The sequence below is a fragment of the Heyndrickxia acidiproducens DSM 23148 genome (assembly GCF_000374345.1).
GTDB lineage: Bacteria > Bacillota > Bacilli > Bacillales > Bacillaceae_C > Weizmannia > Weizmannia acidiproducens.
In genome coordinates this window covers 1-44,291 of the sequence record NZ_KB894004.1, presented here as the reverse complement: position 1 = coordinate 44,291, position 44,291 = coordinate 1, and the positions used below count along the sequence as shown (strand labels likewise).

47 protein-coding genes and 4 pseudogenes are annotated in these 44,291 nt (G+C 39.4%); 38 read left to right on the top strand and 13 right to left on the bottom strand.

All coding sequences use genetic code 11. The features are described 5' to 3' along the window. Nucleotides 1–273: 273 nt before the first annotated feature. A pseudogene (locus C232_RS18600) lies at nt 274–669 on the top strand (GyrI-like domain-containing protein); the annotation flags it as partial. After that, the gene (locus tag C232_RS0111640; RefSeq protein ID WP_211211491.1) at nt 638–1,792 is read left to right on the top strand and encodes an FMN-binding glutamate synthase family protein; all 1,155 of its coding nucleotides are present in this window, start codon (nt 638–640) and stop codon (nt 1,790–1,792) included. The pseudogene C232_RS18600 and the gene C232_RS0111640, both read left to right, overlap by 32 nt. A 78-nt stretch (nt 1,793–1,870) precedes the next feature. On the opposite strand, the gene C232_RS0111635 is transcribed toward C232_RS0111640, so the two are convergent. Both C232_RS0111635 and C232_RS0111630 read right to left on the bottom strand, forming a co-directional pair. Continuing rightward, nucleotides 1,871–3,034 (bottom strand): MerR family transcriptional regulator, encoded by a 1,164-nt coding sequence (locus C232_RS0111635; RefSeq protein ID WP_026314590.1) that lies wholly within the window; start codon nt 3,032–3,034, stop codon nt 1,871–1,873. A 123-nt stretch (nt 3,035–3,157) separates the two neighbouring features. Further along, complete coding sequence (locus C232_RS0111630; protein ID WP_018664283.1) at nt 3,158–3,922, bottom strand: MerR family transcriptional regulator; 765 nt, start codon at nt 3,920–3,922, stop codon at nt 3,158–3,160. A gap of 174 nt (nt 3,923–4,096) precedes the next feature. On the opposite strand from C232_RS0111630, the gene C232_RS0111625 reads away from it, so the two are divergent. Further along, the gene (locus C232_RS0111625; protein ID WP_018664281.1) at nt 4,097–5,518 is read left to right on the top strand and encodes an MDR family MFS transporter; all 1,422 of its coding nucleotides are present in this window, start codon (nt 4,097–4,099) and stop codon (nt 5,516–5,518) included. Nucleotides 5,519–5,648: 130 nt separating this feature from the next. On the opposite strand, the gene C232_RS0111620 is transcribed toward C232_RS0111625, so the two are convergent. Further along, the gene (locus C232_RS0111620; protein ID WP_204166577.1) at nt 5,649–6,146 is read right to left on the bottom strand and encodes a GNAT family N-acetyltransferase; all 498 of its coding nucleotides are present in this window, start codon (nt 6,144–6,146) and stop codon (nt 5,649–5,651) included. Between the two features lie 37 nt (nt 6,147–6,183). On the opposite strand from C232_RS0111620, the pseudogene C232_RS19440 reads away from it, so the two are divergent. From C232_RS19440 to C232_RS19435, 8 genes and pseudogenes are all read left to right on the top strand, one after another. Then, nucleotides 6,184–6,339: pseudogene (locus C232_RS19440) on the top strand (GyrI-like domain-containing protein); the annotation flags it as partial. Between the two features lie 724 nt (nt 6,340–7,063). Continuing rightward, nucleotides 7,064–7,477, top strand: coding sequence for an NAD(+)--rifampin ADP-ribosyltransferase (gene arr, locus C232_RS20480; RefSeq protein WP_069955805.1), 414 nt, complete (start codon nt 7,064–7,066; stop codon nt 7,475–7,477). Nucleotides 7,478–7,850: 373 nt separating this feature from the next. Further along, nucleotides 7,851–8,096: a hypothetical protein gene (locus tag C232_RS0111610; RefSeq protein ID WP_018664275.1), complete on the top strand. Its 246-nt coding sequence runs from the start codon at nt 7,851–7,853 to the stop codon at nt 8,094–8,096. Nucleotides 8,097–8,725: 629 nt separating this feature from the next. Further along, entirely contained in the window at nt 8,726–9,301 is a 576-nt protein-coding gene (locus C232_RS0111600; RefSeq protein WP_018664270.1) for a restriction endonuclease subunit S, read from the top strand. Beyond that, nucleotides 9,298–12,507 (top strand): type I restriction endonuclease subunit R, encoded by a 3,210-nt coding sequence (locus C232_RS0111595; RefSeq protein ID WP_018664268.1) that lies wholly within the window; start codon nt 9,298–9,300, stop codon nt 12,505–12,507. Before C232_RS0111600 ends, C232_RS0111595 begins: the two co-directional genes overlap by 4 nt. A gap of 15 nt (nt 12,508–12,522) precedes the next feature. Continuing rightward, a complete protein-coding gene (locus tag C232_RS0111590) occupies nt 12,523–13,785 on the top strand; it encodes a restriction endonuclease subunit S (protein ID WP_018664262.1) in 1,263 nt (420 codons plus the stop codon). Between the two features lie 32 nt (nt 13,786–13,817). Then, nucleotides 13,818–15,407: a type I restriction-modification system subunit M gene (locus C232_RS0111585; protein ID WP_018664260.1), complete on the top strand. Its 1,590-nt coding sequence runs from the start codon at nt 13,818–13,820 to the stop codon at nt 15,405–15,407. A 23-nt stretch (nt 15,408–15,430) separates the two neighbouring features. Continuing rightward, on the top strand, nt 15,431–15,613 hold the full coding sequence (locus tag C232_RS19435; protein WP_081622761.1) for a helix-turn-helix transcriptional regulator: 183 nt from the start codon (nt 15,431–15,433) through the stop codon (nt 15,611–15,613). A 165-nt stretch (nt 15,614–15,778) separates the two neighbouring features. On the opposite strand, the gene C232_RS18595 is transcribed toward C232_RS19435, so the two are convergent. Next, nucleotides 15,779–16,564 carry a DMT family transporter gene (locus tag C232_RS18595; protein WP_018664258.1) on the bottom strand — a complete coding sequence of 262 codons (786 nt, stop codon included), beginning with the start codon at nt 16,562–16,564 and terminating at the stop codon, nt 15,779–15,781. 404 nt (nt 16,565–16,968) lie between these two features. After that, nucleotides 16,969–17,805 carry an aminotransferase-like domain-containing protein gene (locus C232_RS18590; protein ID WP_018664256.1) on the bottom strand — a complete coding sequence of 279 codons (837 nt, stop codon included), beginning with the start codon at nt 17,803–17,805 and terminating at the stop codon, nt 16,969–16,971. Between the two features lie 121 nt (nt 17,806–17,926). Between C232_RS18590 and C232_RS0111570 the strand changes: the two genes are divergently transcribed. The 8 genes from C232_RS0111570 (at nt 17,927) to C232_RS0111515 (ending at nt 24,194) form a co-directional block, all read left to right on the top strand. Beyond that, nucleotides 17,927–18,532 (top strand): LysE/ArgO family amino acid transporter, encoded by a 606-nt coding sequence (locus C232_RS0111570; protein WP_018664254.1) that lies wholly within the window; start codon nt 17,927–17,929, stop codon nt 18,530–18,532. Nucleotides 18,533–18,647: 115 nt separating this feature from the next. Next, entirely contained in the window at nt 18,648–18,995 is a 348-nt protein-coding gene (locus C232_RS18585; protein ID WP_018664252.1) for a GNAT family protein, read from the top strand. Nucleotides 18,996–19,179: 184 nt separating this feature from the next. After that, on the top strand, nt 19,180–19,389 hold the full coding sequence (locus C232_RS0111560; protein ID WP_018664240.1) for a helix-turn-helix transcriptional regulator: 210 nt from the start codon (nt 19,180–19,182) through the stop codon (nt 19,387–19,389). Beyond that, nucleotides 19,379–19,618 carry a hypothetical protein gene (locus C232_RS18580; protein ID WP_051086231.1) on the top strand — a complete coding sequence of 80 codons (240 nt, stop codon included), beginning with the start codon at nt 19,379–19,381 and terminating at the stop codon, nt 19,616–19,618. The genes C232_RS0111560 and C232_RS18580 overlap by 11 nt, the downstream gene beginning before the upstream one ends. A 240-nt stretch (nt 19,619–19,858) precedes the next feature. Next, nucleotides 19,859–20,416 (top strand): hypothetical protein, encoded by a 558-nt coding sequence (locus C232_RS0111550; protein WP_018664236.1) that lies wholly within the window; start codon nt 19,859–19,861, stop codon nt 20,414–20,416. 115 nt (nt 20,417–20,531) lie between these two features. Continuing rightward, nucleotides 20,532–21,095, top strand: a complete 564-nt coding sequence (locus tag C232_RS0111545; RefSeq protein ID WP_018664234.1) for an HAD-IA family hydrolase — start codon at nt 20,532–20,534, stop codon at nt 21,093–21,095. 229 nt (nt 21,096–21,324) lie between these two features. Next, nucleotides 21,325–21,801 (top strand): tetratricopeptide repeat protein, encoded by a 477-nt coding sequence (locus C232_RS0111540; RefSeq protein WP_018664232.1) that lies wholly within the window; start codon nt 21,325–21,327, stop codon nt 21,799–21,801. A 911-nt stretch (nt 21,802–22,712) separates the two neighbouring features. Next, nucleotides 22,713–24,194, top strand: a complete 1,482-nt coding sequence (locus tag C232_RS0111515; RefSeq protein WP_018664222.1) for an MFS transporter — start codon at nt 22,713–22,715, stop codon at nt 24,192–24,194. A 321-nt stretch (nt 24,195–24,515) separates the two neighbouring features. Here the strand turns inward: C232_RS0111515 and C232_RS0111510 are convergent, their stop codons facing one another. Together C232_RS0111510 and C232_RS0111505 are read right to left on the bottom strand one after the other, a co-directional pair. Continuing rightward, nucleotides 24,516–24,698: a hypothetical protein gene (locus tag C232_RS0111510; protein WP_018664220.1), complete on the bottom strand. Its 183-nt coding sequence runs from the start codon at nt 24,696–24,698 to the stop codon at nt 24,516–24,518. A 16-nt stretch (nt 24,699–24,714) separates the two neighbouring features. Beyond that, on the bottom strand, nt 24,715–25,413 hold the full coding sequence (locus C232_RS0111505) for an NAD(P)H-dependent oxidoreductase (protein ID WP_018664218.1): 699 nt from the start codon (nt 25,411–25,413) through the stop codon (nt 24,715–24,717). Nucleotides 25,414–25,568: 155 nt separating this feature from the next. On the opposite strand from C232_RS0111505, the pseudogene C232_RS19430 reads away from it, so the two are divergent. Continuing rightward, nucleotides 25,569–25,733: pseudogene (locus C232_RS19430) on the top strand (class I SAM-dependent methyltransferase); the annotation flags it as partial. Nucleotides 25,734–25,900: 167 nt separating this feature from the next. Here the strand turns inward: C232_RS19430 and C232_RS0111500 are convergent. After that, entirely contained in the window at nt 25,901–26,113 is a 213-nt protein-coding gene (locus tag C232_RS0111500) for a hypothetical protein (protein WP_018664214.1), read from the bottom strand. A 222-nt stretch (nt 26,114–26,335) separates the two neighbouring features. On the opposite strand from C232_RS0111500, the gene C232_RS0111495 reads away from it, so the two are divergent. The 14 genes from C232_RS0111495 (at nt 26,336) to C232_RS0111425 (ending at nt 39,097) form a co-directional block, all read left to right on the top strand. Next, nucleotides 26,336–26,635, top strand: a complete 300-nt coding sequence (locus C232_RS0111495; protein WP_235801540.1) for a hypothetical protein — start codon at nt 26,336–26,338, stop codon at nt 26,633–26,635. 161 nt (nt 26,636–26,796) lie between these two features. Then, on the top strand, nt 26,797–27,336 hold the full coding sequence (locus tag C232_RS0111490) for a Dps family protein (protein ID WP_018664209.1): 540 nt from the start codon (nt 26,797–26,799) through the stop codon (nt 27,334–27,336). 121 nt (nt 27,337–27,457) lie between these two features. Beyond that, nucleotides 27,458–28,117 carry a Crp/Fnr family transcriptional regulator gene (locus C232_RS0111485; RefSeq protein ID WP_169338754.1) on the top strand — a complete coding sequence of 220 codons (660 nt, stop codon included), beginning with the start codon at nt 27,458–27,460 and terminating at the stop codon, nt 28,115–28,117. A 180-nt stretch (nt 28,118–28,297) separates the two neighbouring features. Continuing rightward, nucleotides 28,298–30,214 carry a heavy metal translocating P-type ATPase gene (locus C232_RS0111480; protein WP_018664205.1) on the top strand — a complete coding sequence of 639 codons (1,917 nt, stop codon included), beginning with the start codon at nt 28,298–28,300 and terminating at the stop codon, nt 30,212–30,214. Between the two features lie 80 nt (nt 30,215–30,294). Then, nucleotides 30,295–30,516, top strand: a complete 222-nt coding sequence (locus C232_RS0111475; RefSeq protein ID WP_018664203.1) for a heavy-metal-associated domain-containing protein — start codon at nt 30,295–30,297, stop codon at nt 30,514–30,516. A gap of 343 nt (nt 30,517–30,859) precedes the next feature. Continuing rightward, nucleotides 30,860–31,852, top strand: coding sequence for a tRNA dihydrouridine synthase (locus tag C232_RS0111470; RefSeq protein WP_026314589.1), 993 nt, complete (start codon nt 30,860–30,862; stop codon nt 31,850–31,852). A gap of 203 nt (nt 31,853–32,055) precedes the next feature. Further along, nucleotides 32,056–33,006, top strand: coding sequence for an ABC transporter ATP-binding protein (locus tag C232_RS0111465; RefSeq protein WP_018664201.1), 951 nt, complete (start codon nt 32,056–32,058; stop codon nt 33,004–33,006). Beyond that, nucleotides 32,999–34,525: an osmoprotectant update ABC transporter permease/substrate-binding subunit OpuFB gene (opuFB, locus tag C232_RS0111460; protein WP_018664200.1), complete on the top strand. Its 1,527-nt coding sequence runs from the start codon at nt 32,999–33,001 to the stop codon at nt 34,523–34,525. Before C232_RS0111465 ends, opuFB begins: the two co-directional genes overlap by 8 nt. Before the next feature lie 370 nt (nt 34,526–34,895). Next, the gene (locus tag C232_RS0111455; RefSeq protein WP_018664199.1) at nt 34,896–35,240 is read left to right on the top strand and encodes an ArsR/SmtB family transcription factor; all 345 of its coding nucleotides are present in this window, start codon (nt 34,896–34,898) and stop codon (nt 35,238–35,240) included. 16 nt (nt 35,241–35,256) lie between these two features. After that, on the top strand, nt 35,257–36,555 hold the full coding sequence (locus C232_RS0111450) for an arsenic transporter (RefSeq protein WP_018664198.1): 1,299 nt from the start codon (nt 35,257–35,259) through the stop codon (nt 36,553–36,555). Nucleotides 36,556–36,568: 13 nt separating this feature from the next. After that, nucleotides 36,569–36,988, top strand: a complete 420-nt coding sequence (arsC, locus tag C232_RS0111445; protein ID WP_018664197.1) for an arsenate reductase (thioredoxin) — start codon at nt 36,569–36,571, stop codon at nt 36,986–36,988. A gap of 565 nt (nt 36,989–37,553) precedes the next feature. Next, entirely contained in the window at nt 37,554–38,030 is a 477-nt protein-coding gene (locus C232_RS0111435) for a DUF2975 domain-containing protein (RefSeq protein ID WP_018664193.1), read from the top strand. Between the two features lie 10 nt (nt 38,031–38,040). Further along, a complete protein-coding gene (locus C232_RS0111430; protein ID WP_018664190.1) occupies nt 38,041–38,256 on the top strand; it encodes a helix-turn-helix domain-containing protein in 216 nt (71 codons plus the stop codon). 70 nt (nt 38,257–38,326) lie between these two features. Further along, complete coding sequence (locus C232_RS0111425) at nt 38,327–39,097, top strand: DUF817 domain-containing protein (RefSeq protein WP_026314588.1); 771 nt, start codon at nt 38,327–38,329, stop codon at nt 39,095–39,097. Nucleotides 39,098–39,203: 106 nt separating this feature from the next. Here C232_RS0111425 and C232_RS0111420 read toward each other — a convergent pair whose 3' ends face one another. The 4 genes from C232_RS0111420 to C232_RS0111405 all read right to left on the bottom strand — a co-directional run bounded on the left by C232_RS0111420 (nt 39,204) and on the right by C232_RS0111405 (nt 41,906). Continuing rightward, nucleotides 39,204–40,031, bottom strand: coding sequence for an ABC-2 transporter permease (locus tag C232_RS0111420; RefSeq protein ID WP_018664186.1), 828 nt, complete (start codon nt 40,029–40,031; stop codon nt 39,204–39,206). 12 nt (nt 40,032–40,043) lie between these two features. Then, a complete protein-coding gene (locus C232_RS0111415) occupies nt 40,044–40,742 on the bottom strand; it encodes an ABC transporter ATP-binding protein (RefSeq protein ID WP_018664185.1) in 699 nt (232 codons plus the stop codon). After that, complete coding sequence (locus tag C232_RS0111410; RefSeq protein WP_018664184.1) at nt 40,743–41,105, bottom strand: GntR family transcriptional regulator; 363 nt, start codon at nt 41,103–41,105, stop codon at nt 40,743–40,745. It abuts the gene before it with no gap. Nucleotides 41,106–41,345: 240 nt separating this feature from the next. Next, the gene (locus C232_RS0111405) at nt 41,346–41,906 is read right to left on the bottom strand and encodes a PadR family transcriptional regulator (RefSeq protein WP_018664182.1); all 561 of its coding nucleotides are present in this window, start codon (nt 41,904–41,906) and stop codon (nt 41,346–41,348) included. A gap of 113 nt (nt 41,907–42,019) precedes the next feature. On the opposite strand from C232_RS0111405, the gene C232_RS0111400 reads away from it, so the two are divergent. Beyond that, nucleotides 42,020–42,523, top strand: a complete 504-nt coding sequence (locus C232_RS0111400; protein WP_018664174.1) for a phenolic acid decarboxylase — start codon at nt 42,020–42,022, stop codon at nt 42,521–42,523. Nucleotides 42,524–42,623: 100 nt separating this feature from the next. On the opposite strand, the gene C232_RS0111395 is transcribed toward C232_RS0111400, so the two are convergent. After that, nucleotides 42,624–43,265 (bottom strand): NAD(P)-dependent oxidoreductase, encoded by a 642-nt coding sequence (locus C232_RS0111395; protein WP_018664172.1) that lies wholly within the window; start codon nt 43,263–43,265, stop codon nt 42,624–42,626. Between the two features lie 147 nt (nt 43,266–43,412). Here C232_RS0111395 and C232_RS0111390 point away from each other — a divergent pair, with 147 nt between their 5' ends. The 3 genes and pseudogenes from C232_RS0111390 to C232_RS20525 form a co-directional block, all read left to right on the top strand. Beyond that, a complete protein-coding gene (locus C232_RS0111390) occupies nt 43,413–43,841 on the top strand; it encodes an Rrf2 family transcriptional regulator (protein ID WP_018664170.1) in 429 nt (142 codons plus the stop codon). Between the two features lie 100 nt (nt 43,842–43,941). Beyond that, a complete protein-coding gene (locus tag C232_RS19100) occupies nt 43,942–44,166 on the top strand; it encodes a MerR family DNA-binding transcriptional regulator (protein ID WP_026314587.1) in 225 nt (74 codons plus the stop codon). Then, a pseudogene (locus C232_RS20525) lies at nt 44,139–44,291 on the top strand (IS607 family transposase); the annotation flags it as partial. The gene C232_RS19100 and the pseudogene C232_RS20525, both read left to right, overlap by 28 nt.

Here is a 44,291-nt window from a genome sequence, read left to right as displayed (position 1 = left end):
TAGCCTCTGCCTTATGACTAGACCGAACGAAGGAATGTAGGCACACAGATGCCCAGAGACATGGGAGGGTACGTCATCATAAGTTACGCAGAGATCCATTGTGCATCGTATAATTTCCTATCACTACTTTCCACCATTATCCAGTAGTGACCGCGTAGCGTACCCATATGTTGGAATAGTTTCACATAATATAAAAATTTTGTTAGGAAACGTGTTGAAAAATATTTTTTTGACACCCCACCAACGGCCTAAACCGTTGATAAATCAATATTTATAGAGGGAGGATGCGAAATGAACTATCGTATTGTTGAGAAAGGACCTTTTAAGTTAGTAGGATTTAAGAAGAGAGTTCCAATTATTTTTAAAGGTGTCAATCCAGAGATTGCAAAAATGACTGAACTTTTAACCACGGATGTTATTAAACAATTAAAAGCAATTTCAAATGTAGAACCAACAGGTATTATTAGTGCTTCCACTAATTTCTCGGAAGGAAGAATGGAAGAAAGAGGAGAACTAGATCATTACATCGGTGTAGCAACTTCAAGTGATGAAACAGCAGAATTTGATGTATTAAAAATTGATGCTAGTACTTGGGCTGTATTTGAATCGATTGGACCATTCCCGGAAACACTTCAAAATGGCAGTTACAGGAAAACAAATCATTGGTTCAATGGGAACCAAAATGTATATTCCAAACTGGGATGACATTCTTATATTGGGAAATCAGCTTAATCCACCTCCTTTGGATGAATTTGCTGAAGTTGACACCACAACAATAATCGGTAAAAACGCAAAGAAGCCAATGGTCCTTGAAAATCCTGTTTATATTTCACATATGTCATTTGGAGCTTTATCTAAAGAAACGAAAATTGCTTTAGCAAAGGGAAGTGCCCTTGCTAAAACTGCAATGTGCAGCGGTGAGGGTGGAATTCTTAAGGAGGAAATGGATGCTTCTTATAAATATATATTTGAATATGTACCAAATCTTTATAGCGTTACAAGGGAAAATCTTCAAAACTCAGATGCTATTGAAATAAAAATTGGTCAGGGAAGTAAACCTGGAATGGGCGGCCTTCTTCCAGGGCCTAAGGTAACTAAAGAAATAGCTGAAATTAGAAATAAACCAATGGGAGAGGATGTAATCAGTCCATCAAAATTTGAAAATATTAACTCAAAGGAAGATTTAAAAAAATTAGTAAGCAGACTAAGAGAGGAATCCGGAGGAAGACCAATTGGTATTAAAATTGCAGCATGTAGGATTGAAAGTGATATGGAATATTGTGTGTTTGCTGAACCTGATTTCATTACAATTGATGGAAGAGGTGGAGCCACTGCTGCAAGTCCCCAGATAATTAGGGATTCCACAACCGTTCCAACCATTTATGCGTTATATAGAGCAAGAAAATATTTAGATGAAAATCATTCAGATATGCAACTTGTTATTACTGGAGGACTTAGGGTATCTTCTGACTTTGCAAAGGCACTGGCTATGGGTGCAGCTGCAGTTGCAATAGCCTCTGCAGCTTTAATAGCAGTAGGTTGCCAGCAGTATCGAATCTGCGGAACCGGATTATGCCCAATGGGTATTGCAACACAAGATCCTGATCTTAGGAAGAGATTAAACATAGATGATGCTGCTAAGAGAGTAGCGAACTTTTTAAATGTTTCCCTAGAAGAGTTAAAAACCTTTGGAAGAATTACCGGTCATTCAAATATTCATGACATTTGTGTAGATGATTTATGTACTATTAACAAAGAAATATCTGAATTTACAAATATTAGACACGTATAAAACCTTTTTTCAAAAAAATTCTCCAATATTGAAAACCAGCTAGGGTAAATATTCACCCTAGCCGGTTTATCTTTTACATTACTTGTTATTTTCAGCATAATACTTCAGGGCTTCTCCAATAAATTTAGATGAACCATCGCCATATTTCTTATCTATTGCTTTTATTAAAATAGGCTCTGACAAATACTGATCTGCTTGATAGCTCCAAAAATTTTCTCCAACCTCTACTTTTAAAGCTTCATTCTGCTTTTGTGTCTCATCTACTATTTCAGATACAATTTCTTGAATTTCCTTTGATAAGGGGTCTTTGCTTAAGTCACCTGTAAGCTTTTTATATAATGTTTCTAGTCTAGGTTCATAATCTCCCAAATAAATTTTTAAAGCTTTTCCAATAAATTTAGATGCACCGCTTCCATATTTCTTATCAACTTCTTGTATCCAATCAGGAAATAATAAATAAAGCTGTACCATAGAGTACCAATAATCATCCCCCATATTATTTTTAAAAACTTCATAATCATTTTTAGCTATATGAGTTATTTCACCAGCAATTTGTTGAATCTCCTCTGAGTAAGGATTTTTATTTAAATCGGCTGTAAGTTCCTTATATAGATTCCTTAACTTAGGATGATTGTCATTAAGAGAATCTTTTTTAAACTGCTTCATTTGTTCGGCTTTAGTCATTAATATATCATTATTCAAATTCATCTTTACAATTTCAGCATATTTTTTTATACTTCCATATTGTTTTATGGCCATTTTAGCAATATCTGCTTCTCCAGCTTTCATTTTTTCAATACACCCATTATATTTATCCATACTTCCGTAAATTTTAATTATTTTATCTTCATTTTCTTTTTTATACTCTTCTAATACATTAAAAAATTCAGTCATATCAAATTCTTTAAAGCTCACCCTATTCACTCCTTTTAAGGTTTTATTTATAAGCTCTATTAAACCATTTAATCTATCGCGTTTTATAATGAGTAGCTTTTTTTGCTTCTCCAAAGCCTGCATTTTATCAAAATGGGGATTACCCATGATTTCTTTAATTTCTTTCAGTGGTATATCAAGCTCTTTAAAAAATAAAATCTGTTGCAGGACTGCAAGGGCTTCATCGTCATAAAGTCTGTAACCTGCCTCTGTAATTGCACTTGGCTTTAGCAATCCTATTTCATCATAATAATGTAGCATGCGTACACTAACTCCTGTCAGGTCCGAAACTTGTTTTACGGTTCTCATAAATTCACCTTCAACTTTGATTTTAAAGTTTCAATGCTCCCTTATACTCTGCCAGCATGAGTTTTATTGGCATTGCCAACCTCTGACTTAATATTACACTATGACATAATGTTAGAGTCAATACTATGGATAGATATGTGTGATAGCCTCACTAACAAATTCAGCGAGTCCCGGCATCTTTTTGTCCAGCTCATTTTTATATTCTAAATATGCCTGTCCGATACTACAAAACGTCTCATCATCACATGGGAAAATTAGCTGTATAAATTCTCTAAATGCTGTTACTGCCTCCTTGGCCTCTAAACTGTCAGGACCATACTTCATGGCTTTGTAAAACTTTTGGATGACATCTTCAGCAAGGGTAATAAGTTTATGAAAATCCATATGTGTCATTTTATATGCCTTTTCTACAACAGATGGTTTGTTCATTTTGCTGAACATTATATTGCTTTTCATTACTGGAAGAAAAAAACTACTTTCATTTAACAGCCGTATTTCATTTGCATATGTCTTTTTTAATGCATTAATCCTATTTTTATCAAAATCTCTAAGCATTGAAATATCAAACTCATCATTCAATATACGATCAATCGAATGTATCATTTTTTTTATTTGAGATTGTTTTTCCAAAAGAACCTGCTTATGTTGCCTCAATAACTCCTTTTCTATTTCCTTTGGATTATCCAGTATCAACCGAATGTCGTCAAGGGAAAGGCCTAACTCCTTATAAAACAATATGCTCCATAATCGACGCAAGCTCTCGTCGTCATATTGACGGTATCCAGATTCCTTCACTGCACTGGGTGGTAATAATCCAATTTCATCATAATATTGTAAGGTACGGCGACTTACACCTGACAACTTACACACTTCATTTACACTTTTCAATTTTATCCTTCCTTCTATCCTTTGAATGGATCTATAATGTTTTACATCATTTAAAAAAGTCCTTGACTCGAACGTAACGTTACAGTTTATACTCATTGTAAACATCAAGCATTGCTTTGTCAAACGAAATATCAATGACAAAAGCATCCATATATTATAAAGGAGGATTTATTAATGATATGTAAAAATAAAAAAACCCATGAACTTGAGCCTATTCCAAAGGAAGTCATGAACATTGCTTGGATTTTAGTGCTTGGGGCCATTATGCCTTTACTTGATTCTACAATGGTAAATATTGCAATCAAGCACTTAAGCAATGATTTTAGTATTGGACTTGATTCAATTCAATGGGTAATTACAGGTTATGTATTGGCTATGGCAATTTCAGTACCCCTTGCAGGCTGGATGGTTCAACGTTTCAACGGTAAATGGTTAATGATTAGCGCTAATATAGTATTCTTAGCGACCTCGATTGCTTCGGGACTTAGCCGAAGCATCTATTTATTGATTATTTCCCGCATTGTTCAAGGTTTCAGCGCCGGATTTATTATGACATTGGTGACTACTTTGGCTATTGAAGTTGCCGGGAGAGAGGCAATGGGACGAGTGATGTCAACCGTTGGTATCCCAATGATCTTAGGTCCAATCCTTGGTCCGGTTATTGGAGCTGTGATTGTCCAATTCTTGTCGTGGCGTTACGTCTTCTTTGTCAACATTCCAATTGGTATTATTGCCATAACTTTAATGATTTTGAAGCTTCCTGACTTTACACCGGCAAATATAAAAGCCAAATTCGACTTCATTGGTATCACTTTGTTGGGCGCCAGTTCAGCATCTTTGATTTATGGAATTACGCAGGGGGCGAAAAATGCTACTTTTAACAACAGCATGACTATTTCTTATGTTTTTGCCGGTATTGCAATTTTAGCCATCTACATTATTTACGCTGCTATTAAAAGGGAACAAGCAATTCTACCTTTACACTTGTTTAGATTAAAAAATTTCACTGCTGTCATAGTTGGCTTGTTCCTTGCAGGGGTTGCCACCAACGGTCCAATGTTGTTATTACCATTGTTTTTTCAGAACATTAAGGGCTTCTCAGTTTTGGGCACTGGATTGATCTTAATTCCACAAGGTATCGGTATGTTAGTTGTCCGTCCATTGATTGGCAAGCTAACTGATAAATTAGGAGCACGTGATGTTGTCCTGGTAAGTTTGACATTAGCCATCGCTGGCACCATTCCATTTGTCTTATTCAATGAGAGGTCTTCACTTATTGTTGTTGGTGTTGTCTTGTTTATTCGCGGTATAGGCATCGGAGGTGTCACCATGCCAATGATGACTGATGCATACACTGGAATGGTCAGACAAGAAATTCCACAAGCCAGTATCGGAACCAGACTGGTGCAAAATATCGGTGGTGCCTTTGGTTCAGCAGTGCTTGCAACGGTTGTTAGCCTTGGAGTCCAAGGTAAAACACCAACGATTCCACTCCTAACTACAGCTTACCACGACGGTTTCATGTTAGCATTAATCCTTAGCTTGGTAATGCTCATTCCATCTTTATTCTTAACTAACAAGAAAGCCAAGAATTAATATTTTCTAACAAAGAGGCTAAATATCATTTTTTCACTAAGCATCAATGATATTTAGCCTCTTTTTAAAAGTAGTAATATCTACCTAAAATGGCACAAGTTGATTCAAATAATGTCTGTGAGAAACATATTTATAGCAATTTCGCCATGTAGAATTCATCTATATATTCTCCATCAACATACATTGAATTTTTTCTTACACCTTCAATAACAAAGCCATTTTTCTCGTATAGATGTCTAGCTACTACATTCGGACACATAACTGTTAATTCAAGCCTCTTAATACCATTTTGCTGTGCCCATAAATCCAATTCTTTAAAAAACTTACTTCCTATTCCTTTCCCTTGAAAAGCCTTTCTTATACCAACTACAATATAAGCCGTATGTTTAATCCTGTTTGGTACACCTCTTTCAGCAGAAAGAAATCCAACAATTTCTTTATTATTTTCAGCAACTAATATTAAGTTACTTCCCTCAACTGACTTTTCAATAAGACTGTTAATTTGACTTATATTCTTTGTCCTTTCATTTGGTTCGTACATCATATATTTAGTTTCTTTATCTAATTCAAATAGCATTTGCCAAAATGCATCTGCATCGTTTTTATTGATTTTTCTAATAATCATCATTCATCATCCTCACCTTTTTACATCAAGACAATTGTTTCAACATGTGTGGGGTAGGATATATTCAGAGTGGTTTCCATCATCAGGATACGAGGCGGTTGAAGGTCCTGAAATTTTATGGAGTGAGAGTCCAGACACTGGGAATCCTAAGTATAGAAGCGAAATTTGGATTCCAGTAAAGAAAAAAGACTATTAATTACATCAATGTTTACGAAAAGGGCGCTCCTATTAAGAGTGCCCTTTTCGTAAACGGTACGATTGGTGAATGTTTGGCGTAGCTAATTTCGGGTTGTGCTAGGCACCCCCGAAACAATAAAAGCTTAACTTCACTGATAATATACTCTTCCTCACTTTAATTATAACATATACAAAATTGCAAATATAGACTGTTCGTTCTGAATTTCAACTGCTATACTTCGATAGTATATTAGTGAGATTTGTTGGGGGATTTGGGATAGTGATTATTTTGGTCTGCTTCATTAATCGACGAATTGGCAAAAGGCAAGCCAATGGAGAAGATCTTGAGCAGTTGAAGTTCTGGATATACTCATCATAACATTCAATTAATTTGGAGGTAAGATTAGATGAATAAAAAATTTGATCCAAATAACGTTATTATTAAAATCTGCATGAGTGGGATGGGATTGGAGGACTGTGGAAACAGTGAGGGTGCGATTGCGATGTTTCATAAAGCATGGCACGAAGCAACGGATGACTATGAAAGATTTATCGCAGCTTATCATTTAGCTCGTATACAAGAAAATATTACAGATAAATTAAAATGGGTGGAAACATCCTTACAGTGTGCACAAAATATAGATGATGATAACGTTAAGAGTGCTTACTCCACGTTGTATATAAACATTGCCAACTGTTATGAGGAGTTGGGTGATTCTGAACAGGCAACTAGAAATTATGAATTGGCCAAATCATATAATGGTGCACTAACAGATAAAGGCCCATTTTACCATGGGACAAAGGCAGATTTGAAAGTTGGTGATTTTCTGATAGCGGGTGGAAATTCAAATTACAAACCTGGGCTTAAAATGAACCATATTTATTTCACTGCTAATGTCAATGGGGCAGGTCTTGCAGCAGCATTAGCAAAAGGAAAAGGAAGAGAACGCGTTTATATAGTAGAACCTACAGGTGAATTTGAAAACGACCCAAATGTTACTGACAAAAAGTTCCCTGGTAACTTAACGCGTTCTTATCGCTCACAAGAACCTTTAAAAATTATTGGTGAAGAAACAGAGTGGACGAAACCGACAGCTACTAAGCGACGAGAATGGCATGAAAATTTAGCTAAAAACAAAGGCGATATTATTAACTAAACACATTTAATGGTGTGATAGTTGAAGGTCGATATGTTCCCGCCTACCGATAGTGCCAAAAACGTAGTGGATATGTTTCCGAGAACGGATACGCTCAAATGACATTCATTCTGTCCTCTCGAGCCACGTCGAGTGTTTGGTGCAACTCATTTTAAAATAGTATAAAACTTGCCCAGCCTTAGGACTGGGTTAAAGTCTTTAAGTGGCACTTAATTTAGTAGGGGATGGAAATTTCTGATCGACAACAACGGCGCCATTATTTCGGAGCCTGTTTTGTTCTTAAGTGTTAGGAGCTGAACATCTACTCTATCGTATGATATTTGGATGAATTATAATAAAAGTAAAGGTATTGGTAAGAGGAGGGGTGGATAGAATGAAATGGCAAGAAGCGAGGAAACTATTCCCAAATCAGTTTCTTTTGGTTTCAATTCTTGATTATCATGAAGAAGATGACAAGAAAATTGTTGATGAAGTAGCCCCGATAAGAACCATTTCTGAGAAGGATGCAAACAAAGAATTCTTCCGTGCTAAAGAAGGAACTATTGTTTATCACACATCCAATGAAGAATTTGTAATTTACATTCGCAGAGATCCTTTGATGAAAGTGGGAAGAATCTAATGAAACTTTCAACTATGCCAAGGCTCCACTAGATTAATCAGCATCTTTTTTATATCCTCAAGGTATTTGGGGACGGTACTGTTGCTGGTCGGCATGTTCCCACCTACCGATAGTGCTAAAGATGTCGTGGATATGTTTCCACTTACTGACGGTTCGAAAGACATTCGTTCAGTCCTCTCGAGCCACGTGGAGACGGCTGTACTGCTGGAGTTAAAATTGTAGCCATCAAATAAACTTTTCCGATTCAAAATAACCTTTCCGATCCGACCCTGATTTTGTGAAAATAAACCTTTCCGAAATCAGGGCCTTTTTCTGTGGAAACCCTTGCCAGATCTGCTTCTCTCGATTTTTAATTATTGATTTTTCGTCAAATGCGTGTGGGGTCGCGTGTTTGGCGAGTTTTTTTGTTTTTAGGTGTCAGTGTTTGATGTGACCTGAATGTTGTCGGGTTGAATGAGTGGGATTGATTTTTACGGTTTTGGCTATTAGGCGAGTCGGTAGGAATGACATTTTTTCATATTTATTTTTGTAATTTATTAAAATTAAAATTTCTGTGCTTGCATTTCTAAATTATTCCTGTTAGGATTATATCAAGGCAAAAAAATAATTTTAGAAAGGCACGATTTTATATGAAAAAGTTGAGCGAGGTGGTTAAATTTATAAGTGGATCGCCTCAATTTAGAATTACTGAAGTGTTTGATGCGGATGCCCCACTTTATACATATTATGGTCAACTTGACATGGCTGATGACTTGGTTGATATCATTTCACCAAACGTTGATAACAAGCAAGTTAGAACACGTGATAAAGTCAATACGCTGTATACGGGAGATGTCGTATTTAGTCTGATATCCGGGATTTCAACGATTGTCAGAAAAGCGCATGAGGGTTATCTCTACACACAAAACTACGTGAAGCTGATACCGAATGAAAGTATTGATTCACAGTATTTGGTTTATCTGCTGAATGAGGATAAGTCAATTAAGAAGCAATTTCTGATGGGACTGCAAGGTTCGCAAGTTTTGAAATATACGCTCAAACAAGTGAAAGAGTTAGCGTTACCCGAATTACCATCAATGGAGAAACAACAAATGATCGGTGAAGTATATTTTAATCTGTTGCGGCTGCGGGCTTTACGAAACCGGGCAGCGAATGCTGAAACAACCATACTTTTAGCCATGTTGGAGGAGGCAAGCGGTAAATGAGTGAAAATCAATTTGAAACAGAACTCATTCAATATATCACAAGCGGAACCATTACGAAGCCGGAACATCTTGAAGGGATTGGTGATTCCATCCTAAACGAGAAACCATTGGATTATGTTGTAAAAACGAAACTTTGGAAATATGAGCCGAACATCAAAACAACGGATCAACTTTGGGATAACTTCAAAGCCATTTTAGAACAACATAATCAAAACACGCTTGACCACCCTCTAAGTACGGTTGAGTTTAATCAGGTGAAAAAAATTATTTCAGATATACAAACACCTTATGAGGCAGGGCAGTTTTTATACGGTTTAAATGGCGTATCGCAAATTGAAATTGATTTAGATGAAGGGCGTCATGTATTTTTGACGGTTTTCGACCAAAAACAAATCGGTGCAGGGGACACGGTCTATCAAGTCGTGAATCAAATTGAACGGCCGGCTGTTATTACCGGGAAACCAAATCGCCGTTTTGACACGACACTGCTTATTAATGGTTTACCGATTATCCAAATAGAAGAAAAATGGGATACGCATGATGTGAATGAAGCCTTAAATCAAATGCATCAATATGCCCAGGAAAATCAGTATCGTGATATTTTCTCTACTTTGCAAATTTTGGTGGCGATGACGCCGAATAATGTGAAATATATGGCGAATACCACGCCTGATAAGTTCAATAAAGATTTTGCCTTTAACTGGCAGCGTAAAAGCGATAATACCATTGTGCGCAACTGGAAAGAGTTTGCTGATTCTATGCTTTCAATCCCTATGGCGCATCAAATGGCGACAAACTACATGATTTTAGATGGCACGAAAAATAAGCAAATGCTTAAAGTAATGCGTCCTTATCAAGTTTATGCCACTCAAAACGTGATTGAGAGATTGAAGCGGGTCGATTTTGAACTTGGAACGAATAAAGTCGGGTATATCTGGCACACAACCGGTTCGGGAAAAACCATTACAAGTTTCAAGACTGCGTGGCTTGCCAGCCGTATGCCAAAAGTGGATAAAGTCGTTTTTGTGGTGGATAGAATTGCCCTTACAAAGCAAACAAATGAAAACTATAAAGCCTATGATCCGGATGCAAGTGATGACATGATCGGAAGTGTTCAAAACACTGAAAACACGAATGACCTGAGCCGGAAACTGAAGCGTAAAGACAATGGCATTATCGTTACGTCTGTCCAAAAGCTGGATACCTTAGTGAAACGCAAGACCTTTAAAGCGCCTGATAAAAATATCGTCTTTATTGTGGATGAAGCACATCGTTCAACTGGCGGGGACAGTTTTGCAGCCATTCAAAAAGCGTTTAAGAAATCGGCCTGGGTGGGTTATACTGGAACGCCTATGTTTGATGAAACAACGACTGGCTTGCGCACGGAAGATATTTTTGGCCCGCTTTTACACGCCTATACGATTCGGGAAGCGATCGCGGATCGAAACGTTCTCGGGTTCAAAGTCGATTTTGAAACGACAATAGACGAGGAACAAATGAAAAATGTCTACTTGCCAAACTTCTACCGTGAACGTTACCCGAAGTGGACAGAGGAGAAAATTCAAGAGAAGATGAACAACCTCACACAAGAAGATATGGATGACGCAGTTGAACCAAGTTTCTATGATGAAAATCCGGACCATATCAAATTGGTGGTAGAAGACATTTTCAAGAATTGGCGCAATCGTTCAAATGAAGGTAAATATAATGCTTTGCTTACCACTCATGTCGGCGGGGGGAAAGCGAGCACACCAATGGCAATGATGTACTTTCGTGAATTTCAGCGTGTGAATGCAGAAAACAGAAAGAACGGCGGACAAACTTTAAAAGTTGCTGTAACTTTCAGCCAAAATTCATCGAATAACGATAGTATGCTTGCGACCAATCAAGGATTGCATGATGCGATTAAAGCCTACAATAAAGAATTTGGGACAAACTTTGGCATGGATGACGTGGCAGGTTACACGCAAGATGTGACAAGCCGTTTGAACAAGACCGCAACGGATAAAAATTATCTTGACCTAGTAATCGTGGTAGACCAGCTTTTGACCGGTTTTGATGCGCCTGAACTGAACACATTATATGTAGATCGAACGCTAAAAGGTGCCGGATTGATCCAAGCCTACTCAAGAACAAATCGTATTGCAGATATGCAAGAAAAACCTTGGGGACGTATTGTCAATTATCGTTGGCCGGCACAAAACGAAAAGTTGATGAATAAGGCTTTAGCAATATACGCGAATAAAAATTCCGCAATCCTTTCAGAAGATGAACAACGAGAATCCAACCGAAAAGACGGGATTATTGCCAAACCGTTTGAAGATGTGTTCAATGAAGTGAAGAAAGTGGTTGGAAAATTGGGAAGTTTAACGAGAGAATTCCAACAGCTGCCACCGTCTGAAAAACAAAAAGAGTATATGCTTGATTTATTGCGTGAATATAATATGGGTATGGCAAAGTTAAAGCAGTATGACCCGAAAGAAGTGGATGGAAATGCGGCAGGCTTCAATTATGACAATCCGGATGAGTTGGTTGAAAAACTGGGGATGACTTCGGAACAAGAAACGATCTTGACTACCGTTTTAACAAATGAATTGAAACAACATATTTCAAAAAAGAAGAAAATCCCACTGTATCAGATTGAATTAAGAATGACACACGTCAAGGATGTTAAAATAGACTACGACTATTTAACAGAATTGGTTGAGCAATTATTGAATCAAGTGCATGACGGCCAAACAGCGGAAGCCCGGGAAACGCAAGAAAAAATCAACCAATTTGCGAATGGGTTGGATGACCGCAATTACGCGACGAAGATTATGAATGCCGCAACTGCGATCATCAAAGGGCATTTCCCGCCGGAAGGTTCAAATTTCAAATACCCTGCGAAACTATCTGACAGCGAACAAATCATTCAGGCAGCGAATAATGTGAGCCTTGATAGATTGTTTTTAGATTTCCGTGTGAAGTGGGGAATTACCGATATAATCACAAGCGCGCAGATGCGAGAGTTATTCAGCCGGCATCGTTTTGGTGTGCAGGACTTGGATGACACCGGTCAAATTCGTGACATTATCGCGCAAGCAAGCCGCGATTATAAGACATTGGCACATGATGAAAAAGTACAGGCACTATCAAAAATCAAATACCGTAATAGCCTGCGTGAAGCCATTTACGAGTTGGCTGACGAGTTGGTAGAAAACTAAGAGGGAAGAGAAAAAATGAGTGAACATAACACAAATGTACCAAAATTAAGGTTTCCTGGCTTCACTGATGTTTGGGAACAGCGGAAGTTGGGGGAAATAGGCAAAACACAGTCAGGAATTGGTTTTCCAGATATTGAGCAAGGTGGAAAAGATGGCATTCCATTTTTTAAAGTCTCAGATATGAATAATGATGGGAACGAATATGAAATGTTATATGCAAATAACTATGTTAGTGTTGAACAAATAAGACGAAAAAGTTGGAAGCCCATTGAAACAGTACCTGCTGTAATATTTGCGAAAGTAGGAGCTGCGATAATGCTTAATAGAAAACGCTTGGTTCGCACTCCATTCCTAATTGATAATAATACAATGGCTTATATATTTGATGAATCATGGGATGTTGATTTTGGTAGAATCTTATTTGAAACAATTAACCTGCCTAGATTTGCGCAGATTGGTGCGTTACCATCATACAATAGTTCGGATATTGAAGGTATCGACATTTTTGTTCCGTCATTAGATGAACAGAAAAAAATTGGTATTTTTTTCAAACAACTCGATAATACTATCACCCTTCATCAGCGTAAGTTAAATCACTTGCAAGATGAGAAGAAAGGCTTGCTTCAAAAAATGTTCCCGAAAAATGGAGCGGATGTTCCTGAAATTCGTTTCCCAGGATTCACTGGCTCTTGGGAACGGCGGAAGGTTGGAGATTACTACGACTTTAAAAATGGACTTAACAAAGGAAAAGAATTTTTTGGACATGGGGTTCCAATTGTAAACTTTAGTGATGTATTTAAGAATAGAGGTATTTTTGCGTCAAAATTAAAAGGAAGGGTAGATTTACAGCCTTCAGAAATTGAAAATTACAAGGTTCAGAAAGGAGATATTTTCTTTACAAGAACATCTGAAACAATTGATGAGATTGGATACCCCTCAGTAATGCTAGATGAGCCAATAGACACCGTTTTTAGTGGTTTCGTGTTAAGAGGTAGAGCCATAGGAGAAGATCCACTAACCTTAAAATTTAAACAATATGTATTTTATACAGACGTATTTCGCAAAGAAATGATTAAGAAAAGTTCTATGACAACTAGAGCACTTACATCTGGCACAGCAATTAAGCAAATGGAAATTCATTTTCCTAAAGATAAGAGGGAACAGGATAAAATTGGCGACTATTTTCAAGAACTCGACAACTTCATCACCCTTCATCAGCGTAAGTTAGATCACTTACAAGAACAGAAGAAAGCGTTACTTCAACAAATGTTTGTTTAATATAATTTGAATCACGAAAGGAAATGAAAATGATGAGCAATGATCTACATACAATTACCAGCAAGCTTTGGGCGATGGCGAATGAACTGCGCGGTACAATGGACGCTTCAGAATACAAAAACTATATCTTGGCATTTATGTTTTATCGCTATTTGTCAGAGCACCAGGAACAATATTTAGTTGAAAATAATGTTCTTGATGTGGCAAGTGGCCAATCCATTAACGAGGCTTATCTTGAACAAGCTGTTGGAGAGGATTTAGCCGACTATTTAGAAGATATTTCATCCAGTCTGGGTTACGCGATTGCGCCAAATGACACATGGGCATCTTTGATTAACAAAATCAACGAAGCACAAGTCATTCCAAGTGACTATCAAACCATTTTCGATAACTTTAATAAAAATGCGGAGTTAAATAAGGAAGCTGTACAAGATTTCCGTGGGGTGTTCAACGACATCAATTTGGGGGATTCCCGACTTGGAAGTTCGACCAACGAACGTGCCAAATCTTTGAACAATATCGTGAAATTGGTTGATGGGATTGAATATAGAGGTGATGACGGCAAAGATATTCTAGGTGAAATCTATGAATACTTAATTGGTCAATTCGCGGCAAACGCCGGTAAAAAAGGCGGGGAATTCTATACTCCCCATCAAGTCAGTAAGATTTTGGCTAAACTTGTCACTCACGGGGTTGAAAATACCGGCGAATTCTTCAACGTATATGACCCCACAATGGGATCAGGTTCGCTACTTCTTACAGTTGGACAAGAATTGCCTGATGGTACACCGGTGAAGTACTTCGGTCAAGAGTTAAATACCACAACTTACAATTTGGCGCGTATGAATCTGATGATGCACAATGTTTCATATAATAATATGGCGTTAAACAATGCGGATACATTAGAAAGCGATTGGCCGGATGGACCAGATGCAAAAGGAATCGATCATCCACGTTCATTTGATGCTGTGGTTGCAAATCCTCCATATTCTGCAAAATGGGATAATGATAAAACAAAATTAAAAGATCCCCGTTTTAGCGATTACGGAAAATTAGCACCTGCTTCAAAAGCGGATTATGCTTTTATTTTGCACAGCCTTTATCATTTGAACAATACTGGGACAATGGCGATTGTCTTGCCTCATGGGGTGTTATTCCGCGGTGCAGCCGAGGGTAAAATTCGTCAAACGTTGATTGAGAAAAATTACCTTGATGCGGTGATTGGATTACCTGCCAATTTATTCTACGGCACAAGTATTCCAACTACAATTTTAGTTTTTAAGAAAAATCGTCAAACTAAAGATATTTTGTTTATTGATGCGAGTAAAGATTTTGAAAAAGGTAAAAATCAAAATAGCTTAAGTGATGCAAATATCGAAAAAATCATCACGACATTTAAAGAACGTAAAGACGTCGATAAATACGCTCACGTGGCTTCTATCGAAGAAATCAAAGAAAATGAGTTTAACTTAAACATTCCTCGTTACGTTGACACGTTTGAAGAAGAAGCCCCGATTGATTTAGCTGAAGTGATCAAGCAACTGGAGCAAGATAATCAAGAAATTGCTGAACTGGAAGCTAAGATTAATGAACAGTTGAAAGTTTTAGGCGTGCAAATTTAGATTTTTGGGAGTAGGGAGGTGAAATTTTCGCTTCCCCACTTTTATCTCAAGAAGATCTGGCTAAACTTTGTAATGTATCGAGACAGACGATAAATGCAATTGAAAATGATAAATACGACCCTACTTTACATTTAGCTTTTAAAATAGCTTCTGTATTGGATACCGCCGTAGATGAGCTTTTTATAAGCGATGCTTTTAGAAAGTGATCATAATTCTCTGACTGTATCTATTCGTTCAGCAAGTCCCATTTAGGATAACATGAAGAACCATACCGGTGTTTCAAGTTAATTTTGACAGGTCACCAATTATGATCGGATAACAATATATGATCTCATCATTATTTACAATTTCAGATTTTGATTCTCTTATTTTCAACTGATGTTTGTTTCTACATAACGTCCGTAGTATGTACCTATGACAATTAAAGCTCCCCCAAGCCACTGTTGCCAAATAAGTGATTCTCCACCTATTAAAATGGCAAAAACCGCGGAAAAGACAGGTTCCGTACCCATTAATAACCCGACACGAGTAGGTGAAGTCTTTCTTATCATTGCTAACTGAATATAAAAGGCTAAAAGAGTGCCGAAAATTGCCAAGTAAATTGTCAGTATCCAAAAACTAAAGGATGGGGGAAGAGCCATTGCGTTTTTGCCATTCAGCAACACAGTTAATATTCCCATAACAATGGCCACAACACCTAACTGTATTGTTGTTAAAGATCCGGAATCCATCTCTTTTCCATTGGTTAATTTTTGGGTGACTGCCATTTGAGTTGCACGTAACAATGCGGCAACCAATATTAAAATATCGCCTATATTAAAACTGTAACCTCCATGCTTAATGGTCAAAAAAAATGTACCAGCACAGGATAAAATAACAGCTCCTATAATTCCTATTTTTAATGGTTTTTTAAGTGCCAGAGATTCTATAACAGGAGTAAAAACAACCGTCAGGCTAATTAAGAAACCTGAATTTGCAGCAGATGTATAATTAATCCCCCACGTCTCTGATGTAAAAATACCGGCTAGAAATAATCCAAAAATTATACCGGAAAACCAAGTATCTTTTGTTGCGTTTTTTAATTTTCTCCAAGTGAAAAGGATCATAATGATCACTGTTAAGGTAAATCTGATAAAAAGAAACGGAAATACAGGCATCTCTTCCAGAACAACCTTTGTTACCAGGTGATCCCCAAACAATAGCAACAAACAGCAATGACAGGTCAGCTACCCAATGTCTTGTGGTACTCACTGAATTTATGCCACTCCTTTAAACTCAATATACGCAGAACTTTCTTTTGATTCATTTTCCCAACTAATAACCAAACCATTACAATGGTCTTGTTAGGAGTGCAATTAAAATCATAACAAGAAATCTTTGAGCAAAAAGTTCAAAGCTCTGCCATATCTTTTCATAGATATTTATAGAACGAATAGTTCTTTAATTTCAATTATACATTATATTTAAACGATATCCAGAGAGGATAACGAATATTTTTCCGGTCGAATATAAAGTAGTGTTCTATTTTCCGTTCTTTTATCAATTCTGCAATTTTAATTCTTCAATTCATACACTTTATGATCTCTGACAGTTTTACCAACCCTTTTTCTAATTGAGTAAATGAAGCATATGAATAAGACAGGCGAAGATGGGAACGATCATTCCTGTCGCTCTCTGTTAAAATCCCTTCCTTATCCATCTGAATGCCGCACAGATTTATTCCGGCAGACTGAAAAACATGCACCGATTGAAGATAAGAAGGATTCTCATGAAAAATCGTCGAGCCCAGTTGCAACAAACCCAGAGAAATAAATTGCAGCGCCTGGATTCCGCCCGAAACGATCATAATGGAAGAGGGGGAGGTGATAATCCCTTTCTCTTTTAAATAATCACTAATTATTTCTCTGAGGTACTGGCTGCCTTTAGGTTCCGAATATCCGAGTGTTATTTTCCGGGGGCAGTTCTGAAAGATACTTCGAATATGTTCTGCAGGCAATAGTTCAGGAGACAGCTCCCCAGTTCCCAGTCGAATGATATCCGGGTTAACTTCTGCTTTATTAATTTGCTGTATAAAGGGTTTATTAGGCTCATATGTTCCTGCTTTGACGTAACGATGCCAGTCAGGAGGCGGGGCAGAAGCCAGCAAACCCCAAGTATTATTGGCGACGACAGTCCCTTTACCAACTTTTGATTCTATCAGCCCTTCGGCAGTCAGTTCCCCGAGCGCATACACAACAGTGCTCCGGTTTACCTCACACTTTCTTGCCAACTCCCTCTGGGCTGGCAGCCTGGTTCCTACGGGCCACTCTCCGTTTAAAATTTTTGCTTTAATATATTCATAGATTTGCTGATACAAAGGAATATGGGAATGCTTATTTAACGCCCAATCATCTGCCATATTATTATCCCTCCTTGTCATATCATACAATATTGGTTGGCTAATCTTCCAACCAATTGGATGGAGACCAAATTGCTTCTTCTCTTTAAAATGAAAAGAAAAAATAGGGGGAGAGATAAAAATGTCAGCAGCGTTTGTTCATGGGTTTATTTTAGCATTAGGCCTTATCTTGCCGCTCGGGGTGCAAAATGTATTTGTATTCAACCAGGGCGCCGTCCAGCCTTCCTTTTTCAAAGCATTGCCTGCCATCATTACCGCATCTGTTTGTGATACTGTCTTAATTTCTTTGGCCGTTTTCGGTGTTTCCGTTGTTGTACTGGAATTCTTTTGGTTAAAAGCGGTATTCATGTTAGTGGGTATAGGTTTCCTGATCTATATGGGCATTGTGACATGGAGAAGTAAACCCACAGTTGAAAGTGAAGATGGCTTATTCACTGCAAAAAAACAAATCATTTTTGCCGTATCGGTTTCTTTGCTGAATCCCCATGCTATTTTGGACACCATTGGGGTAATTGGAACAAGTTCTTTAAACTATACAGGGGCGGGAAAAGCGGCTTTTTCCATTGCCTGTATTCTTGTTTCGTGGGTCTGGTTCACAGGATTGGCGATTATAGGGAGAGGGATTGGGAGACTGGACCAGTCAGGAAGATTTTTAACCCTGTTAAATAAAGTTTCTGCAGTCATTATGTGGGGGGTGGCAGTTTATATTGTTCAATCATTGGTTTAATTCTGGTTTATACTGTTTTTGAAAGCGTCAGTTTTGTAAGGGCAGGCAGAACGAAAGACGGGTACATGCTGAAGTTAGTAGAACATCTATCATTACATATTGTGAGGTTTTTACCATGGAAAAAATTCATTTGCAAAAGTTCGAACCTGGCGATTTTGATGATTATTTTGAACTCTTTTCTAATCAAGATGTGATGGCGATGATTACGGAACGGGCACTTCCAATTGAAGAAGCAAAGCAGAACTTTCAAAAGGTTTTAGAACGAAATAAGCAGTTTGAACAGTTTGGGACATTTAAAGTTTATGGTGGCCGCAAAAAATTTATAAGGCTTGGGAGTTTAATTATAAATGATGATCGGCGGATGAAGCTGAAATCTATAATGAACCCGGAGGAAACCGCCAAAGTAAAACTGTATATTAACGACAATGCAATCAGTTCCTTTAAAAAATTTGCCCATTTTTGAAAGCTGTTGTGCTGGCGAGAAACAGAGAAGAAACTAAAAGAATGCAGCGCTTTTTTGTTTGTATGTAATTTATATATTGCAAAATGAATATTATATATTGCATTATCCAAGGTTGCTATGTAAAATATATATTGAAATAAGTAATATATATTTTACACTGAATTTCAGGGGCTGATAAGAAAAAGTGAACAACAAGGTAAAAATTGCTCGTGTTCAAATGGATCTTACTCAACAAGAATTAGCAGAAAAGGTGGGTGTTACCCGACAAACAATAAGTTTAATTGAGAAGGGAAAATACAATCCTTCTTTAAACTTATGCCTGGAGATTTGTTATGTAGTAAATAAAACTTTAGATGAACTATTTTGGAGGGATGATGAAAAGAATGAAAGATGAACGATTGCTTCTTCTTACGCTGAAAAACATCCCAATTGCTTTTGGAATTCAAACTTTGGGCATTATTGCTATTTTAGTTTACAATGGAATAAAGTATGGTTTTTGGTCTGCACACAATAACCCCTTGTGGTTAGTGTTCATTGGAACGAGTCCAAATGCCACAATTTTTTGTCCGGTAATGGTTCGGGTGATTTTCCGTTCTATCCCGTTACAATCCCTACTCTATTAGATCGGATAGTTATCACTTTTTATGTAATTCCAAACGGTTCAGTCTTTTCATTATTTATTTCTCGATCAGGGGGTTTTACAAAGTCAAAGTTATTTGTTACAGGTTTATAGTATATCCGGGTTTTTAACGGAAGTTTATGAACATATATTGACTTAAAACTGTTTTTTACCCCGCTACTTTCTTTAGATACCTTGATTCTTAAGTTAGACAGTTAATAAATGGTAAAGGAGTGAGAAATGATTGACATATTTGATGAGCCTATTATTTCTTATTGTCATTGGATATGCCACATTTAAATTTATTCAATTATTGAGAATGATGAGAAAAGAAATCATTCTGCCGGCAACAAGCGAAGAGTTGCTGGCAATTCGCAAATATCCCCAGAAAACAGTCGATTTTCCTAACTATGATAAACAAAAAGTGGGAATCATTTTCTATTCTATCTTGCTTTTATTTGTTGTCGTGATGTTTATCTTAGGCAAATTTATTTTAGACTTTGATTGGCCGCTTTATTTGTTATTGTTTCTTCCTTTTTCTAACACACAGAATCTCTTAAACTTGTTTGCTGTGGTTGAGGAAGGTTTGTTAATCGGGGATCGTTTTATTGCCTGGAAAAAAGTTAAGTCTTTTCAATTTATCCCTATTGATGTAAATCATCGGTTTTACGGCTATTCTAAAGAGGTCAATGATGGTTATGAATTAAAAATAAAAATGAAAATCTTTTCTACAAGCTGTATCGTTACTTCGGACGAAGTGAAAGAAAAGTTGGCTGGAATTCTCAATAACCATGTATGCTAACAGGGGAAAAATAGATGAATAGGATGCTAGCATTGATAATAAATAACGGGGTCTGCTTAGCCGTAGTTTGGAGAAAGAACGAACACATACTTATTTTTAGAAAAAGGTGACTGAAATGAACATATTATGGGATTTTGATGGAACATTATTCGATACATATCCTGCATACACCAAAATAGTTTCTCAGGTTTTAGGTGAAGCGGCAGATAAAAAAGAAATATATGCAAAATTAAAAATTTCGTATTCACATGCCCTGGACTATTATAATATTTCCAACAAAAAAGATGAATTAAATCAACTTAAGAACGAGATTGCTCCTCAAGAAATGATACCGTTTGACCATGTGGAGGAAATTTTGAAATTTGCAAACAAAAATGTGATCATGACACATAAACATCGGGCAGGAGTATTGGCAATCTTAAAATATTATGGCTGGGATCAATATTTTGTTGACATGGTAACGATTGATGACGGTTATCCCCGCAAGCCTGATCCGTCAGCTTATCTCTACTTGCATACCAAGCACAAGATTGATTTAGTGATCGGTGATAGAGATTTGGATTTGGTGCCTGCAAAGAAGTTAGGGATTCCAACTTGCATGTTCCAAGGCCAAAGTGATATTGCCGATTATCATTTACAAGACTACTCGGAGTTTTTTACTCATATTATTCATTCGTAAAAAGATTGTTGGTCAGGACAGAAAATGTAAAAGAGGTTCTATGCGATACTGTTATCATGAATGATGGGTAAATCACCACATGGTTTCAAATTGAAGAGTTTATGAAATTGACAAGCTTACCGTAAGAATGATATAAGGGGGAAATTCAACAATTATTTTTGAATGTGAAAAAATAGTTTGGTTAATTGGATCTGAGCAACTCTCTTAACCGAAATAGGAGGTAGCGGAGATGGAGCCGAATTGGGAAACTGTAACAAAAGATGGTTGGAGGCATAGAGAGAATCCAGAAGAGCTCATTCAATATTTTTTTCAGTTGACTAAAGACTTTCCACTATCTGCCAGAGCAAAATTCGAATTAGCCAATGCTTATGACTATTTGGGAGAGGAAGAAAAATCGATTCCATATTACGAGCAAGCGATTCGTTCCGGGCTTTCAAGAGAATATGAGTCATATGCCATGCTGCAACTGGGCAGTTCCTTAAGAAATGCTGATCGGCTTCAGGAAGCGGAAAAAATTTTGGCGGATGCAGAGAAGAAATTTCCGGAGATGCCATCAATTTCAATGTTTCTGTCATTGGTTTTATTCGATATGAATAGAAATGATGAAGCTCTAAGAACCGTTTTATATGCAATATTAAAGCATCCAAAATCATCGGATATTGAACGGTATAAAATAGCATTAGAGGATTACATCCGTGAATTTTAATATTATAAACGGAATGAAAGCCCATGCAGACAAAAAACCATGCCCGCGGTCGTTCATAAGAGGAATGATAGCCCGCGCCGGGAGAAAATCCATGCTCACGGTCGTTCATAAAGGGAATGAAAGCCCACGCCGGCAAAAAATCTATGCCCGCGGTCGTTCATAAAGGGAATGAAAGCCCGTGGCGGGAGAAAATCCGCGCCCGCGGTCGTTCATAAGGGGAATGAAAGCCCGCGCCGGCAAAAAGTCCCCGCCCACGGTCGTTCATAAAGGGAATGAAAGCCCGCGCCGGCAAAAAGTCCCCGCCCACGGTCGTTCATAAGGGGAATGAAAGCCCGCGGCGGGAGAAAATCCCCGCCCACGGTCGTTCATAAGGGGAATGAAAGCCCGCGGCGGGAGAAAATCCCCGCCCACGGTCATTCATAAAGGGAATGAAAGCCCGCGCCTGTAAAAAATCCCCGCCCACGGTCGTTCATAAGGGGAATGAAAGCCCGCGGCGGGAGAAAATCCCCGCCCACGGTCATTCATAAAGGGAATGAAAGCCCGCGCCGGCAAAAAATCCATGCTCACGGTCGTTCATAAGAGGAATGAAAGCCCGCGCCGGCAAAAAATCCCCGCCCGTGGTCGTTCATGGATTTACTCCACTTTGATAAAAAGTACTTCAGCATGATATAGATGGAAAAGAAGCTGGAACATTTTTGCTTTTTAACGTGGGAAGAGACTTTGAGCTGGTATCCCATAATGAGAAGAATAGAAATAAACCAAAACTGGATCTTATTTGGGTCGAGTTTTTTTTCTTGAAATTCGCTGTTTTTCCCGGAAACTCCCACGAAAATTCTTCTGAATAGCAATGAAGATGCCAGCTCAAAATAACATCATGATTTGACTTTTAATAAAGAATTTAGGTGAAACAATTGGTCGAAAATACACGAAACTGGTCAAAGTTTAGAAAAAAATCTGAAAGAAGGCTAAAAAAAGATGATATCACTGTTGTAGACACGGATGCTGCAAAAAAAGCAGTGATTGCAACTGCTCTTGGAAATGCAATGGAGTGGTTTGATTTTGGAATATACTCCTATTTGGCCGTGATCATTGGAAAGGTGTTTTTTTCGGGCGTGACCGGGCCGCTTCAACTGGTGTTTTCGTTTGCCACTTTTGCTGTGGCGTTTCTCGTTCGTCCTTTTGGCGGGATGTTTTTTGGCATGTTGGGTGATAAATTAGGGCGAAAAAAGATATTGGCCATCACTTTAGTGTTAATGTCTCTTGCTACTTTAAGCATGGGGTTGATACCGGGTTATTCAAAGATTGGGAATTTGGCCCCTACCCTGCTGCTGTTAGCCAGATTGGTTCAAGGATTTTCCACTGGTGGTGAATACTCGGGGGCTATGACGTTCATCGCGGAATCTTCACCCGATAAAAAGAGAGGCTTTTTATCAAGCGGGTTAGAAGTGGGAACATTGGTTGGATATATCACTGGATCCGGCGTCGTAACGATTCTCAGCTTTTGGCTTGGGGCTGAAAAAATGTTGGCTTGGGGATGGCGCATTCCGTTCTTTATTGCTGCTCCGATCGGTCTGATTGGCCTTTATTTGAGAAATAATCTGGAGGAGACTCCTGTCTTTGAAGCAATGAATGAAGGGAGACACAAAGAAAATGAAAAAGGATTAATCAAAAAAGTTTTTCTTTTTCATTGGCCGCAGCTGCTTAAAGGGATTGTTTTGGTTTTATTTTTTAATGTTGTGGATTATATGTTGTTATCGTATATGCCGTCTTATTTGAATGTTGTCCTCGGTTATGGAGAGTCGAAAGGCCTTTTGTTTATTCTGATTGTGATGTTTATCATGATCCCGGTTGTATTGCTTATGGGCTATCTTAGTGATCGAATTGGGAGTAAGAGCCTTGTAATGGGAGGTTTGATAGGGCTGATTCTTCTGTCCATCCCGTCATTTAAGATGATTGGAAGCGGCAATAATTTGATGGTCTTTTTAGGCCTGATGATATTAGCTATTCTGTTGGCGACTTTCGAAGCAACCATGCCGTCCATGCTGCCTTCCTTGTTTTTTACTGAAGTAAGATATGTTGCGCTGGCTATTGCTTTTAATGTTTCAGTTTCCTTATTTGGAGGAACGACTCCTTTGATGATGACGTGGCTTATAAAAATCACAAATAATCAGATGGTTCCGGCTTATTATGTTATGGCTGCTTGCTTTATTGGGGTCATAACCATGTTTTTTGTAAAAGATACTACCAAGAAAGCGCTGCGGGGCTCAGCACCGGCAGTAGAGGAAAAACGCGAAATTGCAGAAATTCTGGAGGATCCCCAGGAGGCCCTGTGGTGGAAAGAGGAAAGAAGAAATATTAAAGAAAAAATGGCTGATTCGGAGAGTGAAAAATAGTTCTCCTCTAATGGTGAGACAGGATATAAAACATCGCCAGCAGCCTGTATGCCGCCACCCATACTCTGTCATTCGGAGTGGGTGGTATTTTAACACCTAAAATATTTGCAGCTCCCCATTTAAGAAGATTCTACTCCCCCTGATTTTGTGAAATTAACATTCAGTTTCACGGTCTTGTTCTCGGGCCTTATCCTGCCTATCTTATTTCTTTATACGCACCCAAAAACAGGAAGATGTGCGGACTGACATGTTCCTTTCTGAAATGGTGTTGCATAGAAATAATTTTGTAATACGATTTTGAAAAAGCGCTCATGGTTGGCTTTATTCGCCCCATCGTTTTGGACTCCATAAAGTTCCGTCAATTTCCCCTTCCATCTGGTAAATTCGCTTTGCTTGTTCTCTAATGATATCTTGGGCAGCTTTCACTAAAGTAACTTCATTATAATCTTGACTTTTATCATAAATTCGCTGTAATTCTTGTAAAATCCATTCTTCTTTTTCCAATTGTCATCACCCCTTATTAGGTTTGCCGAACTTGGTCAAGGACGATCTTTAATCCGTCAATGGATGAACGGTTTTCTTCAATAAGTTCAATCGTATATTTAAATGTATCTGTATCTTTTTGATCCTCTGTCCTTTGCATGGCTTTTTGTAATTGGGAAATTAACCATTTTTCGCGGGAAGCCAGACTCGAATCGTTCTCCATCGTGAGCATTTGCCAGTATTGAATGAGTGCATCCATTTTTTCGTTTTCTTCCATGTAAGAAAATTGGAAAATGGAGAGTGTCTTTAAATATTTCATACCTGTTTTATAGGCCATGGCTTGATAAGGTTTTGTAAGTTCGTTGATGCTGTATCGTTCAGTCCCGCCTGCTTGGTACTCTTTTTCATTAATACCGATGAATAAAACCAATCCAAACTCTTTTCCTTTAAGGGCCGTCCCTCTTGTACCGTGAGCAAATCCTTCTTCAAGAACAACATCTTGCCAATGTTTTAACATGGGTGGCGAACTATACCAATAAAATGGAAATTGAAAAATAATTCGATCATGTATTTTTAGTAAGTCCTGTTCCTTTTTTACATCAATTTTTCCATCAGGGTAAACCGCCTCCAAATGATGGACGGTAACCTCGTCAAAATCCTTTAATGAACTTAAAAAATATTGCTGGCTGCCGGATTCTAAAATATCTGGATGGGAAACAATTAATAAGGTTTTCATTGTAATCTCCTTCCGTAAAATTGCAGTACGGAACTTTTTTCAATCGATACGAGTATAGCATGTGCAGATTGATATCGACAGAATCATGCTTAGGACAGGCCTTGGTCATTATTATGAGTATAACCATTCAAAAAATGTTTTTTACTAGCCATAAAGAACAATTACTAAAAGATTTAAGTCAAAGAACTGGAAGAAGTATTTTACATGAGTTAAACGATGATGAGTTAAATTGGCTAATAGAGCATATTGATAAATCATTATCCATCAATACAAATATAGTTGAGAAAGACAGGTGGACAATTTGGAAAGCAGTAAAATAATCTAAATTACGAAAGCTCTCTTTACTTCCAGCTCATTAATCAATCATTCAGAATGGGCCCATACAACAATATGTATATTAGACAGGAAATTGAAATGTGAAAGTTGCGTGATGTCATTTTAATTGATTGAAATAAATGCTCCTTCTCTCGTGCTGTCATCCTTTCGACTACGCGTCCAAAATGAATGGCTTTTTGGGCATGTGTAAATCTTGATTCACTTCCTTGTGAATCATGTCCGGAAATCCTAATTCCGATGCCGCTTTTCTAAACTTACGAAGCGAGTCGGAAAAATGGGTCGCCTCCAGAATGTCGCAGTTTTCTTTTACTAATTTTTCACCGTATTCCCTGTCTCCTGTCATAAAGATTGCCATTCCTTTCATAATGGATAACTCAATCGTATCAAACAGTATGTTTTCCTGTCAGAAAGTGATTCCTCAGATTGGGATAAAAAACAAATTCAGGATTTTATACTAAATTGTTTAGCAACAGCACAAAAAGAAGGAAGTGTAAAAGTACTTTTTAGCTAAAGTCAAAAAAATGTAATTAAGGAAGGATAATGGTAAGGGAAAACTGAAGTCGCTGGAACTTTGGTATGCTATGATATGGATAAGTATATCATAATTGGTGGTGATGATATGGATAAGGTTCTTTTCGCGGAGAAACTCATGAAATACATTGATTCCATGGATAGTGAAAACTCAGTTGTTCAATTTTATATACCGGGCAAAGGCAGATTTACGCTTGTTCTAGAAGAGGAAGATCATCAAACAATAAAAGCTGATGTAAAGAAGAATCCTCATCTTGAACTAATGTTTAAAGAAAGTGAAGAACAATATAAAGAAGGATATAGTATTACGACCTCCGATTTATTAAAATCACTTTCAGCAAAGGATTTCATGTAATGGAATCTCGGGATGTGATTTGGACTCCTGCAGTTGAGTTCCGGCGCCAATAAGAATTAGCGGAGAAATGGTGATAAATTTCCTTATGTTGACGTTGGTCAATGTTTTTATAAGCATCTCTTCCTAAAATGAAGTTGTAATCCATTTTAGGAGGGATCGTTATGAGTGAATTAACCGCAGAAGAAAAACTGCAACAAGAATTGGAACAGGAGCAAAAAGAGCATGATCATCATCACCCGACAGCTGCGGCCATGACGAATCACATCGTGGCAAACCTGGCTGTGCTTTGGACAAAATTGCATCAATATCACTGGTATGTAAAGGGACCGCAATTCTTTCATCTACACGAAAAATTTGCGGAATTGTATACGGATGCAGCAAACTGGTATGATAAAATTGCTGAGACCTTATTGGCTATGGATGCCAAACCGTTTTCAACTACCGGACAAAACATGAAATATACGTTTATCCAGGAAGACGAAGCAGATAAATATCGGACTGCAGAAGAAATGGTTGCGAATATGATTGATGATTTCCGGTTAACACGGGATGTTGCAATTCGTGCCATTTATCTGGCGTCTGAACAAGGGCATGCAGCTTTGGAAAATGTTTTAATTGACTACAAACGGTATCTTGATAAACAAATTTGGCTGTTGCAAGCCTTTCTGGGAAAAACAGCTTTGGAAGATGAAGAAGAATGAAATCAATCAGAGGCCTTGGAAAAACCGGGCCAGTTTTCTGTCAGGAGGTTTTCCGTTGAAACAACATCATTGTCACCATGAACCCCGGCCCGGCCATTTTCATCATAGCCATGCGGAATGTATGAGACTAGTGCCCATCTTTAATCATCTGGAGGAGGAACAGATGGCGAAAATTGCAGAGTCTGCTGAAACGCTGGAATTACAAAAAGGCGAAATGCTATTCCGTGCGGGTGAAAAGGATGATACATTATATATTATCAATACAGGAAAAATAAGGATTTTCCGTCTATCGGATTCCGGAAAGGAGCAGCTTGTCCGCATTTTGGATCCGGGTGATTTTACCGGGGAGTTGGCCGTTTTCCAGCCGGGAGAGGTTCATGATAATTATGCTGAGGCCTTACAAAAATCATCTGTTTGCCTTATTAAGCAAAAAGACCTGCAAGCCTATCTACTGGAGTATCCCCAAATATCAGTAAAAATTTTAGCTGAAATGACGAAGCGTTTGAAAGACTCGGAAAAACAAACGGCCCAGGTTGCCATAGAAAATGTTGAATCCAGAATCATCTCGTTTTTGATCAATTGTGTGGAAAAAAACGGTGCAAATCATACAACGATTACCCTGCCTATGTCTAAAAAAGATCTGGCTTCTTATCTGGGGACAACCCCTGAAACCATTAGCAGAAAGTTTACAATCCTTGAGAAGCAGGGATTAATTGAACAGTTGCCAAAGAAGAAAATTAAAATTCCTGATTTAGATCAACTGTTATTACACGCAGATTAACAAGGAAGATATAAGAAGTACACCGCTTGCCAAACTGCGGTGTATTTTTTTGTCTTTCCCCTCTTCAATAAACGGATAAAACCATTTTAAATTCAAGGATGCTTGACCGGGGTCAATGATGAAAGGACAGGATTCCATTACAATAAGAGTATAACAAGGAAACGGACAGGAGGAGTTCTAATGATAGAAAGAGTGAATCACCATAAGCATCATCTGACCTGGCTTGCCGCTATTTTCATTGTCCTCGGTTTTTTTGCAAAGCTTGCAGGTCTGGCGGGGTGGAGAGATGGCCTTCTCATTGCGGCGACGGTGTTGGCTGCCATCCCGATTGTGATAAAAGCCTGGCAAGCCATCAGAATGAAAACTTTCAGTATTGAGTTGCTTGTGACGGTAGCGGTTGCGGGTGCCCTGTTCATCCATGAGTATATGGAGTCAGCGGCCGTCACTTTCCTGTTTTTATTCGGCGATTATTTAGAAGCAAGGACACTAAAGAAAACCCGTTCTTCTTTAAAGCAATTGGTCGATATGGCACCGCAGGAAGCAATCTTGCTTCAAGAAGACGGGACACGCCAAAAAATTGATGTGGATCGTGTTCAAGCAGGTGACCGGTTAGTTGTTCTGCCGGGCGGTAAAATACCGGTCGACGGGGCTATTACCAAGGGCCGCGCATCCATCAATGAAGCGGCGATCACCGGTGAGTCCATTCCGGTAAGCAAAGAGGAAAAAGAACCTGTTTTTAGCGGTTCTATCGTGGATACAGGCTATATCGAAATGGTGGCTGAAAAAGTCGGGGATGACACAACCTTTGCCAAGATGGTTGAACTCGTTGAAGAGGCCCAGGATGCAAAATCCAAAACCGAACGTTTCCTGGACCGGTTTGCGGCCTATTACACACCGGCTGTTGTCTTCCTTGCGCTCGTCGTATTGTTTTTCACCCGTGACTTGCATATGGCGATTACCTTCTTAGTCATTGCTTGCCCGGGTGCCCTCGTAATCGGTGCTCCTGTTTCAAATGTTGCCGGGATTGGAAATGGTGCGAAAAACGGTGCTCTTATTAAAGGCGGAGACATTATGGAAAGACTTTCAAAGGTAGACACGCTCGTATTTGATAAGACCGGCACGTTAACAAAAGGAAAACCGGAAGTCACCGATTTGCATCTGTTTGGCACGATGAATGGTGAGAAAATTCTCGGTCTGGCAGCTAAGGCGGAAACCGTTTCTGAGCATCCGCTCGGTCAAACCATTGTGAAGGAAGCAGAAGCAAGAAAAATCAGCCTCAACCATTATCATTTGCAGGAAGGTGAAGCCATTAAAGGGAAAGGCATTACCGCAACGATAGATGGCTGCGCTGTTGCAGCGGGAAACCGCAAACTGATGGAAGCGCAAGGTATCGCGATCCATCAAACAGCACGGGATTACGCAACACAACGTGAAAAATTAGGAAATACCGCTATTTTCATTGCAGTCAATGGGAAATTGGAAGCGATTCTGTCAATCGCCGATCAAATCCGTGAAGATGCCCGGGCTGCCTTAGCGGATATGCGTTCCAACGGGATCAAACGGATAATCATGTTAACGGGGGATAACTCCCATACTGCCCAAGCTGTTGCCAGCCAATTAGGCATTGATGCGTTTCATGCGGAACTTCTTCCAAATGAAAAGGTTCAATATGTGAAGAAGCTGAAAGAGGAAGGGTCCATTGTTGCAATGGCCGGTGATGGCATTAATGACGCCCCTGCCATTGCAACAGCAGACATTGGGCTCGCCATGGGAAAAGGTGGAACGGATGTATCCATGGAAACGGCTGATATTGTTTTGATGGCGGATAAACTTACTCAATATGCACATGCTTTTGCCCTGTCAAAGAAAACCATGCGGAATATGAAACAAAACATCGCCATTGCATTAGTAGTTGTAGCTTTCTTGCTCGTTGGTGTCCTTTGGGGCCGGGTAAACCTTGCAATCGGAATGTTTGTCCATGAAGGCAGCGTATTGGCCGTCATTTTAAATGCGATGCGATTGATCAGATTTAAAACAAAAGCCCGTCAGAATAAGCTTAACATGAACAACCAAACACAAAAAAGCAAGGCAGCATAATTTATTTTAAAATTTGATGAATATCAATTACGAAATAAAATAGATCACTTAATATATAGATATCAAAGGAGGAAATGAAAATGGCGAAAGCAGTCATGCAATTAGAAACATTAACCTGCCCATCATGTATGAAGAAAATACAAAGTACTTTAGACAAGGTCGATGGCGTGGAAAAAGCAAAAGTCCTTTTCAATGCCAGCAAAGCAAAAGTGGACTTTGACGAAATGAAAGTTTCAGCAGATGAGTTGAAGGAAACAATTGAAAAATTAGGCTATGAAGTGAAAACGGTGAAAACAAATTGATTCGCATAAGGTTGAGATCCGATGTGGGGTCTCAGCCTTTTTTTATTTTCACGAATTTAGGGGTTTGTACATAATAGAAATTTCGATAATGAGTGTTGTGATGAGTAAAATAAAGATGATGAAATCCGGAACAGTGGAAACCTGGATACCTATGCCCCAAGTTCCCTTTGCTTAGGTTTTTTTGCTTGTGAATCACTATGTTTATAATATTCAAAATTTACTACAGTTTGATAAAAACGGCTTAGGCGTGGTATAAGTGTAAAAGAAACAGGTACATTTTTGTTTTATGATTTTGGGAGAGCGTTTGACCGGGTATCCCATTATGAGAGGATTGAATTTGAATATGAAAGAAAATTTTTGGCGTGATTTACCACGGCCATTTTTTATACTTGCACCAATGGAAGATGTGACGGATGTTGTTTTTCGCCATGTCGTGAGTCAAGCAGGCAGACCCGATGTGTTTTTTACAGAGTTTACAAACACGGAAAGCTTCTGTCACCCGGAAGGACGCATGAGTGTGCGCGGGCGTTTGACTTTTACAGAGGATGAACAACCTATTGTGGCACATATTTGGGGGGATAAGCCTGAATATTTCCGGAAAATGAGTATGGGTGTAGCGGAACTCGGATTTAGCGGTGTGGACATCAATATGGGCTGCCCTGTGCCGAATGTAGCATCCAAAGGGAAAGGAAGCGGGCTGATCCGCCGTCCGGAAGTCGCTGCCGAAATCATACAAGCTGCAAAAGCGGGAGGATTGCCTGTCAGTGTGAAGACAAGACTTGGTTATACGGATGTAGATGAGTGGCGGGAGTGGCTGACACATGTATTGAAACAAGACATCGTGAATCTTTCCATTCATCTGCGGACAAGAAAGGAAATGAGCAAAGTTGATGCCCATTGGGAGCTGATTCCGGAGGTCAAAAAACTTCGTGACCAGGTGGCGCCGGATACACTTTTGACGATCAACGGGGATATTCCTGACCGCCAAACCGGCCTGAGGCTCGCTTATCAATACGGTATTGACGGGGTGATGATCGGGCGCGGTATTTTTAAAAATCCATTTGCCTTTGAAAAAGAGCCAAAAGAGCATAGCACTAAAGAATTGCTTGATCTCTTAAGATTGCATCTTGATCTTCATGACCAATATTCAAACGAATTAGAGCCGCGACCATTCAAACCGCTTCATCGCTTTTTTAAGATTTATGTCAAGGGATTCCGGGGCGCGAGTGAATTAAGAAATCAATTGATGAGCACAGCGTCAACGGATGAAGTCCGTGCATTACTCGATCACTTTGAGTTAAAGATGTTTGAGGGGACGGGGGAGACAGTAGATTGATGGCCCCTCAATGTTGAAGGGGCATCAAGCATTCAATCAGGGTAAGAAGATTTAGCATTCATGGATTTAGGTTTGCAATGTACTCGCCTAATCATAAACTTTTAGCGAACAGACCCTGTTTTCGGGACAATAAAGAGATCCGATTTCAGGGTCTTTTCCGCTCCAGACCCGGGACGAGTGAAAAATTAATAAGGGGAAATTCAATGATTTCATTTAAACAAGTATCAAAACAATATGACGATGGAACCGAGGCAGTGAAATTACTTGACATAGAGGTTAAAGACGGGGAGTTTTTTGTCTTGATCGGTCCGAGCGGCTGTGGAAAAACGACAACTTTAAAAATGATCAACAGGCTGATAGGGGCTTCAAGCGGTACAGTGTCGATCAATGGAAAGCCCATCCATGACTATGATATTCACGAACTTCGCTGGGGGATCGGGTATGTCCTGCAGCAAATTGCACTTTTCCCGCACATGACAATTTCGGAAAATATCGCAGTTGTGCCGGAAATGAAAAAATGGAGCAAGAAAAAAATTTCAGCACGTGTGGATGAGCTCCTGCATATGGTTGGCCTCGAGCCTTCAACTTACCGCAACCGGAAACCCGGTGAACTTTCCGGCGGCCAGCAGCAGCGGATCGGCGTACTCCGGGCATTGGCAGCAGACCCGGAGATTCTGTTAATGGACGAACCTTTTAGTGCCCTTGATCCCTTCAGCCGTGAAAAACTGCAGGATGATTTGCTAAAGATTCAACGGACCATTAAAAAGACGATTGTATTTGTCACGCATGATATGAAGGAAGCCATGAAACTGGGCGACCGGGTATGCTTGATGAAAGATGGACAAGTAGTGCAAATCGGGACGCCTTCAGAAATTGTATCCCATCCGGTAAATGATTTTGTCCGCGAATTTGTCGGAATGCAAAAATTAAATCCGGATTGGCATGACCTGCTTACCTCTGCCGGAGAAACTGTATTACATGGCCAACAGCCTGTACCTTATACGATGCCTTTGAACGAGCTGCTTGAACGAATATCGGAAGCTGAGGCCGTCCCCGTCGAAAAAAACGGCAGGATAATCGGCATGATCCACCGTTCAAACTTGCTCCGCCGGGTGGCTCAATATGTAAAAGAGGGAGGGCGGTTCCATGAGTAATGTAATAGAAGTTTTTTCAACCAGGAAGGGGCAATTGCTCAGTGCCCTATGGGAACACGTCCAGATTTCCCTGATTTCCCTTTTTATCGCAATCCTGATTGCCATTCCTTTAGGCATTTACTTAACACACAAGCAAAGGATAGCCGAAATCATCATTGGGATTACAGCGGTTTTACAAACGATCCCGTCTTTAGCACTGCTTGGTTTGTTGATTCCTTTATTTGGAATTGGAACGGTGCCAGCCGTGATTGCGTTGGTGGCTTATGCCCTGCTGCCGCTCTTGCGGAATACATATACCGGGATCAAGGAAGTGGATCCTGTTTTGGTGGAAGCTGCAGATGCGATGGGAATGAACAGAAGAAAAAGGCTCCTGAAAGTGGAACTTCCTTTAGCGATGCCTGTTATGATGGCAGGGGTGCGGACAGCCACTATTTTAATTGTCGGTACTGCGACGATTGCGGCCCTTATTGGTGCAGGCGGTTTGGGCGATATCATCCTGCTCGGGATAGACCGCAATGATTATACGCTTATTTTTCTTGGCGCTGTCCCGGCCGCCTTATTGGCGATTGTTCTCGATGTATTACTCCGGCAGCTTGAAAAAGTTTCATTTAAAAACGTCATCATTACAGATTCAACTTTTTCCATTATGATGTTGCTGGTTATCGGTTCAACATTCATTCATCCGGACGGCCAACAGAAAATTGAGGTTGCGGGTAAACTTGGATCGGAGCCGGAAATTCTGATCAATATGTATAAACTGTTGATTGAAGAGAATACAGACTTAAAAGTGGAATTAAAGCCAGGGCTCGGCAGTACATCTTTTGTCTACAATGCACTAAAATCAAAAGATATTGATATCTATCCGGAATTTTCCGGAACAGCCATTTCGGAGTTTTTGAAGGAGGAACCGGTAAGCACAGACGGCGGAGAGGTATATAAACAGGCGAAAACAGGTTTGTCCAATAAATTTAATATGGTTATGCTGAAGCCAATGCAATACAATAATACTTATGCCTTAGCGGTCTCGAAAAGTTTTGCCGAAAAATACCATCTTGAAAAGATATCGGACTTAGCAAGGGTCAGGCAGGATGTAAAAGCAGGCTTCACACGGGAGTTTACAGACCGTCCCGACGGTTACCCCGGCCTGTCCAAAAAATACGGCCTTTATTTTAATTCGCTTGTGACGATGGAGTCATCCGTCCGATATGCTGCGATGAAAAAAGGAAAGATTAACCTGATGGACGCTTATTCGACTGATGGCGAACTGCAAAAATATCATTTGAAGGTCCTGGAAGACGATCAGCACTTTTTTCCCCCGTACCAGGGAGCACCGCTATTAAGGCAGGAAACGGTGGACAAGCACCCGGAAATCGTGCCGGCACTGAACAAACTTGCCGGTAAAATCACGGACAGCGAGATGCGGGAAATGAATTACGAAGTTGCTGTACAGGGAAAAAGGGCTAAAGATGTTGCAAGAAATTTTCTAATCAAGGCGGAATTAATAAAGGAAAAGAAATAATAAATAGCACTAATTGCTTGCAGTTTCAAAATCCGCTGTATCATCTTGTGGATATTTAGCAGACAATCATAAGCTTTTAGCAAACGGGCCCTGTTTTCGAAATCACTAACTTTTGCGATTTCAGGGTCCGTTAATCACAATTCCTTGTCCTCATACAATGTTCCCGGATTTTTAGGAAAAAAGATGAAAAAATCCTTTCACTCGATAAACCTTGATTTTGGAATTCCAAAGTGTCAAATGTAAATTTTATGGCAGTTTGTTGATGGCTGATTTATTTCTTCTATATTCAAAAACTTCAATTACATCGGCCTATTAAGTTGTATATATAAGTGTATTGTTATATATTAATGTAAAGAGCGAGGTGAATGATATGCACAATACGGCGATTGAATTAGACAGGGCCGCCATGATTTTAAAATTGCTGGGCGATAAAACCCGTTTGTCGATGATGAAAATTCTTGATGGGGAAACATGCTGTGTTTGTGAATTTGTAGAGGTTTTTCAAATGAGCCAGCCGGCCATCAGCCAGCATCTCCGAAAACTTAAGGACATGGGCTTGGTGCAGGAAGAGAAAAAGGGGCAGTGGGTGTATTATTCCACCCGCAAAACGAGTGAATATTATCCATTTGTGAAACAAATCCTGGACCAATTACCGGCTCAAGAGGAGAAACTGGAAGAAATAAAAAAATTAAGCATTAGGAATTCCTGCTGCTAATTTGGGGGTCATCAGTTTGTCGGGTACTTTGTTATTCGCTGTTCTCATTTTTGTTGCAACATTGGTGTTTGTCATCTGGCAGCCCGGGGGTTTGTCCATCGGCTGGCCGGCGATTGGCGGAGCCATATTGGCGCTGATCACAGGGGTCGTTGGTTTTCATGATGTGATGGAGGTCATTCACATTACTTGGAACGCCACCCTGTCTTTTGTCGCCATTATTCTCATCTCTCTGATTTTGGATGGGATCGGCCTGTTTGAATGGGCTGCCTTACATATGGCAAGAATCGCAAAGGGCAACGGCATTAAAATGTTTATTTATATCAGCGTTTTAGGCGCCATTGTTGCTGCCTTCTTTGCCAATGACGGTGCGGCGTTGATCTTGACGCCGATTGTTTTGGCGATGGTCAGAAACTTAAATTTCAAAGAAAAAATGATTTTTCCGTTTGTGATGGCAAGCGGTTTTATCGCAGACACGACTTCACTGCCGCTAGTTGTCAGCAATCTGGTGAATATCGTGTCGGCGGATTTTTTCCATATCCCATTTGTTGATTATGCATTAAGAATGATGATTCCGGATTTGTTTTCATTTGCTGCGACGATCGCAGTACTGCTGGTATACTTCCGTAAAAACATTCCAAGACAGTATGATTTGTCAAAACTAAAGGAGCCAAAAACGGCGATTCGGGATTTAAAGATGTTTCATCTATCCTGGTATGTGCTCAGTATCCTCCTGGCCGGTTATTTGGGGAGTGAATTTATCAATGTACCAGTTTCACTGATTGCCGGTACGATTGCAATTTTCTTCCTGATCATGGCAGGCCGCAGCCATGCGATTAGTACAAAGGCTGTTATAAAAGGAGCGCCGTGGAATATCGTTTTCTTTTCGATTGGGATGTATGTGGTTGTCTTCGGACTGGGCAATGCCGGGTTTACTGCAGCTTTAGCCAAAGTCATTGAGGCTTCTGCCAATAATGGTCTGTTCATTGCCACGATTGCCATGGGTTATATTGCCGCATTTCTTTCCTCGATCATGAACAATATGCCGGCTGTCATGACCAATGCTTTAGCGATTGCAGAAACACACACTTCCGGCACTATCCGGGAAGCATTGATTTACGCAAATGTTATCGGGTCTGACCTCGGTCCGAAAATTACCCCGATCGGTTCGCTGGCAACACTTGTGTGGCTCCATGTTTTATCGCAAAAAGGCGTTAAAATCTCATGGGGTACGTATTTTAAAACCGGTATTACCTTAACCATTCCAATTTTATTTATCACGCTGCTGGGATTATGGATCACCCTGCTCCTATTTTAAAGGGGATTTGATAATGGAAAAGAAAAAAATTTACTTTTTATGTACAGGAAATTCATGCCGAAGCCAGATGGCGGAAGGCTGGGCAAAAAAATATCTGGGCGATAAGTGGGAAGTCCGGAGTGCAGGGATAGAAGCACACGGCTTAAACCCAAATGCAGTAAAGGCGATGAAAGAAGTAGGAATTGATATTTCCGGCCAGCGCTCGAAATTGATTGACCCGGATTATCTAAATCACGCGGATCTTGTTGTGACGCTTTGCGGAGATGCCGATGAGAGATGCCCGATGACACCACCGAAAGTGAAACGGGTTCATTGGGGTTTTGATGACCCGGCAAAGGCAGAAGGAACTCCTGAAGAAGTTTGGGGCGTATTCCAGCGTGTCCGGGATGAAATCGGCGAAAGAATTAAACGGTTTGCGGAAACTGGAGAATGAGTAGAAATCATTTAAACGGCTGAAAGAAACAATTGAAGTATTATTTCACTGTAACTTTAATTTTGAACAAAGAGTTGGTATCTAAAGTAGTAGCAGTCCAGGGAGAATCAAACTGTATACGGGTGTTCCATCCTAATCTAATTTTTGAACTTTAGCTGGATCCAAAGCGGGTCCGGCTTTTTTGTTTTTTTCGTCTGTCTTCAATCCTTGATCAAAATAAGATTAAACGGTTTCCAACCAATAATTTTATCTATCCCATCATGATTTTCATTGTATAAATCGGTCGGTCCTTTTTCACGTAATTATTATCGTCATCATGAGGCCTTTTCTCCGCTTTATTTTGGGAAATAATTTATTTCTGTCATATAAAAAGAAGGCGTGCAGCCAAAAGTGGCAACGCTCAAGCATGATTTGAGGAAGGAAACGACGGGAAGGTGCCGGAAAATCATAAAGTTAAATAATTATTTAAAACAACAAGGATATAATCAAAATCAATAATAATTTATTGAAAATCAATAAAAAACATGCTAAAATCAAATCAACATAAACCTGTGAGGTGTTTTTCATGAAACGAGGATCCACACTCTTTTTGAAGATAGCTGTTTTTCTTATCGGAATGCCGGTTCTTGCTTTCGGTATTTTTGGGGTGTACTGGTTGGTTCAACATCCAGTAAATCAAGCTTATGCCTACATACTTTATCCCATTTTAATAGGTATATATGTATCAGCATTCCCATTTTACATCGCATTGTATAAGGCTTTTAGACTTTTAAGTTATATTGACAAAAACAGAGCCTTCTCGCAAATTTCTGTAGAAACTTTAAAGAAGATCAAATACTGTGCCATCACTGTCGGAGCCTTGTATGTGGCCGTGATGCCATTCGTTTATCTGTTGGCAGATAAAGACGATGCGCCGGGTCTCATCATAATCGGAATGATCCCTGTCTTTGCTTCTATGGTGATTGCGGTCTTTGCTGCTGTTCTCCAAAGGCTTTTACAAGAAGCGATCAATATTAAATTAGAAAATGACTTAACGGTCTGAGGTGAAAACAATGGCGATTATTATTCATATTGACGTGATGCTGGCGAAAAGAAAAATGAGCGTCACAAAACTTTCGGAGAGGGTTGGTATCACAATGGCGAATCTTTCGATATTGAAAAACGGAAAGGCAAAAGCCATTCGATTATCAACATTAGACGCAATTTGTAAGGCTCTGGAATGCCAACCCGGAGATATTTTAGAATACCGGGACACCGATGAGGAGTAAAAGGGGGGGGCTTGCCAATGAACATAACCATCCAAAGCAATACCCGGAAAAAACGTTGAAGGCGCATATGATGCGGGCATTAAGACAACTCTTCCGTTTTGGCTGGGAGCAGGCCCTTTCCTGTATATTTCCTGTCGTGATTTTTGCCTCTCTGGCTCTTACAAAAATCATCCCGCTGCCCTTGCTGCCGCGGTATGACTGGCTGTTCATCATCTGCCTTTTCATGCAATGGGGAATGGTGCGTTCCAGGCTTGAAACATGGGACGAACTGAAGGTCATCACATTGTTTCACCTGGTTGGGCTTGCACTTGAAATTTTCAAGGTGCATATGGGTTCCTGGTCTTATCCGGAAAAAGGATACGTTAAGATTTTCGGCGTCCCTTTGTATAGCGGCTTCATGTACGCAAGTGTTGCGAGTTATCTTTGCCAGGCATGGAGGAGGTTAAAGGTTGAATTGGTGAAATGGCCGTCATTTGTGGTAGTTCTGCCTCTTGCCGCTGCGATTTACTTGAATTTTTTTACGCACCATTTTTGGATTGACGTCCGTTGGTGGTTATCCGGTCTTGTCCTGATTGTTTTTTGGCGAACATGGGTGATATACGAGGTGAACGGAGCCCGTTACCGCATGCCGCTCGCTCTCTCTTTTGTTCTTATCGGATTTTTTATTTGGATTGCTGAAAATATCGCAACCTTTTTCGGCGCCTGGGAATATCCCGACCAAACAGATGCCTGGAGTCCGGTCCATCTCGGAAAGGTGAGTTCATGGCTGTTACTGGTGATCGTCAGTTTTCTTATCGTCGCAACGTTAAAGCAAGTGAAGGGAAAAATGCCAAAGGGATAGATTCCGGCTGAATAAGATTTTTCTTTGGACTGAAGCTTAAACAGGCAGCAGCGGGCGTATCAAAAACTCCCGCTGCTGCCTGCTTTATCATTACCTTTAAGCGCGTTTATAAGTTAATTTTCTTCTCAATTAAATATCCCGTTCCTAAAAATAAAGCGATCATGAGGACGAAATTATAAACAAATGATGCGATATTTGTTACGGCAAAGCCTGAGCTTATGCCCAAGGTTAACCCGTTGTTTTGGTGTTGCACCTGGAAGAGATCATTGTGCAAATCAGGCGTTTGCACATGGAAAGTGTTTAAATCCAAATAATAAGGAATAAGCCTGCTGATTTCCAGATCCATATAGCCTAACACACCGCTTAAGATAACAAAAATAACAAACCATACGCCGCCAATCTTTTTATTGCGGAAGGTTACTTTGCTGAGTGTCATTGAAAAATAGATGAGCAGTAACACACTGACACCGCTGCAAGCCATGGATAATATCATGTAAAAGCTGGCTTTAATGGATATGCCTTGCGAAATCGCAGAGAAAAGTTTGGATAAATTCAGATCAAATGGGCTGAAAATCAACACCATTATAAAGTTGTACAGTGCAACGGAGATTCCCAATACCATGAACCAAAATAAAGCAGCGATGAGTTTAGAGCCAAGGATCTGATTTCCTGTCAAAGGCAATGTAAAGGTTAGGTAGCCGCTGTCTTCATATAATTCTTTTCGAAACGAGCCGACAATGTAGAGAAAAGCAGTGAGAGCCGCACCAAATAAAAGTATGACGCCAATCGGCATAAAGAGATCCACTGAATGAAACAGCGAGTCTGCCCTGGTAGAATAGGCGTACATGCCGGTTAAGAGGACGAATACTAAAGCTAATACGCCCAAAATAAACTTGTAAGTTCCTTTTAATTCATACTTCATATATTTAAACATTCGGTTTCCCTCCTAAGCCCCGAAAACTTCTTTATAGATATCATCGATTTGTTTCCCTTTTTCTTCCCTGAGCGCCTCCGCATTACCCGTTAATTTCACCTGGCCGTCTTTCAAAAAGACAACATCATCCAGAATGCTTTCCATATCCCTTACTAAATGCGTTGTAATGATCATCGAACTATTTTCATTATAATTATTGATGATCGCATCTAAAATTTGATCCCTTGCTACCGGATCCACTCCTGCGATCGGTTCGTCCAATATATACAGTTTTGCATTTCTTGCTAAGACAAGCGACAGGTTCAGCTTCTCATGCATGCCTTTTGAAAGCGTGTCAATTTTCATTTGTTTTTCCAGTTTCATGAAATCCAGCAGCTCAGCAAACTTTTTTTGATCGAAGTCCGCATAAAAATCGTGATAAAGTTTTGCAGCATCCCTGATTCTCATCCATTTGTAGAGAAAATTCCGGTCCGGCAAGTAGGAAACAATGGATTTCGTCGGAACTCCAATCTTTTTTCCATCGATCAAAACCTGCCCGCTTGTCTGCCGCAGAAGCCCGGTTAAAATTTTTATCAATGTTGTTTTACCGCTGCCGTTCGGGCCTAAAATCCCAACGACTTTTCCCTCCTCAATCGTTAAGTTCAATTGATCGAGAGCTTTTTTATGAAAATAATTCTTTGTCAGGTCTTTGATTTCGACGATATTCTTCATTTAATCTCCCTCCTTAAGTTTTTCCGATATCATGTGTTTGATTTCAGCAGGCTGGAAACCTAAGTTTTTCATTTCTCCAAAAAAACGGTCAATGATGTTTGCGGCCATGTTTTGTTTTAAATGATTGATTGTAGAGCTGTCTTCTGTTACAAAGGTTCCCATTCCTCTTTGCGTTTTCACCAGCCCTTCCCGCTCCAGTTCCTGGTAGACTCTTTGGATCGTATTTGGATTAACTTTTAATTCTTTTGATAATTCTCTAACAGACGGCAATTTATCTCCTCCATTGATTTCACCGGAAACCACTTTTGTCTTAATTAAATTCATGATTTGAATATAAATGGGCAGAGTACTGCTAAATTCCACCTTTTCACCTCCAGTTACGGTGTATTAGTGTACCACATAAATAGTACACTATGGATGTGGTATTGTCAAACACATATAATATTTAAGGAACTGGTTAGCATGTCGAAACGAATAAGGCCCTGAAATCGTAAAATACTTTTCACGAAATCAGGGCCTGTTCGAAAATATAATAGCCTGCTTTTATTTATTCGAAGCCGGTATAATTTTATGATTGGAATTCCCATCATGAATAAGAGAAACTTACTTTTTTTGCCTGATAAACTGTATGCTTTTCTTCAACCAGTCTACATAACTTTCTTCTCTGGAGATGGCTTTTGTCAAAACAAGATAATGTCCTAACTCATCTGATCCTAGTTCAATTTCCGCTTCTCTTTGCGCGAAAATAAGCTGGTAACGGGATTTCAACTCTGATAATTTTTGCTCCCGCTGATCCAATTGGTCTTGAAAAAGCGGAAGAATTTTTTCTTGGGGAATGTATTTGATAAAATAAACTTTTAAAGCAAATGTGTCTTTTTCCGTTTCGGGAATTTGCTCCTGGAACACCAGCCATTGTGCCAGTTCTTTTTTTCCTTCTTCCGTCAGTGTGTACATCTTTCTTTCCAGTTTGACGCCCGATATTTCAATATACTGCTTGATCAGTTTTTCATCCAGCAGTTTTTTTAATTCGGTATAAATCTGGCTGTGCTTGGCACTCCAAAATTGGGAAATTTCTTTTGTAAATTCAACCGTAATATCATAACCGCTCATATCTTGTTTTCTCAACAATCCCAAGATGGCGTGTTTAAGGACCCTTTTTGCCATCGTATAACCTCCGTCATGTTTTCTTGACATTATTATAGCATAGGTGTAAATTAAACATGTAAACATTGACATGTTTAATATTAAATGTTGGTTGATATACGAGGAGGTAAACAATGAAAACTTTAGAAGAATTTTTAGGTACTCACATGATCTATACTTATGAAAATGGCTGGGAATATGAATTTTATATAAAAAATCAAGATACTGTCGATTATCGAATCCACAGCGGAATGGTTGGCGGCCGATGGGTCCGTGACCAAAAAGCAGATATTGTTAAAATCGTAGATGGCGTTTTTAAAGTTTCCTGGACAGAACCAACTGGTACAGACGTTTCCTTGAACTTCATGCCGAATGATAAGCGGATGCACGGTATCATCTTTTTCCCGAAATGGGTGCATGAACATCCGGAAATCACGGTCTGCTATCAAAATGACCATATTGATTTAATGGAAGAATCCCGCGAAAAATACGAAACTTACCCGAAATATGTTGTTCCGGAATTTGCGGATATTACCTACATTAAGAATGAAGGCATAAACAACGAAAAAGTGATTTCAGAGGCACCTTATGCAACAATGGCCGAAGACATCCGCTCAGGAAAACTAAAATTTTCATAAGCAGCATAAAATGATAAAGAAGAAAAAATAAGTAACGTGAAAAAATTAGCAAAACCAGCCTTTCAAAGTGAAAGGCTGGTTTTGCTTTTGGCTTGCGCCGTTATTCCGCTTCGCCGACAACAGAGAAGCGTTCATTTTGATGCTGTGGATTTTCAATTTCATCCAGGATCGCAATCGCAAAATCTGCATAGCTGATGTAGCTTTCCCCTTTTGAATTCAATGTTAACACATCTCCGCCTTTTTTATAGGAGCCGGTTCGTTTGCCTGCCGGATCAAAGAACGCGGCTGGACTCACAAATGTCCATTGGATACCGGTGGAATGCTGCAGATCTTCTAAATTCTGCCCTTGGTTTTTCGCAGTTGGCAGGAAGGCAGCGGGAAAATCAGGTGTATCCATGACACGAACTGTTTTTGATTCATCCGTAAATAGGCTGCCGGCACCGCCAACAACGATAAGGCGTGTGTTTGGAGCCCCTTTTAAAGCCTCGATCAAAACCCGGCCGGCTTCCACGTGTTGATGTTCCTGCCCGGGTGCAGCACCAAATGCATTTACAACGGCATCGTATTTTTCAAGATCCCCGGATTGGATATCGAAAATATTTTTTTCGACCACGTCGACCTGTTTGTTTTGAATTTTCGATGCATCCCGGACAATTGCTGTGACTTTATGGCCTCTTTCAACAGCTTCTTTAAGAATATGGCTGCCGGCTTTCCCGCTGGCGCCAATGATTCCAATTTTCATATGGCAGTCCTCCTATGATATGTAATTTATTTTGTTACATGTAACAATTATAATTACAATTATACGGAAGTGTCAATGCTATTTATTTTTGTTTGAAGTTATATTATACTTGTAATCACATGAATTACATGAGGATGGTGACTGAAAATGTCGATCAGCAGCCGCTTTGCTGTCGGGATCCATATATTGGCTTTAATTGAAATCAATAAAGAAGGCGTGAGTTCTTCAGAATTTTTAGCGGAGAGTGTCAATACGAATCCTGTTGTCATCCGGAAAATCATGGGGATGCTGAAAAAAGCCGGTCTAGTAGAAGTCCATCCGGGAAAAGCAGGGGCAAAACTGGCAAAAGGCCTGTCCGACATTACACTACTTGATGTTTATAAGGCAGTGAATGTTGTCCAGGACAGAGCGTTATTTAGCATCCATCGGAATCCTAACCCGAAATGCCCTGTGGGAAGAAATATTCAAGATACAATTGAACCGATATTTGAAGCATCCCAGATCGCAATGGAGAAAGTTTTAGGGAACGTGACATTGAAAGATGTGGTAAAAGATATTGCCAAAAAAGAGGATTAAACAGCTAAGAAAAATATATAAAATTGCAATCAAATCTATTGACTAAATAAATAGATCTTTAATATAATTTAGAAAACAAGATCTTTGGAGAAGTATACCAATGAGAGTGAATATTGGGAAAGTTGCTGAAACGGTTGGTGTAACCGTAGATACGATTAGACGTTGGGAAAAAGAAGGAAAAATTAAATCTGACCGATCGAGCGCCGGTCATCGCCGTTATGATTTAGATCAAGTTTTGGCTTATGTAAATAATGAGAAAAACAAGCCAAAAGAAAAAATAGCCTTCAGCTATGCCAGATCATTGAAGATATCGGTTCGGGATTAAATTATCATAAGCCTGGATTAAAAGAACTAATTCGGTTAATAGAATTAAATCAAGTTAGCCATTTGGTTTTGAATTATAAAGACCGGCTCTTGAGATTCGGTAGTGAAATTATTTTTGAAATGTGT

What these genes read in the sequence shown, in the direction of transcription:
- C232_RS0111570 (WP_018664254.1), top strand. Translation starts at nt 17,927, where the DNA reads ATGTCAGCAGCGTTTGTTCATGGGTTTATTTTAGCATTAGGCCTTATC.
- C232_RS0111400 (WP_018664174.1), top strand. Translation starts at nt 42,020, where the DNA reads ATGAAAACTTTAGAAGAATTTTTAGGTACTCACATGATCTATACTTAT.
- C232_RS0111435 (WP_018664193.1), top strand. Translation starts at nt 37,554, where the DNA reads ATGAAACGAGGATCCACACTCTTTTTGAAGATAGCTGTTTTTCTTATC.
- C232_RS0111540 (WP_018664232.1), top strand. Translation starts at nt 21,325, where the DNA reads ATGGAGCCGAATTGGGAAACTGTAACAAAAGATGGTTGGAGGCATAGA.
- C232_RS0111600 (WP_018664270.1), top strand. Translation starts at nt 8,726, where the DNA reads ATGAAAAAGTTGAGCGAGGTGGTTAAATTTATAAGTGGATCGCCTCAA.
- C232_RS0111475 (WP_018664203.1), top strand. Translation starts at nt 30,295, where the DNA reads ATGGCGAAAGCAGTCATGCAATTAGAAACATTAACCTGCCCATCATGT.
- C232_RS0111405 (WP_018664182.1), bottom strand. Translation starts at nt 41,906, where the DNA reads ATGGCAAAAAGGGTCCTTAAACACGCCATCTTGGGATTGTTGAGAAAA.
- C232_RS0111490 (WP_018664209.1), top strand. Translation starts at nt 26,797, where the DNA reads ATGAGTGAATTAACCGCAGAAGAAAAACTGCAACAAGAATTGGAACAG.
- C232_RS0111495 (WP_235801540.1), top strand. Translation starts at nt 26,336, where the DNA reads ATGGATAAGTATATCATAATTGGTGGTGATGATATGGATAAGGTTCTT.
- C232_RS0111640 (WP_211211491.1), top strand. Translation starts at nt 638, where the DNA reads ATGGCAGTTACAGGAAAACAAATCATTGGTTCAATGGGAACCAAAATG.
- C232_RS0111455 (WP_018664199.1), top strand. Translation starts at nt 34,896, where the DNA reads ATGCACAATACGGCGATTGAATTAGACAGGGCCGCCATGATTTTAAAA.
- C232_RS0111420 (WP_018664186.1), bottom strand. Translation starts at nt 40,031, where the DNA reads ATGTTTAAATATATGAAGTATGAATTAAAAGGAACTTACAAGTTTATT.
- C232_RS0111635 (WP_026314590.1), bottom strand. Translation starts at nt 3,034, where the DNA reads ATGAGAACCGTAAAACAAGTTTCGGACCTGACAGGAGTTAGTGTACGC.
- C232_RS18590 (WP_018664256.1), bottom strand. Translation starts at nt 17,805, where the DNA reads ATGGCAGATGATTGGGCGTTAAATAAGCATTCCCATATTCCTTTGTAT.
- C232_RS0111425 (WP_026314588.1), top strand. Translation starts at nt 38,327, where the DNA reads ATGCGGGCATTAAGACAACTCTTCCGTTTTGGCTGGGAGCAGGCCCTT.
- C232_RS0111500 (WP_018664214.1), bottom strand. Translation starts at nt 26,113, where the DNA reads ATGAAAGGAATGGCAATCTTTATGACAGGAGACAGGGAATACGGTGAA.
- C232_RS0111395 (WP_018664172.1), bottom strand. Translation starts at nt 43,265, where the DNA reads ATGAAAATTGGAATCATTGGCGCCAGCGGGAAAGCCGGCAGCCATATT.
- C232_RS0111480 (WP_018664205.1), top strand. Translation starts at nt 28,298, where the DNA reads ATGATAGAAAGAGTGAATCACCATAAGCATCATCTGACCTGGCTTGCC.
- C232_RS0111415 (WP_018664185.1), bottom strand. Translation starts at nt 40,742, where the DNA reads ATGAAGAATATCGTCGAAATCAAAGACCTGACAAAGAATTATTTTCAT.
- C232_RS0111505 (WP_018664218.1), bottom strand. Translation starts at nt 25,413, where the DNA reads ATGAAAACCTTATTAATTGTTTCCCATCCAGATATTTTAGAATCCGGC.
- arsC (WP_018664197.1), top strand. Translation starts at nt 36,569, where the DNA reads ATGGAAAAGAAAAAAATTTACTTTTTATGTACAGGAAATTCATGCCGA.
- C232_RS18595 (WP_018664258.1), bottom strand. Translation starts at nt 16,564, where the DNA reads ATGCCTGTATTTCCGTTTCTTTTTATCAGATTTACCTTAACAGTGATC.
- C232_RS0111465 (WP_018664201.1), top strand. Translation starts at nt 32,056, where the DNA reads ATGATTTCATTTAAACAAGTATCAAAACAATATGACGATGGAACCGAG.
- C232_RS0111610 (WP_018664275.1), top strand. Translation starts at nt 7,851, where the DNA reads ATGAAATGGCAAGAAGCGAGGAAACTATTCCCAAATCAGTTTCTTTTG.
- C232_RS18585 (WP_018664252.1), top strand. Translation starts at nt 18,648, where the DNA reads ATGGAAAAAATTCATTTGCAAAAGTTCGAACCTGGCGATTTTGATGAT.
- C232_RS0111485 (WP_169338754.1), top strand. Translation starts at nt 27,458, where the DNA reads ATGAGACTAGTGCCCATCTTTAATCATCTGGAGGAGGAACAGATGGCG.
- C232_RS0111545 (WP_018664234.1), top strand. Translation starts at nt 20,532, where the DNA reads ATGAACATATTATGGGATTTTGATGGAACATTATTCGATACATATCCT.
- C232_RS0111470 (WP_026314589.1), top strand. Translation starts at nt 30,860, where the DNA reads ATGAAAGAAAATTTTTGGCGTGATTTACCACGGCCATTTTTTATACTT.
- C232_RS0111585 (WP_018664260.1), top strand. Translation starts at nt 13,818, where the DNA reads ATGAGCAATGATCTACATACAATTACCAGCAAGCTTTGGGCGATGGCG.
- C232_RS0111390 (WP_018664170.1), top strand. Translation starts at nt 43,413, where the DNA reads ATGTCGATCAGCAGCCGCTTTGCTGTCGGGATCCATATATTGGCTTTA.
- C232_RS0111590 (WP_018664262.1), top strand. Translation starts at nt 12,523, where the DNA reads ATGAGTGAACATAACACAAATGTACCAAAATTAAGGTTTCCTGGCTTC.
- C232_RS0111430 (WP_018664190.1), top strand. Translation starts at nt 38,041, where the DNA reads ATGGCGATTATTATTCATATTGACGTGATGCTGGCGAAAAGAAAAATG.
- C232_RS0111625 (WP_018664281.1), top strand. Translation starts at nt 4,097, where the DNA reads ATGATATGTAAAAATAAAAAAACCCATGAACTTGAGCCTATTCCAAAG.
- C232_RS18580 (WP_051086231.1), top strand. Translation starts at nt 19,379, where the DNA reads ATGAAAGATGAACGATTGCTTCTTCTTACGCTGAAAAACATCCCAATT.
- C232_RS19100 (WP_026314587.1), top strand. Translation starts at nt 43,942, where the DNA reads ATGAGAGTGAATATTGGGAAAGTTGCTGAAACGGTTGGTGTAACCGTA.
- opuFB (WP_018664200.1), top strand. Translation starts at nt 32,999, where the DNA reads ATGAGTAATGTAATAGAAGTTTTTTCAACCAGGAAGGGGCAATTGCTC.
- C232_RS0111620 (WP_204166577.1), bottom strand. Translation starts at nt 6,146, where the DNA reads ATGATGATTATTAGAAAAATCAATAAAAACGATGCAGATGCATTTTGG.
- C232_RS0111595 (WP_018664268.1), top strand. Translation starts at nt 9,298, where the DNA reads ATGAGTGAAAATCAATTTGAAACAGAACTCATTCAATATATCACAAGC.